Raw genomic sequence first — 57,671 nt, forward strand, 5'->3', positions numbered from 1 at the left:
TCACGGGGGTGCTCCTGGTGCCCAGCGGGGCCAGCGTCGTCTGGTTCGCGATCATGGGTGGCACCGCGCTGCGGGTGCAGCAGAGCGGCACCCGGGACCTGGTCGCCGACGTCGGGGCGAGCGCCGAGAACGCCCTCTTCGGGCTGCTGCACGCGCTGCCCCTGGCGACGGTCACCACGGCGGTGGCGGCGGTGCTGGTGGCGCTCTTCTTCATCACCGGCGCCGACTCGGCCGCCCTGGTGCTCGGCTCGCTGAGCTCCCGGGGCGCGCTGCGGCCGCACCGGGGGGTGGTGGTGCTGTGGGGCGTACTCATCGGGGCGGTCGCGGCGGCGCTGCTGCTGGCCGGCGGCCTGGCCGCGTTGCAGCAGGCCACCATCCTGGTGGCGCTGCCGTTCGTGGTGGTCATGCTGGGCCTGGCGGTCGCCCTCGTGCGGGAGATGGCCGCCGACCCGGCGGTGCGGCCGCGGCCCGGCCCGCGCCGGTCCGGCCTGGCCGCCGCGGTGCGTGCCGCCCGGTCGTACGAGGAGGAGAACCCGCCGCCGGTGACCCGCTGGTTCCACCGGCCCGGGCGCTGACCTGACCGGTTTCCGACGCGGAGCGGGTATACCTCGGGTTGTAGTAGAGGTGCTACATTTCGCGGTATGACTGCGGTCGAACTACCGGGGGCCGCGACGGCTCCCCACCCGCCCGACGAGGACCTGGTCCTCGACGTCCGCGACCTGCGCATGCGGTACGGCACCGTCGACGTGCTGCACGGAGTCGACCTCACCGCCCGGCGCGGCGAGGTGCTCGCCCTGCTCGGCCCCAACGGCGCCGGCAAGACCACCACCATCGAGATCCTGGAGGGCTTCCGGCTGCGTTCGGCCGGGTCGGTCCGGGTGCTCGGCGTCGACCCCGGTCGGGGTGACGAGCGCTGGCGCGCCCGGTTGGGCGTGGTGCTCCAGTCCTGGCGTGACCACGGCAAGTGGCGGGTCCGCGACCTGCTGGCCCACCTCGGCGACTTCTACGCGCCGTACGCCACCGACCGGATCGCCCGGCCGTGGCCGGTCGACGACCTGCTGGACACCGTCGGCCTCACCGCGCAGGCGGATCAGCGGGTGGCCCGGCTCTCCGGCGGCCAGCGCCGCCGGCTCGACGTGGCGGTCGGCATCGTGGGCCGCCCGGAGCTGCTGTTCCTGGACGAGCCGACGGTCGGCTTCGACCCGGCCGCCCGGCGGGAGTTCCACGAGCTGGTGCACCGCCTGGCCGACGACGACGAGACCACCATCCTGCTCACCACCCACGACCTGGACGAGGCGGAGAAGCTGGCCGACCGGATCCTCATCCTGGGCGGTGGCCGGATCATCGCCGACGGTTCGCCGGACGAGCTGTCCCGCCGGGTCGCCGGTGACGCGGAGATCCGCTGGACCCTGGACGGCGAGCGGTTCGTGCACGCCACAGGCGACGCCACCGCCTTCCTGCGCGACCTGCTCCGCGAGCACGGCGACCGGGTGCAGGAGCTGGAGGTCCGCCGGGCCAGCCTGGAGGACGCGTACATGGCACTGGTCTACGAGGAGGAATCCGGGGTCCGGACCGGCCGGGCCGACCGGGTGTGGCAGCAGGGGAGCGACCGATGAACCCGACGATGGCGGCCGTCCGGGCCGGTGTCCGGCGCGGCCTGATCGAGCTGCGCAACACCTTCAGCAACGGCCAGGACCTGTGGAACTACCTCTTCCCGACGGTGGCGCTGCTGGTCACGATGTTCTTCATGCGCGGCTCCACCGTGCCCGGGACCTCCTTCTCGCTCGGCGCCCGCACGCTGCCCAGCGCGCTCGGCATGGGCCTGGCCTTCGGCGGCATGCTGGTGCTCGCCTCACAGCTGGTCATGGAGCGCGAGGACGGCACCCTGCTGCGCGCCAAGGCCACCCCGAACGGGATGCTCGGCTACCTGATCGGCAAGGTCACCCTGATGTCGACGGTGGCGCTGCTGAGCATGCTCCTGCAGCTCGTCTCGGCGCTGTTCTTCCTGGACGGGCTCCGGCTGGGCAGCGCCTCGGCCTGGTTCACCCTGCTCTGGGTGGCGGTGCTCGGCCTGGTCGCCACCCTGCCGATGGGCGCGGTCCTCGGCTCGCTGATCGAGAACCCGCGCAACCTCGGGCTGGTCATGCTGCCGAACATGGGCCTCATCGCCCTGTCGGGCATCTTCTACCCGATCAACGGCTACCCGGGGTGGCTGCAGGCCGTCGCCCAGGTCTTCCCGATCTACTGGCTAGGGTTGGGCATGCGCTCGGCGCTGCTGCCCGACGGCATGGCCGCGGTCGAGCTCGGCGGCTCCTGGCGCCACCTGGAGACGTTCGGCGTGCTCGGCGCGTGGGCCGTGCTCGGGCTGGTGCTGGCCCCGGTGGTGCTGCGGCGGATGGCCCGGCGGGAGTCCGGCTCGCGGGTGGCCGCCCGCCGCGAGCGGGCCATGCAGCGGGTCGGATGAGAGGGCGCCGATGAGCGAGGTCGTGCACAACCGGATCGCCGTGCTGCGTGCCGAACGGGGGATCTCCCGGCGGCAGCTCGCCGACGCGCTGGGCGTGCACTACCAGACGGTCGGCTACCTGGAGCGGGGCGAGTTCCGGCCCAGCCTGCACCTGGCGCTGCGGATCGCCGCCTACTTCGAGGTGCCGGTCGAGGTGGTCTTCTCCATCGAACCGTTCCCGCGGATCGGCGACGCCGCCGCCGGGGCCGGCCGCTCGGCGTGACCGCCGGCGCCCGCTCGGCGCGCTGCGGCGAGCCGAGCGGCGCGCCGGATGCCGCCCGCTCAGTCGGGAGTGGTGAGCGCCATCCCCTGGTCCCTCCGTTCCCTGCCCAGCACGGCGGTGAACAGCACGGCGTACGTGGCGATCGCCGCGCTCAGCAACACCAGCACCAGGAACGGCGAGGAGACGGCCAGGGCGATCGCCCAGACCGAGGCGATGCCGTACCCGGCGCCCAGCGCGGCGGGCCGCGAGACCCGGATCGCCAGCCAGTACAGGCCCAGCCCGCAGACGAGCCAGAGGGTGGCCGAACCGGCCAGCAGCAGGCGTACTTCCCTGGTCAGGACTATGTCGCCGTGGACCGCCCGGACCGTCTGCCCGAGCGCCCACCCGAGCAGCAGCAGGCCGCCGCTGAGCAGGTAGTGCAGGTAGGTGTAGGGCTGACCGCCGCGTAGCCGCTGGATCGGGATGCCGCCGCCGATGTAGCTGGCGTAGATCCACCAGATCGCCGCCGGCACGACGGAGGCCACCGCCGCGGTGAGGACCATGGTCCGGTCCGGGTAGTCCGGCACCGTGGCGAGCAGATTGGCCACGGTGCTGCCGAGCACGATGATGACGAACTGGCCGACCCGCTCCGGCAGGTGCCGGACGTCCACCGGCCACCGGCTCAGCCAGCGGTAGCCGACCCAGGGCGTGGCGAGCTCGACCACCGTCCCGGTGATCCAGAACACCGGCCGCAGGTGCGCGGGGACGGCCAGTGAGGTCAGCCAGATCAGCCAGCCGAGCCCGAATCCGATCAGGTAGACCAGGGTGCCCGCCCGGGCCACTCCGGGGGGCGGGCGGCCCCGGAGGTAGAGCAGGAGCAGCACGCCACGGACGATCAGGTAGCCGATCGGCAGCATCGGGCCGCGGGGCACCTCGTCCACCCCGAGGGTGATCGCCCCGGCGCCGAGCAGCGAGAGCAGCATCAGCAACCGGTGTGGCAGGTCGTCCGCCTCGTACCGGGTGGCGTAGAAGGCGTGGCCCACCCAGGCCCACTGCACCACGAGGAAGAGCCCGAACGCGGCGAGCACGCTGCGCGGCCGAGGGCTCGGGTCCTCGCCGAGCCGGCTCACCACCTCCGCCAGGGCGAAGACGAAGATCACGTCGAAGAAGAGCTCGAACCAGGTCGCGTGCCGGTGGCCGGCCTTGTCGGCGACCGTCACCGGCCGACGTACGCCCAGCCTGCTGGCCAACCGGTCCCACCATGCTCCGCGGTCCTGTCTCCCCCGCATCTGCTCATGATCGGCGCACCGGCGCGGCAGCGGGGGCGAAAACGGCCGAGTTGGTCGCGATCCGGCTCACCCCGGCGTGCCCCCGGGCGCGGATCGTCGGTCCGGCAGGGCAGGATGTACGCCGAGGAGGTGGCGGAGATGGCGGGGCGGATCCGGGACGAGGACATCGCGCTGGTCCGCGAGCGCACCTCCATCGCCGAGGTCATCTCCGACACGGTGACGCTCAAGTCGGCCGGCGGCGGCAACCTCAAGGGTCTCTGCCCGTTCCACGACGAGAAGAGCCCCTCGTTCAACGTCTCGCCGGCCCGCAACGTCTGGTACTGCTTCGGCTGCGGCGCGGGCGGCGACGCGATCAAGTTCCTGATGGACGCCGAGCACCTGAGCTTCGTCGAGTCCGTCGAGCGGCTCGCCGGCCGCACCGGCATCCAGCTGCGCTACGTCGAGGACGACCGCTCGGCCCCACGCCCCCGCCCGCAGCAGGGCCAGCGCCAGCGCCTCGTGGCCGCGCACGCCGCCGCCGTCGAGTTCTACCGCGCCCAGCTCACCACGGCCGGCGCCCGGGCCGCGCGGGAGTTCCTCGCCCAGCGGGGCTTCGACCGGGCCGCCGCCGAGCGCTACGGCTGCGGCTTCGCCCCCGACGCCTGGGACCTGCTCACCAAGCACCTGCGCCAGCAGGGCTTCACCCATGACGAGCTGGTCACGGCGGGGCTGTCCCGCCCGTCCCGCTCGGGCAGCCTGATCGACCGGTTCCGGCGCCGGCTGCTCTGGCCGATCCGCGACCTCACCGGCGACGTGATCGGCTTCGGCGCCCGCAAGCTCTTCGACGACGACGACGGCCCGAAATACCTGAACACCCCCGAGACGCCGATCTACAAGAAGTCGCACGTCCTCTACGGCATCGACCAGGCCAAGCGCGAGATCGCCAAGCAGGGCAAGGTGGTGGTGGTCGAGGGCTACACCGACGTGATGGCCTGCCACCTGGCCGGCGTGCCCACGGCCGTGGCGACCTGCGGCACCGCGTTCGGCGCCGATCACATCGGGGTGCTGCGCCGGCTGCTCATGGACACCGACGCCGTGGCCGGCGAGATCATCTTCACCTTCGACGGGGACGCCGCCGGCCAGAAGGCCGCTCTGCGCGCCTTCGAGGACGACCAGCGCTTCGTCGGGCGCACCTTCATCGCGGTCAGCCCCGACAACATGGACCCGTGCGAGCTGCGCCTGGCCAAGGGTGACCTCGCGGTCCGCGACCTGGTCGCCCGCCGGGAGCCGCTGGTCGACTTCGCGCTCCGCCACATGATCAACCGCTACGACCTGGACACCGTCGACGGCCGGGTGGAGGCGATGCGCCGGGCCGCCCCGCTCGTCGCCAAGATCAAGGACCGGGAGAAGCGCCCCGAGTACGTCCGCAAGCTCGCCGGCGACCTCGGCATGGAGATCGAGCCGGTGCAGCGCGCGGTGCTGGCCGCCGCCAACGGGCAGCCCGCCGGCGCGGCGGCCGCATCCGCCCGCCCCGCGCCGGCCGCGCCCAGCGTGGACAGTCCCCAGTCGATGGTCGAGCGGGAGGCGCTGAAGCTCGCCCTCCAGGAGCCGGTGCTGGCCGGCCCGATGTTCGACGCGGTCGAGGCGGCCGAATACCGGCACCCGGTGCACGTGGCCCTCCGCGCGGCCATCGCCGCGGCCGGCGGCGCGGCGACCGCCCCCGGCGGTGCGGTCTGGATCGAGCAGGTCCGCGACGCCTGCGACGACCTGGCCGGCCAGGCGCTCGTCGGCGAGTTGGCCGTGGAGCCGCTGCGCATCGACGGCGAGCCCGACCCCCGATACGTCTCGATCACCATGGCCCGCCTCCAGTGGGGCTCGGTGACCGGGCGGATCAAGGACCTCAAGTCGAAGATCCAGCGGATCAACCCGGTGAGCAACAAGGACGAATACTTCGCCCTCTTCGGGGAACTGCTCTCGCTGGAGCAGCACGCGCGGGCACTGCGCGAGCAGGCCGCCGGAGGGCTGTGATGGGACTGTTCAACCGCAAGCCCAAGCTGCCGCCCGCCGACCGGCCGCCGCTGCACGACGACGAGCGGGTGCTCGCCTGGGCCGCCGTCGGCAACGGCGAGGGCGACGGCATCGTGGTGGCCAGCAACCTCGGGCTGTGGCTGCCCGGCCGCGGGGAGCGGATCGGCTGGCACGACGTCCTCAAGGCGGTCTGGTCCGGCCGCGAGCTCACCGTCACCCCCGCCGACCGGGTCGGCGAGCGGGCCGGCTACCTCGTGGTCGCCGACTGCCCGGCCGAGACCTACCTGCTGCTCGACCCGGGCGACCTGCCCCACCAGGTGCGGGCCCGGGTCACCCGCTCGGTCGCGTACACCGCGCACCACGCGGTGCCCGGCGGCGCCGGCCGGATCGCCGCCCGCCGGGTGCCCGGTGTGGACGGGCTGACCTGGACGGTGCGCTACGACCCGGGCACGCCCACCGACGACGAGGCGGTGGCCGCCGAGACCGACCGGCTCGTCGCCGCAGCCCGGGCCGCCACCGCCCCCGCCGACCTCTGAGCCGTCAGCCGCTGCGGTAGAAGCGCGCCGCTCCCGGGTGCAGCGGGATGGGGTCGCTGGCGGCGGCGCTGTCCCGGGTGAAGTTCGCCGCCTCCGGGTGCACCCTGATCAGCTCGCCCTGCCAGGTGAAGAGCACCCGGGTCAGGTCGTACGCGAGCTGGTCCGGCATGTCCGCCGCCACCAGGATCACGTTCGCCACCGTGATGGTCGGGGTGGCCGCCGGGCTGCCGTAGATCTCCTTGGGCAGGATGGCCGTCGTGTAGACCGAGCCGTAGCGGGCGGCCAGCGGCTCGATCAGCTCGCTCAGCGGGAGCAGCCGGAACACCCCGGGCGCGCTGGAGAGCAGGTCCTTGATGCCCGGGGTGGGCAGGCCGCCGGAGAAGAACATCGCGTCGAGGCTGCCGGCCCGCATCCGTTGCACCGTCTCCGGCAGCGACAGGTTGAGCCGCTGGATGTCGCGGTCGGGGTTGATCCCGCCGGCGGTGAGCAGCCGCCCGGCGATGATGTCCGTGCCGGACTTCGGCGAGCCGGTGGAGATCCGCTTGCCGCGCAGGTCGGCGAAGCTGCCGATCTTGCCGTCGGCGCGGACGATCACGTGGGTGTAGTTGCTGTAGACCCGGGCCAGCGCGCGTACCGGCTGCGGCCGGCCCTCGAAGCCGCCCCGGCCGTTGACCGCGTCCGCCGCCGTGTCGGCCAGGCTGAAGGCGATCTCCATGTCACCACCGGCCAGCCGGGTGATGTTCTCCACCGAGGCGCCGGTCGGCTCGGCGCGCGCCTCGTAGCCGGGCAGGTGCCGGCTGATCAGGTCGGCGTAGCCACCGCCGAGCTGGTAGTAGACGCCGGTGGTGTTGCCGGTGGCCAGGAAGATCCGGCCGTCGTGCCAGGCCCTCGGCCCGGGGTCGGCCCCGCCGCAGCCCGCGACCACCAGGACGGTCAGCAGGAGGGCGGCGACCACCCGCGGCGGGCGGGCGGTCACGGGCGGGCCGCCGGTTCCAGCGCCTCCGCCACCCGCTGCACCAGCGTCGCCGTCTCGTAGCCGATCTGGCCCAGGTCGCAGCCCGGCGCGGCGAGCACCCCGAGCAGCGCGCGCTCGCCGACCGCCATCACCAGCATCACCCCGCCGTCCATGTCGACGATCTGCTGGCGTACCCGGCCGGCGGACATCAGGCGGGCCGCGCCCACGGTCAGGCTCGCCAACCCGCTGATCACCGCGGCGAGCTGGTCCACCTGGTCGGGCGCGAGGTCGGGGGACGCGGCCAGCCGGAGGCCGTCCTCGGACACCGCGAGGGCGTGCGACACGTCCGGCACCTGCTCGGCGAAGTTCGCCAGCAGCCAGTCGAGCCCGGCGGTCACGGGTGGGGTCATGGATTTCTCCCGGTGGGTGTGGTGTTCGGGGCACGGCGCATTGCGCTGGCCACCCCCTCGGCGAGGGCGGACAGGCGGGCGCGTACCACCTCGGGGTCGAGCAGGTCGTCCGCGGGCCGGGGCGGCGGGGCGGTGGTGGGCAGCGGCGCGGGAAGCTGCCCGCCCCGGGTCCGGCGCGGCAGGCCGGCGCCGGTGGTGCCCGAGGGCGCCGGGGAACTCGCCGGCCGGATCCGGGCGGCGCTCGGCGCCAGCAGGGCGGCGCCCGGTGGGCGTACGGCGGCGACGCCCCGGACGGCGCCGGCGGGCAGTGGCGGTCCGCCGGCCACGTGCCCGGCGACGGCCGGCGCGGGGGTGGTGGCGACCAGGTCCCGGGCGCCGGTGGCCGGCCGCGCCGGGGACGGGCCGCTGGTGCGGGGCCGGAACCAGGGCGCCGGCCGGCCGGCCGGTCGGCCGTGCTCGGCGGCCGGGCGCCGGGTCACCGACTCGACGCGGGTGAGCACCGACTCGGGCACCTCCACCTGGGCGACCGTGCCGGTGCCGGTGTGGTGCAACTGCACCCGGATCCCGTGCCGGGCGGCCAGGTGGGCCACCACGTGCAGGCCCATGCTGCCGGCCGCGGCGCTGGACAGCGTGGCCGGCGCGGCGAGCCGCTCGTTGATGGTGGCCAGCCGGGTCTCGCTGATACCGATGCCCTGGTCGTGCACCCGCAGGGTGAGGCCGTCCACGGTGCGCCGCCCGTCGACCAGCACCCGCGCGTCCGGCGGCGAGTAGACGGTGGCGTTCTCCAGCAGCTCGGCCAGGAGGTGCACCAGGTTGCCGGCCGCCGCGCCGTGCACGGCGGCGGTCGGCACGTCGATCTCCACCCGCGGGTAGTCCTCGATCTCGGAGGCGGCCGCCCGGATCACGTCGTCCAGGAGCAGCGCGCCCTCGTGCCCCCGGCCGGGCTCGCCACCGGCGAGGACCAGCAGGTTCTCCCCGTTGCGGCGCAGCCGGGCGGCCAGGTGGTCCAGGGCGAAGAGCCGGGCCAGCGCGTCCGGGTCGGTCTCCTCGCGTTCGAACTCGTCGAGCAGGCGCAGCTGGCGGGTGATCAGCGTGCGGATCCGGCGGGCCAGCGCCTCCGCCATCCTGGTCACGTCCAGCCGCAGCTCGGCCTGCTCACCGGCGAGCCGCAGCGCGGCCTTGTTGACCGTGTCGAACGCCTCGGCCACCTGGGCCACCTCGTCCCGGCCCCGGCGGATCCCGTCGGTCAGCCGGGTCGCCGTGCCCGCGCCCGGCGCGCCCTCGCCCGCCGCGATCGCGGTGATCCGGTCCGGCAGCTCCCGGTTGGCCATGGTGAGCGCCGCGACCCGCAGCCGGCGCAGCCGCCGGCTGGTCCGGACCGCCAGCAGCACGGCGGTGAGCAGCGAGCCGAACGCGACCGTGCTGGTCGCCCCGGCGGTGAGCAGGGCCCGCTGCCGGGCGGTCCGGGCCAGCGCGGCGGCGTCACGGTCCAGCCCGTCGGAGAGTTCCCGGCCGAGCAGGTTGTAGCGGCGGATGGTGCCGCTCTGCGCCACGTACCAGGCGTCGCCGTCGGTCTTCAGCGACTCCGGCCCGCCGTCGCTGTCCAGGACGCCGTCGCGCATCCGCCGGGCCGTCTCCACGTCGGCCCCGCCGACCAGCCGGTACCAGGCGGAGTTGGCCGGGCCGGCGGCGATCCGGAGGAACTCGGCCTGGCGCTGCTCGCGGGCGCCCCGGAGCCGGCCGAGCCGGGCCAGCTCGCCCCGGACCAGCGTGCCCCGCACGAACACCCCGCGCAGCAGGTCGCGTTCCAGCGCCGAGAGGTGCTCCTGGGCGGCCACCGCGGCCACCTCGCGCGCCTCGTTGGCCAGTTCGGCGTCACGGAGCTGGGCGGGCAGCGCGTCGGCGACGGCGAGCAGCGACTCGACAAGACTCGCGTACGCCGGGTCGCCGCGGTCCCCGCCCAGCGCCAGGTCCCGCGTCGGCGCGAGCTGGCCGAGCCGCCCGTCCGCGTCGTTGAGCACCGGGGCCAGGTCCGGTGCGGCCCGCCGGGCGTCCCCGCTGGCCGTGCGGTACCGGGTCACCGCGGCGTCCACCCGGCGCCGCTGCGCGTCGACCAGCGGCCGGCCGGCGTTGCCGCCACGCTGGCGCAGCGCCGCCGTCTCGCCCAGTTCGCGTTCCAGCTCGTGCACCAGCCGCACGGTGGCGGTGGCGGTGCCGGCGAGCACGCGGGCCCGGTCGGCGTCGGCGGAGGCGTCCAGCGCGGCGCCGGTCTGGGCGGCGCCCAGCACCACCAGGCCGACCGTGGCCACCAGGATCGGCGCGAGCAGTTGCACCCGGACCGAGCGGAGGTGCCCGGTGCGGTCCGCGGGCCGGTGATGCCGGCGTACGCGGGCGGGGTGGGGCAGCGGCACGGGGGTCTCCCGGGTCGTTGTCGGGTTGCCGGGCCCGGACGGTGGGTCCGGGCCCGGCTCGTCGGGTCAGCTCGCGCCGAGGTCCTTGAGCGCCCGGTCCGCCCCGCGGTGCAGCCCCACCGGGTCGGTCTTGCGGGCGTTGGCCAGGTCGATGCCCTTGGCGGCCGGGTTGGCCTGGGCCAGGCTGTCCTTCTTCTCGAAGACCGTCTTCGTGATGGCGCAGGCCACGTCGGCGTCGAGGTTGTCGCGGACCAGCAGCACGTTGGGCACCACGATGGTGGGCACGTCGGCCGCGGTCCGGTAGACGTCCTTGCCGATGGTGCCGGCCTGGTACGCCGGGTTCAGCTCGGCCATCTTCGGCAGCAGCGGGCTGATGTCGATGAACTTCACCTTGTCGCCGGACGTGGTGAACAGGTCGGTCACCCCGCCGGTGGGCACGCCACCGGACCAGAAGAAGCCGTCGATGCTGCCGTCCTTCATCCCGTCGACGGTCTTGGTCAGGTCGAGCCGCTGCGCCTGGACGTCCTTGGCCGGGTCCAGCCCCGCGGCGGTGAGCAGCCGGTTGGCGATGACCTCGGTGCCGGACTTGGGCGACCCCGTGGAGATCTTCTTGCCCTTCATGCCGGCCACCGAGGTGATCCCGGAGTCGGCCCGGACGACCACCTGGGTGTAGTTGTCGTAGATCCGGGCGAGCGCCTTGACCGGCTGCGGGGACGTGAAGCTGTCCTTGCCCTGCACCGCGTTGACCGCGGTGTCGAAGAGGGAGAACGCCACGTCGTACTGGCCGGCCACGAGCTGCTCGACGTTCTGCACCGAGGCGCCGGTCTCGGCGGCGGTGCCGGTGAGCTTGCCGCCGGTGGCCGCCGAGAGCTGGCCGGCCAGCGCGTTGCCGACCACGTAGTAGACGCCCGTGGCGTTGCCGGTCGCGATGCCGACCCGGGTGTCCTTGGTGACCTTGCAGGTGATCTCGCGGGCGGCGTCGTCCTTGGCCGCGCCGTCCTGACGGCCCCCGCATCCGGCGGCGCCGGCCGCGACCAGGGCCAGCGCCCCGACGCCCGCGGCGATCCGCACGTCGATCCGTCTCACTCTTTCTCCTCCCGGTGGTCCACCAATTCAGGGACCGACGGGCCGCCGGCGCGACCGGCGGAGCCACGTCGGACGAGCACGCCCGCGACGGCGAGCGCGGCGAGCACCGCGCCGACCGCGACGGGCAGGGGTTCCAGCCAGAGCAGCACCAGCCCGGCGACCGCGCCGAGGAGCCGCTCCGGCGTGCCGGCCGGACCGACGCCGGGCAGCCAGCCGCCCGCCGCCACGGCCAGCACGGTGACGCCGAGCGCCGAGACCACCGCGGCCACCGCGATCCGCCCGGCCCCGCCGATGCCGAGCAGGCCGAGGCCGGTCGGCGTGATCACGAAGGCGATCGGGATGAGGTACGCGGGCAGCGCGTACCGCAGGGTCTGCCACATGGTCGGCACCAGCCGGCCGCCGGTGACGGCGGCGGCGGCCACCGCGGCGAGCGCGGTCGGCGGGGAGACCTCGGACAGCACCGCGAAGTAGAAGACGAACATGGCCGCGGCGGGGGCGGCGACGCCGAGGTGCAGCAGCGCCGGGCCGATGATCACCCAGCCGATCACGAAGGAGGCGGTGACCGGCACGGCCAGCCCGAGCAGGCTGAGCGCGACCGCGGCGAGCAGCGCCGTGAGGGTGAGCACCACGGCGGGCTCGGAGCTGACCTTCTGCGCCCCGCCGACCAGCAGCGCGGCGGCCTGCGGGCCGAGGCCGGTCTTGGTGGTGGTGGCGGTGATGATGCCGGCCGCGGCGCAGACCGCGCTCACCGCGAGCACCCCGCGTACGCCGCCGCTGAGCGCCTCGACGAGGCGGGCGGGGGTGAGCCGGTGCCGGCGGTCCAGGAAGGAGAGCGCGGCGGCCAGCACGGTGGCGATCACCACGGCCCGGGTGGCCGAGAGACCCAGGGCCAGCACCACGATGATCACGATGAGCGAGAGGAAGTGGTAGCCGAAGCGGAGCAGCAGCCGCCTGGCCGAGCCGGTGTCGATGACCACCGGGCGGACGCCGGAGCGCCGGGCGTCGATCTCGACGGAGAGCAGGATGCCCAGGTAGTAGAGGATCGTCGGCACGGTGGCCCAGCCGAGCACCTGCAGGTACGACACGCCGAGGTACTCGGCGATGATGAACGCCGCGGCGCCCAGCGTGGGCGGGGAGAGGATCGCGCCGACGCCCGCGGCGGCCAGCATGCCCCCGGCCCGCTCGGGCGGGTAGCCGGCGCGGCGCAGGATCGGCCAGGTCACCGCCCCGATGCTGACCGTGGTGGCGGCGCCCGAGCCGGAGACCGTGCCGAGCAGGAAGCCGGAGGCGACGGCCGTGCGCCCGGCGGCGGTGCGGGAGCGGCGGAACGCGGCGGCGGAGAGCTCGACGAAGAACCGGCCGGCGCCGGAGAGGTCCAGCACCGCGCCGTAGATGGTGAACAGCACGATGTACGAGGCGGCCACGTCCAGCGGGGTGCCGTAGAAACCGCTGTCGGAGTTGTAGAACGCGTCGACCAGCTGGGCGAAGTCGAGCCCGGCGTGGGCCACCGGCCAGGACTGCGGCAGCAGCCCGCCGTAGTAGCCGTAGGCGAGGAACAGCAGGCAGACGGCCGGGAGGATCCAGCCGGTGGTGCGCCGGCACGCCTCCAGCAGCAGGAGCAGCAGCACGGTGCCCAGCACCACGTCCAGCGGCACGAGCAGGCCCTGCCGGTCGAGGAACGCGTCGTAGCCGCCACCGCCCGCGCCGAGGGTCACCGGCAGCACGGGGTAGAGGCAGGCGAGCAGCGCGACGGCGGCGAGCAGCCAGTCGGCCGGGCGGGGGCCGTGCCGCTCCGCCGGCTCGTCGTCCGCCGGCCGGCGGCGCAGCCGCACCCCGGAGGGGTACGCCAGGAACACCATCGGCAGCACGCCGGCGAGGAAGAAGATGAGGTAGTACTTGCTGCCCTGGGGAAGCGGGAAGAACACCTGCCAGAGCGCGAGCACGGCGACCGCGAGGGTGCCGCCGGTGAACAGCAGCGCGACCGGTCCGGACAGCACCCGCCCCGGTTTCTCATCCTCGAACCGGGCCGCCAGTTCCCGGGTGTCGTGGTGCGTTTCCACCGGCCCGTCGTCGGCCCACAGCGGGTCGGCGACCGCGCCGGAGTCGGGCGGGAGCGGCACCGGGGCGGTGTCCCTTCCGGACACCGGGGATTCCGCCGCGGGGGACCGGGGCGGCGGGGGAGTGGCGTCGGACGGGCGAACGGGCGGCACGAGGGGGCACGATACGCGAATCGTCTACATCATGGGAACATTGCCGGACGTGATTGCTTTGAGTGATCGGAATGAAGGGTTGCTCACTCACCGCACGCCAATTCCGAGCTGCCTTCACAATTGTCGCGGAAAAGCCGCAACAATGTTCCGGCGATTGCCCCGGGGGAGGCGGCAATCCGTCCACTATGGCGAGTTTTGGTGCGGTTCAACGACCACCCGGGCCCACCGGCCGGATGACCACCTTCCGTAGCGGGCGTCACACGCCGTGGCGGCCCGCCCGGGCCGGCGCGTTAACCGGTCGAGCCTGTCGGACCCGGCGGTTAGGGTCGGCCGGTGACCAGCGCGCAACCACTCATCCAGGCGCGGGGGCTGGTGAAGCGGTTCGGTGACTTCACCGCCGTCGACGGCATCGACGTCGAGGTGCGCCCCGGCGAGGCGTTCGGCTTCCTCGGGCCCAACGGCGCCGGCAAGTCCTCCACCATGCGCATGATCGGCTGCATCTCGCCGCCCTCCGGCGGGGAGTTGCGCATCCTCGGCATGGACCCGGTCCGCGACGGCCCGGCGATCCGGGCGCGGCTGGGGGTCTGCCCGCAGCTCGACAGCCTCGACCCCGAGCTCACCGTCCGGGAGAACCTGACCACCTACGCGCGCTATTTCGGCATCCCGCGCCGGGTGGCCCGCGAGCGGGCCGCCGAGCTGCTCGACTTCGTCCAGCTCACCGAGCGGGCCGAGAGCAAGGTGGAGCCGCTCTCGGGCGGCATGAAGCGGCGGTTGACCATCGCCCGCGCGCTGGTCAACAACCCCGAGATCGTGCTGCTCGACGAGCCCACCACCGGTCTCGATCCGCAGGCCCGGCACCTGGTCTGGGAGCGGCTGTTCCGGCTCAAGCAGCAGGGCGTCACGCTGGTCCTCACCACCCACTACATGGACGAGGCCGAGCAGCTCTGCGACCGGCTGGTGGTGATGGACGGCGGCCGGATCGTCGCCGAGGGCTCGCCCCGGGCGCTGATCGAGCAGCACTCCACCCGCGAGGTGGTCGAGCTGCGCTTCGCGGCCGAGTCGCAGGAGGCGTTCGCCGGCAAGCTCGGCGGGCTGGGGGAGCGGGTCGAGGTGCTGCCGGACCGCATCCTGCTCTACGTTCCCGACGGCGACGCCGCGCTGGCCGAGGTGACCGCGCGCGGCCTCGTCCCGGCCAGCGTCCTGGTCCGGCGCAGCAGCCTGGAGGACGTCTTCCTCCACCTCACCGGCCGCACCTTGATCGACTAAGGTGGCGGGGTCCAGGGCGGATGGTCAACGGGGGTGTTCGACAGTGATGGGTCTGCCGCGGCGTCAGGCCGGGCTCACGGCGCTCTACCTCGGCGTGTTCGCCGCCGTGTGGTTCAGCGTTCCGAAGGCCGACCCGCCCTTGCGGTCGCTGCTGGTGGTGGGCAGCGTGGGTGCCCTGCTCGCGGCGGCCGTGGGCGCCGTGCTCGTGATCCGGGCCGGGCGACCGGCCGCGGGCGAGCGCGACCGGTCCGCCGACCGCCGCTACGGGCTCGTCGTCATCGCCGAGGTCGTCGTCGGCCTGGTCGGCGCCCTGATCCTGGCCGCCGCCGGGCTCACCGGCTACATCCCGGTGCTGGTCTGCGCCGTGGTCGGCATCCACTTCGTGCCGCTGGCCCCGGTGCTGCGCGACCGGCTGCTGGTGCCGCTCGGCGTGGCCGTCACGCTGGTCGCCCTCGCCGGCCTGGTCGTCGACCTCGTCTCGGGGGTGTCGGCCGGGCTGGTCGTCGGCACCGGCGCGGGCACCCTGCTCCTGGCCTACGCGATGCTCGCCCTGTTCCGCACGCGCGGCCGCGACCACCAGGCCGTCGGAGCTGAAGCCGAGCGCCAGGTCGCCTGACCGGCCGGCCGCTGGAAGCTGTGTCGTTTGTCCGGCCCGACCGCACCGGCCGGCCGGCCGGCCGCCGGAAGCTGTGCCGTTTGTGCGGCCCGACCGCGGGTAACCGCGGCCAGCCGACCGGACGACTGGGCAGAGGTAGGACAGGGCCATGACCGCGGACGAGCAGTACGAGCGAGGTCTGGAGGCGCTGCGGGAGGCCGACAGCGGCGCCGGGCAGAAACTCCTGGAGGCGCTCGCCGACGTCTCACCCGAGCTGAGCTACCGGTCGGTCGCCTGGTCCTACGGCGACCTCTACGTCCGGCCCGAACTGGCGCGCCGCGACCGCGAGCTGATGTGCCTCGGCGTGCTCACCGCCCTCGGCGACACCGGGGCCCAGCTCGAGGTGCACGTCAACGGCGCGCTCAACGCCGGTCTCACGCCCGCCGAGATCGTCGAGGCGCTGCTCCAGGCGGTGGTCTACTGCGGGGTGCCACGGGCGGTCAACGCGACCCTCGTCGCCAAGAAGGTCTTCGCGGAACGCAACCTGCTCCCCGTCCGCCCCACCCCGGCCCGCTGACGCGGCAGCGGTTCCGCCAGCGCCCGGACCGGACAGGCGCCCCACGTCACGTCAGCCGGGCGGCGCGGATCTTGGAGAGTTACCGTCCGCAGCGAACGACAACTCGCCAAGATCCCCACGGCCGAGCGGGCAGGGCGACCGGCAAGGCCGAGGACCAGCATCGACGGCGACCCCGTCGATCAAGAGGTTTGCGTCGCCCTCCGAGCGAATCCCGACGCAACCTTCTTGATCAACACCCCAGCGGGCCGAGGTTTCGCGCAGTGGCCGACGGTCGTCGAAGGGTTGTCACCGCGCCCGGGCCCAGGTGACGAAGCGATCGGCCAGCCGCTGCGGCGCGTCCCGCTCGTGCGGACCGGCCAGGTCCGCCGTCGCCTCGCACAGGAGCGTGCCGAGGTAGACCAGGAGGGCGATCCGGTCCTCGCGATACTCGCCGAGCAGCGCCAGCCGGGCCGGCGAGCACGGCCACGGAGCCCCGCAGGCCCGGCAGCGCCACGAGGGCCGTGCCGCGACGTGCGGGCGGTAGCGGGGCATCAGCGCACGCCCTCCTCGCCGCGGCGCGGCTTCGGGCGGCCGAACCTGAGTCGCATGAGCTGGGCCTCCGTCGTGGGATGGGGGTGCCCGCGCACCTCGTCGTGCGCGGGCACCCCCGGCCTGGTTCCGCCCGCCGTCCGGTGCCCGTGAGCGGTTCCGCTGCGTGACAGTCTGGTGATCGGGCGACTACGGTGGGAGATCCCGCGCGCCGACGACCGGGGCGTACGGCGGCCGGCCCGGAGCGGTACGAGGATGTACGGAGGCTGTCCGTGGACCGTTCGTCCATGCTGGACCACTTCGCCGAGGAGCTGCGGCTGGCCCGCGCCACCAGTGGCCTGTCCCAGAGCGCGCTGGCCGAGGCCCTGAGCTACTCGGGGGCGCTGGTGGCCAAGGTGGAGACCTGCGAGCGCCGGCCGGGCCTCGACTTCGCCCGCCGGTGCGACACGGTGTTCGGCACGGAGGGGCGGTTCGAACGGATCCAGCGGCGGATCAGCCGCGAGACGGTGGTGCCGTGGTTCCGCGACTGGGCCGGCATCGAGTTGGAGGCCACCGCGCTCCGGTCGTTCGAGCCGCTCTACGTGCCAGGCCTGCTGCAGACGGAGGGCTACGCCCGTGCCGTGCTGGCCGGGGCCGGGCTGTTCGCGACCAACGAGATCGACCAGCAGGTGACCGCGCGGCTCGACCGGCAGAGCGTCCTCACCCGCGACCGGCCGCCACTGTTCACCGCCGTCATTGACGAGTACGTGCTGCGCCGCCGGGTGGGCGGCCCGGAGGTGATGCACGAGCAACTGGCGCACCTGGTCAAGCTCGGCCGCACGTTGACGCGGGTCCGAATCCAGGTCGTGCCGCTCTCCGCCGGGGCCTACGCTGGGCTCGACGGCCCCTTCGTGATCGCCACCTCGACCGGCCGGGAGGACGTCGTCTACCTGGAGGGCCAGCGCCACGGCCAGGTGGTGGACCGCGCCGAGTTCGTGCAGCAGATGGTCGAGGTGTGGGAATCGATCCGCGGTGAGGCACTGTCGCACCAGCAGTCCCTGGAGTTGATCTCGGAAGTGGCGGAGACATGGACCTGACCGGCGCCCGGTGGCGCAAGAGCACCCGCAGTAACGGCAGCGGCGGCAACTGCGTGGAGGTGGCCGGCAATCTCCCCGGCGTGGTCGCCGTCCGCGATTCCAAGGACCCGGCCGGTCCCGTGCTGACGTTCGGCCCGGACGCGTGGCGCGCGTTCGTCACGCGGGTCGCCGTCCGGCCGTAGCGGCCCGGCCTCGTTCGCGGAGAACCCTGGCGGAAACCGCGGCGACACCGTCCGCCGGCCCGTCGTAGGGTGACCCGCGTCCTGTCGTACCCGAGCGGTAGGAAGGGCGACGTGGGCGGAGAACGGGGGTGGTCCGCGTGACCCTGGTGGCACGGTCCGGCCGGGCGCTGCCCCGGGTGCCGGCCCTGGCGGTGCTCTCCCACCACCTGGTCGGCTACCGCCGCACCTGGCGGGCCGGCGTCTTCTCGTCCTTCCTGCTGCCGGCGCTCACCGTGCTCGGCTTCGGCGTCGGTGTCGGCGCCTACGTCGACCAGGGCGTGGGCGGGGTGCCCTACCTGGCCTGGCTGGTGCCCGGCCTCATCGCCTCCACCGCCTTCCAGGTCGCCGTCGGCGAGTCGACCTGGCCGGTGCTCAGCAACTTCCGCTGGATCCGCACCTACCACGCGCAGGTCGCGGCGCCGCTGCGGATCGGCGACATCCTGGCCGGGCACCTCGCCTTCGTGCTGTTCCGGGTGCTCACCAGCACGCTGGCGTTCCTGCTGGTGACGGCGCTGTTCGGGGCGCTGCGCTCACCCTGGGCGGTGGCCGTCCTGCCGGTGAGCGTGCTGCTGGGCCTGGCGGTGGCCGCGCCGACCTTCGCGTACGCCGCCGCGGTGCCCGGCGACAGCTACCTGGCGCTGCTGTTCCGCTTCGCGATCATCCCGATGGCCCTCTTCGCCGGGGTGTTCTTCCCGGTCGAGTCGCTGCCGGTGGGGCTGCGCCAGTTCGCCTACGCGACCCCGCTCTGGCACGGGGTGGACCTGTGCCGGGCCGCCACGCTCGGCGTCGCCCCGCAGTGGTCGGTCACGGGCCACCTGCTCTACCTCGCGGTCTGGGCCGGCGCCGGCTGGTGGCTGGCCCGGCGCGTGTTCCAGCGTCAGCTCGTCGTCTAGGAAGGGTGTCGTGGTCGCTCTCGTCCTGCCCCGGCTGGTCAACCCGGCGGGGGCCCGCCGCTCGGCCTCGGTCGCCGAGCGGAACTTCACGGCCCTGCGCAGCGCCTACTGGCTGGTGCTGCTCTCCGGCTTCCTGGAGCCGGTGCTCTACCTCTTCTCGATCGGCGTCGGGGTGGGCGCGCTGGTCGGCGACCTGACCCTGCCCGGCGGCCAGGTGGTCTCCTACGCGGCGTTCGTGGCCCCGGCCATGCTCGCCTCGTCGGCGATGAGCGGGGCGCTCTCCGAGACCACCTTCAACTTCTTCGGCAAGATGAAATACATGAAGCTGTACGACGGGGTCATCGCGACCCCGGTGCAGCCGTTCGAGATCGCCCTCGGCGAGCTGGGCTGGGCGATGGTCCGGGGCAGCCTCTACTCGGCCGCGTTCCTGGTCATCATGGTGGCGATGGACCTGACCACCGCCGGCCGGGCCCTCGCCGCGTTCCCGGCCTCGGTGCTGGTCGGCTTCGCCTTCGGCGCGCTCGGCATGACCGTCTCCACGCTCATGCGCAGCTGGCAGGATTTCGACCTGATGGGGTCGGCCCAGTTCACCCTCTTCCTCTTCTCCGGCACGTTCGTCCCGGCCGAGGCCTACCCGGCGGTGCTGCGCTGGCTCGTCGAGCTGACCCCGCTCTACCGGTCGGTGCACCTCATCCGGGGCATCTCTGTGGGTGGGTCCGGCTGGTCCTCGCTGCTCGACGTGGCCTACCTGGTGGCGCTGACCGTCGGGATGCTCGCGCTCGCCTCCCGGCGGATGAGCAGGTTGCTGTACAAGTAGGTGGTTAAGCGGCCCTCCCCTCGGGGCATGTCGTGGGACGACACAGACGATGAGGGAGGGGCGATGGCCGCCGACGAGTCTTCCGCCCGGCACGGGCGCGACCGCACCGGGCCGGTGAGCCCGGACGAGGGGCCGGACAGTCCCACCGATCTGCCCGCCACGGGGTGGGTGGCGACGCTCAAGCGCACGGTGCGGGAGTTCCAGGACGACAGCCTGACCGACTGGGCCGCCGCGCTCACCTACTACGGGGTGCTGTCGATCTTCCCGGGCCTGCTGGTGCTGATCTCCCTGCTCGGCCTGCTCGGTAACAAGGCCAAGTCGGGGGTGCGCGACACCGTCGGCCAGGTGGTGCCGGAGGAGAACATCCGGACGATCATCGAGACGGCGATCGACCAGGCCGGCGCCTCCGGTGGCCTGGCCAGCATCGCGGCGATCATCGGTCTGCTGGCCGCCTTCTGGTCCGCCTCCGGCTACATCGCCGCCTTCATGCGCGCCTCGAACAGCATCTACGACGTGCCGGAGGGGCGACCGATCTGGAAGACGCTGCCGATCCGGCTCGGCGTGACCGCGATCATCGGCGTGATGCTCCTGGTCAGCGCGGTGATCGTGGTCTTCACCGGTGGTCTCGCCGAGCAGGCGGGCAACGCCATCGGGCTGGGCTCGACCGCCGTCACGGTGTGGAACATCGTCAAGTGGCCGGTGCTGCTCGTGCTGGTCAGCCTGATGTTCGCGATCCTCTACTGGGCCTCGCCGAACGCCCGGCACGGCGGGTTCCGCTGGGTCAGTCCCGGCGGGATCCTGGCCGTGGTGATCTGGCTGGTCATCTCGGGCCTGTTCGCCCTCTACGTCGGCAACTTCGCCTCGTACAACAAGACCTACGGCGCGCTGGCCGGCGTGATCGTCTTCCTGGTCTGGCTCTGGCTCAGCAACATCGCCATCCTGCTGGGCGCGGAGTTCGACGCCGAGCTGGAGCGCAGCCGCGCCATCGAGGCCGGGCACCCGGCCGACGAGGAGCCGTACGTCGAGCTGCGCGACGACCGCAAGCTGAAGAAGAAGCGCAACGCCGCCACCCGGCGCTGAACGGCGGGCGACGCAGGCCGCCCCACCGTGCTCGGCACGGCGGGGGCGGCCCTTTTCATGATCCACTCTATGCTTTTGCTCAGATGGACAAAAGTTTTGACTGGATGGGCCGAAGCTATGGACACGTGACCTCGAAGACTCCTACTGTGTCGGACACGACACATCGCCGTTGCGCCGATGTGAACGACTCCGATGCGGAGGTGAGTCCCGGTGCGGACGGTCGACCCGCTGCACGTGCAGCTCCTGCGAACCCTCCGGGACGAGGGGGCGGTCTCCCGCGCCGAGCTGGGCGACCGGCTCCAGATGCCCCGCCCGCGCCTCCTCGCCGAGCTGGAGCGGCTGGTCAACCTCGGCTACGTGGCCGAGGCCGGGCTGGCCGCCTCCCGGGGCGGGCGCCGGTCCACCCTTGTCGAGCTGAGCCCGCACCTGCGCTTCGCCGCGGTCGACCTGGGCGCCAGCTCGATCGACGTCGAGGTCGTGAACGGCCGGCTGGAGCCGGTGGCCGCCTACACCGAGCCCGCCGACATCCGCTCCGGCCCGAAGGTGACCCTCCAGCGGGTCAACGAACTGCTGCACAAGGCCAAGGTGGACGGCGCGTACGAGCGGCTCGACGCCATCGGCATCGGCGTGCCGGGCCCGGTCAGTTTCCGGGACGGGGTGCCGGTCTCGCCGCCCATCATGCCGGGGTGGGACCGCTACCCGGTGCGGGAGCTGCTCACCCGCGAGCACGGCTGCCCGGCGGTGGTCGACAACGACGTCAACATCATGGCGATCGGCGAGCGGCACGGCGGCGTCGCGCACTCGGTGGACGACTTCCTGTTCATCAAGATCGGCACCGGCATCGGCTGCGGCATCTACCTCAACGGCGAGGTCTACCGGGGCACCGACGGGTGCGCCGGCGACATCGGCCACATCCAGGTCGACCCGAACGGTCCGATGTGCTCCTGCGGCAACCTCGGCTGCCTGGAGGCGGTGTTCAGCGGGGCCGCGCTGGCCCGGGCGGCCACCGCCGCGGCCCGCGCCGAGGTGTCGCCCGCGCTCACCGAACGGCTCGCCGCCCGGGGCGCGGTGACCGCGCTGGACGTCGCGCAGGGGGCGGTCGAGGGGGACGTCACCTGCATCCAGCTCATCCGCGACGGCGGGCGGCGGGTCGGCAGCGTGCTGGCCGGCCTGGTCAGCTTCACCAACCCGTCGATGATCGTGATCGGTGGCGGGCTCGCCCAGCTCGGCCACATCCTGCTCGCCGAGATCCGCAGCGTGGTCTACCGCCGCTCGCTGCCGCTGGCCACCGGCAACCTGCCGGTCGTCCTCTCCGAGCTGGGTCCCCGCGCCGGCGTCGCCGGCGCCGCGGTGCTCGCCAGCGACCTCGCCTTCGGCGAAGCCGCATGAGCGCGAGGAGCGAGCCGGGAGGCGACATGAACGACAGCGAGGAGGCCGAGGTGACGAACGAACCGCTCGTCGAGGCGCCCGCCGACACCGTCGCGGGCGAGGTCGTGCTGCGCCTCACCGACGTGGTCAAGACCTTCCCGGGCGTACGCGCGCTGGACGGGGTGCAGCTGGAGGTGCGGGCCGGCGAGGTGCACTGCCTGCTCGGGCAGAACGGCGCCGGCAAGTCCACGCTCATCAAGGTGCTCGCCGGGGTGCACCGGCCGGACTCCGGCGAGGTGGTGTGGCGCGGCGAGCCGGCGGCCTTCGCCAACCCGCAGGCCGCCATGCGGGCCGGGATCGCCACCATCTACCAGGAACTCGACCTGGTCGAGGACCTGTCGGTGGCGGAGAACGCCTTCCTCGGCCACGAGCCGCGCCGGCTCGGTTTCGTCCGGCGAGGGCACATGGCCCGGCGGACCCGGCAGATCCTGGCCCGGCTCGGCCACCCGGAGATCCCGCCCGGCCGGCTGGTCCGCCACCTGCCGGCCGCCGGCAAGCAGATCGTCAGCATGGCCCGGGCGCTCTCCCACGAGGCCCGACTGATCATCATGGACGAACCGAGCGCGGTGCTCGCCCACGACGAGGTGGGCAACCTGTTCCGCATCATCCGGGAGCTCACGGCGCAGGGCATCGCGGTCATCTACATCTCCCACCGGCTGGAGGAGATCCGCGAGATCGGCGACCGGGTCACCGTACTCAAGGACGGCCGGACCACGGCGGCGAACCTGCCGGCCCGCGAGACACCGACCCGCGACCTGGTCGCCCGGATGACCGGCCGGACCATCGAGTACGTCTTCCCGGACCGCCCCGCCGACGACCCCGACGGCACGGAGCTGCTGCGGGTGGAGGGGCTGACCCGGCACGGCGAGTTCGCCGACGTGTCGCTCGACGTGCGGGCCGGGGAGATCGTCGGCATCGCCGGGCTGGTCGGCTCCGGCCGCTCCGAGCTGCTGGAGACGATCTACGGGGCCCGCCGCGCGCAGGCCGGCACGGTCCGGATGGGCGGCCGGACGCTGCGCCCGGGCAGCGTCGGCGCGGCCGTGAAGGCCGGCATGGGGATGGCCCCCGAGGAGCGCAAGAGCCAGGCCCTGCTGCTCGGCGAACCGATCTACCGCAACGTCACGCTGGCGACCTTCGGCCGGTACGCCCGCCTCGGCTTCACCGACGTCGCGCGGGAACGGGCCGCGGCGGACCGGATCGCCGCCTCGCTGGACCTGCGCCCCCGCGACGTCCGGCGGGCGGTGCGCACCCTGTCCGGCGGCAACCAGCAGAAGGTGGTGGTCGGCCGGTGGCTGCTCGGGAACACCCGGCTGCTGCTGCTCGACGAACCGACCCGGGGCGTGGACGTGGGCGCCCGGGCCGAGCTCTACCAGGTGATCCGGGAACTCGCCGCGCGGGGCGTCGGGGTGCTGCTGGTCTCCAGCGAGGTGCCCGAGGTGCTCGGCCTGGCCGACCGGGTGCTGGTGATGCGGGAGGGCCGGGTGGTCCGCGAGGCCCCGGCCGGCGAACTCGACGAGAACACCGTGCTCGACCTCGTCATGGCGGGGTCCCTCATGGAAGGCGCGCCAGCATGAGCGACACGACACCCACGGCGACGCCGGAGCGGGCGGGCGAACTGCCGGCCCAGTCGCCGCCGGTCGACCCGGCCGAGACCGCGAAGGCCGGCGCGTCGGCGCGGCTCTCCTGGTGGCGGGGCGACGGCGGGGAGGGCGCCAAGCGCAACCTCGGCCTGCTAGCGACCCTGGTGGTGCTGGTGGTCATCGGCATCCTGACCCGCCCCGACCTCTACGGCGATGCGAGCTGGGTGTGGGGCAACACGCTCACCATCCTGAAGCTCGCCTCGGTGGTCGGCGTGGTCACCGTCGGGATGACCTTCGTGATCATCGGTGGCGGCATCGACCTCTCGGTCGGCGCGATCGTCGCGCTCGCGGGGGTCTGGTGCACCACGGTCGCCACCCAGAGCTACGGCGCCGGCGGCATGATCTTCAGCGCGCTCACCGTCGGGGTCGCGGTCGGCGTGGTCAACGGCCTGCTCATCTCGTACGGGCGGCTGGTGCCGTTCATCGCCACGCTGGCCATGATGGTCGCCGCCCGCGGCCTGGCCGCCGAGATCTCCGACAAGCAGACCCAGGTCTCCAACGACAGCTTCATCAACGGCATCGCCACCGTGAAGCTGCTCGGCATCCCGCTGCTGGTCTACATCCTCGCCGCGGTGGTGCTGGCCGGCTGGGTGCTGCTCAACCGGACCACCTTCGGCCGCCGCACGGTGGCCGTCGGCGGCAACCCCGAGGCGGCCCGGCTCGCCGGCATCGACGTCCGCCGGCACACCGTGCTTCTCTACGCGCTCTCCGGCCTCTGCTGCGGCATCGCCGCCATCATGCTGACCGCGCAGGCCACCTCCGCCCAGGCGGCGATGGCCAACCTCTACGAGCTGGACGCGATCGCCGCCGCGATCATCGGCGGCACGCTGCTCAGCGGCGGGCGGGGCACCATCATCGGCTCCCTGCTCGGCGTGATCATCTTCTCGACGATCACCAACCTCTTCGCCATCAACGGCCTCTCCACCGAGGCCCAGAACATGGTCAAGGGCGGCATCATCGTCGCGGCCGTCCTGGTCCAGCAGGTGCAGTTCCGCAGCCTCTCCCAGTTCCTCGCCCGCAACCGCGCCACCACCACCTGATCCCATCGCGTCCGCCAGGCCGCCGTCATCCGACGGTGGCCCGGCCCGCCGCACCCGAAAACACCCCACCACCTCATTTCAGGAGGCCGTCATGACAAGTGACCTGTCGCGCCGCCGGCTGCTCTTCGGCGGCGCCGCGCTCTCCGCCGGCGTGCTGCTCGCCGGCTGCACCAGCAACGAGAAGACCCCGACCGAGGCCCAGACCAAGGCCGCGGCGACCGGCGCCAACAGCGAGCCGGGCAAGAAGGTGACCATCGGCTTCTCCGCCCCGGCCGCCGACCACGGCTGGATCGCCGCCATCACCAACAACGCCAAGGCGCAGGCCGGGGCGTACTCGGACGTGGAGCTGAAGAGCGTGGAGGCCGGCGCGGATGCGGCGGCCCAGCGCGCGGCGCTGTCCACCCTGATCTCCCAGAAGCCCGACGTGATCGTGCTGCTGCCGCACGACGGCAAGGAGCTCAACGCGTTCGGCCTGGAGGCCATGAAGGCCGGCATTCCGGTGGTCAACCTCGACCGGGCCTTCCCGGACGCGCGGGCCTACCGGCTCCAGATCAAGGGCGACAACTACGGCATGGGGGTGGCCGCCGCCACCTACATCGCCGAGCAGCTCAAGGCCAAGGGCGTCAGCAACCCGGTCATCGGCGAGATCCCCGGCATCGACTCGCTGGAGCTGACCCAGGAACGTTCCAAGGGCTTCGCCGACACGCTGGCCTCGCTCGGCTTCAAGGTGGCCAACCGCCGCCCGGCCGAGTTCACCGCCGACTCGGGCCAGCAGGCCGCCACCGGCCTCTTCCAGGCGCTCCCCAAGATCGACGCGCTCTGGAACCACGACGACGACCAGGGCATCGGCGTGCTCGCCGCGGTCAACCAGGCCAACCGCAAGGAGTTCTTCATGGTCGGCGGCGCCGGCTCGAAGAAGGCCATGGAGGACATCGCGGCCGACAACACGGTGCTGAAGGCCACCGTCACCTACAGCCCGTCGATGGCCTCCTCGGCCATCTCCCTGGCCCGCCTCATCGGCCAGGGCAAGGGCATGTCCGACCTGGTCGAACTCCAGGTACCGAAGGAGATCGTCCTCGCCTCCGAGACGATCACCAAGGAGAACGCGAGCAGCTACCTGAAGCTCGGGTTCTGACACACGGGGGGAGACCCACCTTGTCCACTCACGACAACGTCCTGCGCGTCGGCATGGTCGGCTACGCGTTCATGGGCGCCGCGCACTCCCAGGCGTGGCGCACCGTGAACCGCGTGTACGACCTGCCGGCGCAGGTGCGGATGGCGCTGGTCTGCGGCCGGGACGAGCCGAAGGTGGCCGAGGCCGCCGGCCGGCTCGGCTGGGACGGGCACACCACGGACTGGCGGCGGCTCGTCGAGTCCGACGAGATCGACGTGGTCGACATCTGCACACCGGGGGACAGCCACTGCGAGATCGCCCTCGCCGCGCTGGCCGCGGGCAAGCACGTGCTGTGCGAGAAGCCGCTGGCCAACACCGTCGAGGAGGCCCGGGAGATGGCGGCCGCCGCCGCCCGGGCCCGGGCCGCCGGGGTACGCGCCATGTGCGGCTTCAACTACCGCCGCGTGCCCGCGGTCGCCCTGATGCGGCAGCTCGTCGCCGACGGGCGGCTCGGCGAGATCCGGCACGTCCGGGCGGTCTACCTCCAGGACTGGATCGTGGACCCGCAGTTCCCGCTGGTCTGGCGGTTGCAGAAGGACAGGGCGGGCTCCGGCGCGCTCGGCGACATCGGCGCGCACATCATCGACCTGACCCAGTACGTGACGGGGCAGCTCATCACCGGGGTCAGCGCGGTCACCGAGACGTTCGTCAAGGAACGGCCGCTGCCGGCCGGGTCGAGCGGCCTGGCCGCGCAGGCCGACAGCAACGGCCGGGCGACCGGCCGGGTCACCGTGGACGACGCGGCCGCCTTCGTGGCCCGGCTCGACGGCGGCGCGCTCGCCACCTACGAGGCGACCCGCTTCGCCACCGGACGCAAGAACGCCCTGCGTGTCGAGATCAACGGCTCGCTGGGCAGCGTGGTGTTCGATCTGGAACGCCTCAACGAGCTGGAGTTCCTCGACGCCACCCGACCGGCGGCCGAGCAGGGCTTCAGCCGGATCCTGGTGACCGAACCGGAGCACCCGTACCTGTCGGCGTGGTGGCCGCCCGGCCACATCATCGGCTACGAGCACTCCTTCACCCACCAGATGCGCGACTTCGTCGAGGCGGTCGCCACCGGCGTCGACCCGACGCCGTCGTTCGCCGACGCGTTGCAGGTCCAGCTCGTGCTCGACGCGGTGACCCGCTCCGCCGAGCGGGCCGCGTGGACGGAGGTGGAGCCCGCGCTGGCCGAGGTGGCCGCCTGACCGACCCGTACCCGCGGCGCCCCGCGCGCCGCCCGAAGGGCTTTCCGGTGCCGACCGGCGAGGGCCCGCCGCGGTTGCGCCCCGCGGCGGGGACGAGGTCGGCCCCGGGGAGCGTGCCGCCGCAGGAGAACCCGCGGCCGGCACGACACAGCACGGCCGTCCGGTGCGGCCGGACCGGGATTCCCCGGCCGCACCGGCCGACCGGCCCGACGACGCCGGGGCGAACACCTGTCGCCCGGCTCAGAGGGGAGGACGGCATGACACCCCACCGACTGCGCGCCGCGCTGCGGGGCGTACCCGATCCGCGCTGGCTGGACGCGGCCCTGCGCCGCGTCGCGACCGATCCCGCGGCGATCCCGCGGCTGTTCGCCGCCGCGGCCCGCAAGTGCGGCCGGGGGCCGCTGCCCGACCCGCCGGGCTGGACCGTCGACGAGGCCGCCCGGGCGCTGCTGCTCGCCGCGCTTCCCGCCGACCACGCGGGAGCGGCCGAGGCGCTCTACCGGCACGGCGACGCCGCCGAGAAGCGGGCCGTGCTGCGGGCCCTGCCGCTGCTGCCCATCGGGGCGGAGTGCGTGCCGCTGCTGCACGACGCGATCCGCACCGACGACACCCGGCTGCTGGCCGCCGCCCTCGGACCCTACGCCCGGCACCTGGAGCAGCCGGCCTGGCGTCAGGCGGTGCTCAAGTGCGTCTTCACCGGCGTGCCGCTGGCCGTCGTCGACGACCTGGCCGCCCGGGCCGACGGCGAGCTGGCCGCCATGCTGGCCGGGCTCGCCGCGGAGCGGCACGCGGCCGGCCGGAGCATGCCGGCCGACGCCGCCGAGCTGCTCGACCGGCTCGGCGCCCGGGAGGCCTGATGCGCATCTTCGACCCGCACGTCCACATGACCTCGCGGACCACGGACGATTACGAGCGGATGGCCGCCGCCGGGGTACGCGCCGTCGTGGAGCCGGCGTTCTGGCAGGGCCAGCCACGCACCAGCGTGGACACCTTCGTGGACTACTTCGACTCGCTGGTCGGGTGGGAGCCGTTCCGGGCCGGCCAGTTCGGCGTCCGGCACCACGCCACCGTGGCGCTGAACCCGAAGGAGGCCAACGACCCGCGCTGCCGCCCGGTCCTCGACGTGCTTCCGCGCTACCTGGACAAGGACGGCGTGGTGGCGGTCGGCGAGATCGGCTACGACTCGATGACCCGGGCCGAGGACGCCGCCTTCGCCGGGCAGCTCGCCCTGGCCGTGGCGCACGACCTGCCCGCTCTCGTGCACACCCCGCACCGGGACAAGGCGCGGGGCGTCGAGCGCACGCTGGCCGTGGTCGCCGAGTCCGGCATCGACCCGGGGCGGGTGCTGGTCGACCATCTCAACGAGGTCACCGTGGAGCTGGTGCGGGACACCGGTTGCTGGCTCGGCTTCTCGATCTATCCGGAGACGAAGATGTCGCCGCCGCGGATGGTCGAGCTGCTGCGGGCGTACGGGACCGAGCGGATGCTGGTCAACTCGGCCGCCGACTGGGGGCGCTCGGACCCGCTGCTCACCCGGGCCACCGGGGAGGCCATGCTGCTCGCCGGTTTCACCGAGGACGACGTGGACCGGGTGCTGTGGCGCAACCCGGTCGAGTTCTACGGCCAGTCCGGCCGGCTGGACCTCGCCGACCTGGGTGGGCTCGGAGGCTGAACGGGGCTGTCCGGTGGAGTCCACGGGACACGCACACGCGGTATTGTCAGCCATGGATACCGACCGGCTCGGGATCTGCCTGGAAGCGGCGCCTCGGAAGGCGCCGACCGTCACCGCCGAACCGACCGATCCGGCCCTGCTGCGGGCCCGCTTCGACGCCGCGCTCGCCGCGTTCCTGCACGAGCGCCGGCCGGGCCGGCCGGGCGACGACGGCACCGACCCCGTCCACACCGTCCTCCGCCGGTTCGTGCTGGCCGGCGGCAAGCGGCTGCGACCCCTGTTCTGCTACTGGGGCTGGCGGGGCTTCGGCGGCACCGACGGCACCCCGATCGTGGTGGCCGCCGCGGCGCTGGAGCTGTTCCACGCCTTCGCGCTGATCCACGACGACATCCTGGACCGCAGCGACCGCCGGCGCGGCCGGCCCACCGTGCACCGGGTCTTCGCCGAGCAGCACGCCCGGGCCGGCTGGCGCGGCGACCCGGAGGCGTACGGCCGGCAGGCGGCCCTGCTCTGCGGCGACCTCTGCGCCGCCTGGTCCGGGCAGATGTTCCACGGCTGCGGGCTGGACGCCGAGCGGCTGCGCCGGGGACACGCCCTGCTCGCGCGGATGCGGGCCGAGGTGATCGCGGGGGAGTACCTCGACGTGGTGGCCGCGGCCGGTGACGGCTCGGTGGAGAGCGCCCTCGCGGTGGTGCGGCTGAAGACGGCCCGCTACACGGTGACCCGCCCGGTGCAGCTCGGCGCGGCCCTGGCCGGGGCGGCCCCGGACGTGGTGACCGCGCTGTCCGGGTTCGGCGATCCGCTCGGGGACGCCTTCCAGCTCCGCGACGACGTGCTCGGCGTCTTCGGTGACCCGGCGGTGACCGGGAAGTCCAACCTGGACGACCTGCGGGAGGGCAAGCCGACCGTGCTGCTGGCGCTGGCCCGGGCGGCCGCGGGGCCGGCCGGGGTGGCGCGGTTGCGGGCGCTGGTCGGCGATCCGGCCCTGGACCCGGCGGGCGCCGCCGAGGTGCGCGGGATCGTGGAGGCCTCCGGTGCGCGCGCGGCGGTGGAGCGGATGATCCGGTCCCGGGCCGACGCGGCCCTGACCGCGCTGCACCGGCTGCCGCTGGCGGAGCCGGCCCGGGTGGCGCTGGCCGAGCTGGCGGCCCGGGCCGTGAACCGGCGCCGCTGACCCGACTTTTGTCGCTCATTGACGAAAGTCGTTCCGGAACCAGCGGAAGCTATGGACAGGCAGATCGAAAGGTCTTAATGTCGTGCGCAAGCACAGAGCTGTTTCGTCGAGGTGAATTGCCCGCACCCCCGGCACCCTCGTCGAGGTGACCGCCGGCCGGCCGCAACCACCGGTGGTCACGGCCCACCGAGCCGCACCCGGCGGGCCCGGCGCAGCATCCCCGCACGGCATCCGGCGCGACGCGCGCCCGATCCAGGCTGCGCGCGTCAGGAAGGGACAGCAGAGGCATGTCCAGCCCCCACCACACCCCCACCCGACGATGGCTCCCCGCCGGATCGGCGCTGCTGCTCGCGGCGGCCGCCGGCGCGGTCGGCCTGGCCGCGACCCCCGTCCCGGCGTCCGCGCACCCCATCCCGGCGAGCGACTTCCAGCAGGTCGAACTCGCCCGCGGCGTCGCCGAGACCGGCGAACCGATGTCCCTCGCGGTGCTGCCCGACCGCTCGGTCCTGCACACCGCCCGCAACGGCACGCTGCGGCGCACCGACGCCGCCGGCGTCACCACCGTGATCGGCACCCTGCCGGTCTACAGCCACGACGAGGAGGGCCTCCAGGGCGTCGGGGTCGACCCCGGCTTCGCGAGCAACCGGCAGATCTACCTCTACTACGCGCCGCCGCTGTCCACGCCGGCCGGGGACGCGCCGGCCACCGGCACCGACTTCTCCGCCTGGCAGGGCGTCAACCGGCTCTCCCGGTTCAACCTCAACGCCGACTTCACGCTCAACCAGGCCAGCAAGGTCGACGTGCTGGACGTGCCGGCCGACCGCGGGCTGTGCTGCCACGTCGGCGGCGACATCGACTTCGACGCCGCGGGCAACCTCTACCTCTCCACCGGCGACGACACCAACCCGTTCGACTCCGCCGGCTACGCGCCGCTCGACGAGCGGACCAACCGCAACCCCGGGTACGACGCGCAGCGCAGCGCCGGCAACACCAACGACCTGCGCGGCAAGATCCTGCGGATCAAGGTCAACGCCAACGGCACGTACGCGATCCCGGCCGGCAACCTCTTCCCGCCCGGCACCGCGCGGACCCGCCCCGAGATCTACGCCATGGGCTTCCGCAACCCGTTCCGGATGAGCGTCGACCGGGCCACCGGGATCGTCTACGTCGGCGACTACGGCCCGGACGCCGGCACCAGCTCGGCCCGCGGCCCGTCGGGCCAGGTCGAGTTCGACCGGGTCACCGGGCCGGGCAACTACGGCTGGCCGTACTGCACGGGCACCAACACGGCGGCCGAGACGTACGCCGAGTGGGACTTCGCCGCCGGCACCGCGGGCCCGAAGTACAACTGCGCGGGCGGCCCGACGAACAACTCGTTCCGCAACACCGGCCAGAGCACCCTGCCGGCCGCGAAACCGGCCTGGATCCGGTACGCGGGCGACGCCGGCAGCCCGCCCGAGTTCGGCGGCGGCTCCGAGTCGCCGATGGCCGGCCCGGTCTACCGCTACGACGCCGCCAACCCGTCCACCACGAAGTTCCCCCAGTCCTTCGACGGGCAGTTCTTCGCCACCGAGTTCGGCCGCGGCTGGATCAAGCCGATCCACCTCAACGCCGACGGCTCGCCCGGCGCCATCGACGCCTTCGGCTGGACCGGCAAGCAGGTGATGGACTCCGCGTTCGGGCCGGACGGCGCCTACTACGTGCTCGACTACGGCACCGGCTACTTCAACGGCGACGCCAACTCGGCGCTGTACCGCTTCGACTACCTCGGCGGCGGCAACCGCGCCCCGGTGGCCCGGGCCGCCGCCGACAGGACCTCCGGCACGGCCCCGCTGGCCGTCGCCTTCTCCTCGGCCGGCTCGTCCGACCCGGAGGGCGGGGCGCTCACGTACGCGTGGGCGTTCGGCGACGGCGGCACCTCGACGGCGGCCAACCCGTCGCACACCTACACGGCCAACGGCCGGTACACCGCGACGCTGACCGTCCGGGACCCGCAGGGCGCCACCGGCACCGCCAGCGTGGCCGTCACCGTCGGCAACACCGCGCCGACGGTCACCGTGAACAGCCCGGGCAACGGGCAGCTCTTCTCCTTCGGCGACACCGTGCCGTTCCGGATCACCGTGACCGACCCGGAGGACGGCGCGATCGACTGCACCAGGGTCAAGATGACCTACGTGCTCGGCCACGACCAGCACGGCCACCAGATCACCTCGGCCACCGGTTGCACCGGGTCGATCGGCATCCCCGTCGACGGCGAGCACGACGACGCCGCGAACATCTTCGCGATCTTCGACGCCGAGTACACCGACTCCGGCGGCCTGACCACGCACACCCAGCACACCCTCCAACCCCGGCACCGGCAGGCCGAGCACTTCCGGACCTCGGCCGGGATCAACACCTTCGACAAGGCGACCGCCGAGGGCGGCCGGACCGTCGGCGACATCCACAACGGGGACTGGATCGCGTTCGAGCCCTACCAGCTCGGCAACGTCACCGGGTTCAGCGCCCGGGTCTCCTCGGCCGGGGTGGGCGGCACCCTCCAGGTGCGGGCCGGCTCGGCGACCGGCACCGTGCTCGGCTCGGCCACCGTGCCGGTGACCGGTGGCTGGGACACGTTCACCACGGTGACCGGCGCGGTCGCCAACCCGCCCGCCGGGACCACCACGCTCTACCTCACCTTCGCGGGCGGCGCCGGCGCGCTCTACGACGTCGACTCGTTCACCCTCACCACGTCCGCCGTGCGCACCGGGCCGGTGCGCGGGCTGGCCGGCAAGTGCCTCGACGTGCGCAACGCCGCGACCGCCGACGGCACGCAGGTCCAGCTCTACACCTGCAACGGCACCACGGCGCAGAGCTGGACGGTGACGCCGAACTCGACGATCAAGGCGCTGGGCAAGTGCCTGGACGTCTCCGGCGGCGCGACCGCCGACGGGACGAAGATCCAGCTCTGGACGTGCAACGGCACGGGGGCGCAGAACTGGTCGGCGCAGGCCGACGGCACGCTGCGCAACCCGCAGTCCGGCAAGTGCCTGGACGTCTCCGGCAACAACTCCGCCGACAGCACCCCCGTACACCTCTGGACCTGCACCGCCGCGGCGAACCAGAAGTGGACCCTGCCCTGATCCGACGGTGCGGGGCCGGGTGGCCGGCCCCGCACCCCGTCCGGCCCTGGAGAGCGACATGAGACTCCTCCGCACCGCCCTCGGCGCGGCCACCGCCGTCCTCGCCACCCTCGCCTGCACCACCCCGGCCACCCCGGCGGCCGCCGCCGACGCCCCCTACGACGTGCTGGTCTTCTCCAGGACCGCCGGCTTCCGGCACGACGCCATCCCGGCCGGCATCCAGGCCGTCCGCGACCTCGGCGCGGCGAACAACTTCACCGTCACCGCCACCGAGGACGCCGCCCAGTTCACCACCGCCAACCTGGCCCGGCACGAGGCGGTGGTCTTCCTCAACACCACCGGCGACGTGCTCAACCCCACCCAGCAGACCGCCTTCGAGGCGTACATCGGCGCGGGCGGGGGCTACGTGGGCGTGCACGCCGCCGCCGACACCGAGTACGACTGGCCGTTCTACGGCAACCTGGTCGGCGCCTGGTTCGCCTCCCACCCGGCGATCCAGCCGGCGAACGTGAAGGTGGAGGACCGGGCGCACGCCGCCACCGCCCACCTGCCGCAGACCTGGAACCGCACCGACGAGTGGTACAACTACCGCACCAACGCCCGGTCCACCGCGCACGTGCTGGCCACCCTCGACGAGTCGTCGTACTCGGGCGGCTCGATGGGCGGCGACCACCCGCACGCCTGGTGCAAGACGTACGCGGGCGGCCGGTCCTTCTACACCGGCGGCGGGCACACCCAGGCGTCCTACGCCGACCCCGCGTTCCGCGCCCACCTGCTCGGCGGCATCCGGTACGCGGCCGGCCGCAGCAAGGCCGACTGCCGCCCGGAGACCGGCTACGCGCCGCTCTACAACGGCGCCACCACCGGCTGGTCCCAGGCCGGGCCGGGCAGCTTCACCAACACCGACGCCACCCTCACCTCGGTCGGCGGGATGGGCCTCTACTGGTACAGCGCCCGGCAGTTCACCAACTACTCGCTCAAGCTGGACTGGCGGCTCGCCGGCGACGACAACTCCGGCGTCTTCATCGGCTTCCCGCCGTCGAGCGACCCCTGGTCGGCGGTGGACAACGGCTACGAGATCCAGATCGACCCTACCGACAGCCCCGACCGGACCACCGGCGCGGTCTACACCTTCAAGTCCGCCGACCTGCCGGCCCGGGACGCGGCGCTCAACCCGGCGGGGGAGTGGAACACCTACGAGCTGCTGGTCGAGGGCGAGCGGCTCCAGGTCTTCCTCAACGGCGTGAAGATCAACGACTTCACGAACACCGACCCGGCCCGCTCGCTCGCCGGCCACGTCGGCATCCAGAACCACGGCACCGGTGACGACGTCTCGTTCCGCAACATCCGGATCAAGGAGCTGGGCGCCACCCCGCCGACCGGCAACACCACCGTGCAGGCCGAGGCGTTCAGCTCGGCCAGCGGGGTCACCCCGTTCACCAAGGCCGGCGCCAACGGCGGGCAGACCCTGGGGTACGTCGACCCGGGCGACTGGGCCGCGTACCAGGGGCTGGACCTGACCGGGGTGACCGCACTGCGGGCCCGGGTGGTCTCCGGCGGCCCGGGCGGCACCCTCCAGCTCCGCACCGGCTCCCCGACGGGCACCGTGCTCGGCCAGGTGGCGGTGCCGAACACCGGTGGCTGGACCACCTTCGCGGACGTCGGCACCGCGCTGGCCGGTGTGCCGGCCGGCAGCCAGACCGTCTGGCTGACCTTCGCCGGCACCGGCTCCGGCCTGTACGACGTCGACGACTTCACCCTGGTCCGGGGCGGTGGGGGCGGGACCGGACCGGTCCGGGGCCTGGCCGGCAAGTGCCTCGACGTGCGGGGTGGGGCCACCGCCGACGGCACCCAGATCCAGCTCTACACCTGCAACGGCAGCACCGCGCAGACCTGGACGGTGACGCCGAACTCGACCGTGCGGGCGCTCGGCAAGTGCCTGGACGTCTCGGGCGGTGGCTCGGCCGACGGCACGAAGATCCAGCTCTGGACGTGCAACGGCACGGGGGCGCAGAACTGGTCGGCCCAGGCCGACGGCACGCTGCGCAACCCGCAGTCCGGCAAGTGCCTGGACGTCTCCGGCAACAACTCCGCCGACAGCACCCCCGTACACCTCTGGACCTGCACTGCCGCGGCGAACCAGAAGTGGACCCTGCCCTGACCGGCGCCGGCGGCGGACCGGGCGACCTGCGGGATCCGCCCGGTCCGCCGCCGGGGTGCTGCCGTACCTTGACCGTGTGGGACGCCTGGAGCGGTGGCGTCGGGTCGCCCGGGCGCGCCCGAGCGTCGGTGACGTGCTGCGGGCCGCCCTGTCGCGGGTGTGGCGCCGCGTCGAGCCGTCGGCGTCGCCCGCCGGGCCCGCACCCAGCCTCACCCGGCTGGACGCGCTGATCGACGAGGTCGCCGCCGGCCGGCCGGTGCGCTGGAGGGTGGGCGGCCAGCCCCGCCCACTGCCCGCCGCGGTCGACGTGGCCGCGTACCGGATCATCCAGGAGGCGCTGACCGACGCGCGCCGGCACGCGCCGAGCGCGGCGGTCGCGGTCCGGCTGCGCTACGACCCGGCCGGCCTCACCGTCGAGCTACGCGGCGACGGGCCCGCCATTCCGACCGCCGGCCTGCGGACGCGGGCCGAGTCGGTCGGCGGCGCCTTCCACGCCGGCCCGCGCCCCGAGGGGGGCTGGCTGGTCCACGCCGAGCTGCCCGCCCCCGAGGACGAGGCGGAGCCGGCCTGACCGTCCCCGGCCCTTCCGCGCCGGCCGCGGCCGACCTAGAGTGAGGGCGGCGACCGCGAGGTGGCCGGTGACCCGGCGGGAGGCGCAACCCGTCGGGCCCAGACGCGATCGCGTCCACCGGTGCCCGCCGGGGTCGCCGGCACCCGGTCGCCCTCGCCCCGGTCCGCTACGGAATCCCCCCATCACGACAGGGGAGAAGGACAATGGCGCGACCCATCACGCTCTTCACCGGCCAGTGGGCCGATCTTCCGTTCGACGAGGTCTGCCGGCTCGCCGCCGAGTGGGGATACGACGGCCTGGAGATCGCCTGCTGGGGTGACCACTTCGAGGTCGACAAGGCGCTCGCCGACGAGTCGTACGTGGACCGCAAGCGGGCCACCCTCGCCAAGCACAACCTCCAGGTCTTCGCCATCTCCAACCACCTGGTCGGGCAGGCGGTCTGCGACCACCCGATCGACGAGCGGCACCAGGACATCCTCCCCGCCCGGATCTGGGGCGACGGTGAGCCGGAGGGGGTACGCCGCCGCGCCGCCGAGGAGATGAAGGACACCGCCCGGGCGGCGGCGAAGCTCGGGGTGAAGACCGTTGTCGGCTTCACCGGCTCGTCGATCTGGCACACCCTGGCCATGTTCCCGCCGGTCCCGCCCGCCATGATCGAGCGCGGCTACCAGGACTTCGCCGACCGGTGGAACCCGATCCTGGACGTCTTCGACTCCGTCGGTGTGCGCTTCGCCCACGAGGTGCACCCCAGCGAGATCGCCTACGACTACTGGACCACCAAGCGGGCGCTGGACGCGATCGGCCACCGCCCCGCGTTCGGGCTGAACTGGGACCCGTCGCACTTCGTCTGGCAGGAGCTTGACCCGGTCAACTTCATCTTCGACTTCGCCGACCGGATCTACCACGTCGACTGCAAGGACGCGAAGGTGCGCACCGGGGACGGCCGCCGCGGCCGGCTCTCCTCCCACCTGCCCTGGGCGGACCTGCGGCGGGGCTGGGACTTCGTCTCCACCGGCCACGGTGACGTGCCGTGGGAGGACTGCTTCCGCGCGTTGAACGCGATCGGCTACACCGGCCCGATCTCGATCGAGTGGGAGGACGCCGGCATGGACCGCCTGGTCGGCGCACCCGAGGCGCTCCAGTTCGTCCGCCGGCTCGCCTTCGACGCCCCGTCCGCCGCCTTCGACGCGGCCTTCTCCACCAGCCGGGACTAGATTCGTCGGCCGCTACGAACTTGATGGCGTGAACGACTCGTCCGCTCCGCCGGGCGGTGACCCGGGCGGTCGGCGGGTGAGTCACCTGCGTCATCAAGTTCGTAGCGCCGAGACGGACGGTCCGCCGCCGGTGCGGAGTGGGGGAGACGAATCGGTGCGGCACGGTGACGATGGTGGTCGGCGTCGCCTCCGCCGCTCCCCTCAGCGGGCGGCGAAGACCTGGTCGCTGACCAGCCGGGCCGCGCCGACCAGGCCGGCCCGGTCGCCGAGGTCGGACAGGACGATCGGCATGCTGCCGGTGGCGAGCGGGGTGGAGCGCCGGTAGACCACGCCCCGGATCTCGGCGAGCAGGACCGGCCCGATGCCGGGTGCCGCCCCGCCGATGATCACGATGGCCGGGTTGACGAAGCTGACCAGGCCGACCAGCACCTGCCCGAGCCGGCGGGCGGCGTCGCGGACCAGGGTCTGCGCGGCCGCGTCCCCCGCGGTCGCCGCCGCGGCCACGTCGGCCACGGTGAGCGCCCCGGCGGCGGCCAACCGGTCGGCGAGCGCCGTCGAGCGCCCGGCCCGCGCGGCCGTCACGGCCTCCCGCACCAGAGCGGCATCCCCGCAGTACGCCTCGACGCAGCCGGTGTTGCCGCACCCGCAGAGCGGCCCGTCCTCGCTGAGCTGGAGGTGCCCGATGTCCCCGGCGCCGCTGGCCGCGCCCCGGTACAGCGCCCCGCCGAGCACCAGCCCGCAGCCCACCGCGTCGCCCAGCTTCACGTAGAGGAAGTCCTCGAACGGCCGGCCGGTGCCGGCGTGCCGCTCGCCCAGGGCCATCACGTTGGCGTCGTTGTCCACCTGCACCGGGCAGCCCAGCTCGGCGGCGATGGTGTCGCGTACCGGGAACTGGTGCCAGCCGGGCAGGGCGGGCGGGGAGACCGGGGCGCCGTCGCGGACCGCGACCGGCGCGGGAAGCGCCACTCCGACGCCGGCCAGCCGGGCCAGCCCGGACTCGGCCCGCAGCTTGCCGAGCAGCTCGATCGCCCGGCCGATAACGACCTCCGGGCCGAGCCGCACGTCCACCGGCTCGTCGTGGCGGGCGAGCAGGGTCAACTCGCCGTCGGTGAGCGCCACCGCCAGCCGCCCGTCGCCGACCCGCACCGCCCCGAAGCGCACCTGCCGGCCGACCCGCAGCAGCGACGAGCGCCGGCCACCCCGGGACGCGGCCGGCCCGGCGGTCTCCACCAGGCCCTGCGCCGCCAGCCGGTCCGCCTCGGCGGTGAACCGGGCCCGGGGCAGGCCCAGGGCGTCGGCCAGTTCGACCCGCGAGCGCGGGCCGTCGTCGCGCAGCAGGCGCAGCAGCCGCGCCTGGTCGGCGGTCTCCGGTCCGACCATCGTCATCACGATCACCTCCCCCCGAATGTGCCACACCGGCGTCACGACCGTGTGACGCGAGGGGGCCGCCCCGGTTCCCCGGTGCGGCCCCCTGCGATCCGGTGTCGAGTCCGTCAGCCCCGCAGACCCGACATGTGCTGGTAGCTGATCTCCGCGTAGCGCAGCGACCGGCCCGGGTCGGCGGCGCCGCCCGGTGCGTTGTCCTGCTCCCACATCGGGTTGTGGTAACCCTTCGCGCCCATGTTCGCGAAGAAGGTGCCGTAGTCGATGTCGCCCTCGCCGAGCGGCACCATGGCGTAGCCGGCGGCCGTGTTCGGGTCGTACGTGCCGTCCTTGGCGTGGAACAGCGGGAACCGGATGGTCTGGGCGGCGACCACGGCCAGCGGGTCGAAGACCTTGGTCTGGGTCACCCCGTCCGGGTCGGTGTAGCTGCGGAACCGGTGCTGGGCCACGTGCGCCCAGTAGATGTCCATCTCGAACCAGACCCACTCCGGGTTGGTCCGCGCGATGAAGTACTCCAGCTTGCGCACACCGGAGGACCGGGTCGGCCGGCCCTGCGCGTCCAGCGGGCCGCTGTCGCGCAGGAAGTCGTACGCGGCATCGTGGTTGTGCGTGTAGAGCTTCAGGCCCCGGGCGGCGGCCATCTCGCCGAAGGTGTTCCACCGGTCCACGGCGGCGTCCCAGTCGGCCTTGTAGTTGCTGCCGGTCGGGTCGTTGCCGGTGCCGATGTGCGTCATGCCGAGGATCTCGGCGGTGTCGAGGGTCTGCTCGAACGCGGCGATGGTGTCCGGGGTGACCGTGCTCGGGACGGAGGCGTGCGAGCCGTTGGCACGCAGCCCGTTGTCGTCCAGGATCTTGCGGATCTCCGCCGGGGTGATCTGCCGGCCGAGGATCGAGGTGTGCTGGGTGTACCCGGCGAACTCGACCTCCTTGTAGCCGATCTCGGCGAGCCGGGCGAGCACCCGCTCGAATCCGTACGGCACGCCGGTGGCGTCCGGGGCGGCGCCGATCCGGTCGCGGACGCTGTAGAGGATGATGCCCCGCTTGCCGGTCGGGACGAGCACCCCGTTGCCGGCGAAGGCGGCCGACGGGGCGAGCCCGGCGGCGCCGGCGGCGACGGCGCCCGCCGCCCCGGCGATGGTGCCGAGCACCCGGCGACGGCTCATGCCGTGCGATGTGTCGTTCATGTGCTGACTGCCTTTCTGACGGTGCTGGATGGTGTGGAAGGGAGAGAATGGGGTGGGGCCGCCGGGTGGCGGCCCCACCTCGGCGTCACGGCGTGACGCCGATGCCCTGGCCGGTGAACTCGACCCAGTTGAGGTTGCCGAAGCCGCCGGCCGGACCGCCGGGGACGGTGGTCAGGACCAGGTAGAGCCTGTGCGTCCCGCCCGGGTCGCTCACCGGCACGGTGGTGCTGGTGAAGGCGTTGTTGCCGGCGGTCGCGTTGACCGTGGCCGTGGCCAGCAGCGGGCCGGTGGGGGAGTCCAGCCGGAACTGGACGCCGAACCGGGGCTGCCCGGCGGTGGCGGCGCTGCCCCCGGAGGTGCGCAGCGTCACCGACTCCATGTTTCTCAGGTTCACGGTGTTGTTGACCGCGATCCAGTCGCCGGGGTCGAGGCTGCCGCGCTGCTGCCCGCCCCCGGTGTCGGTGGTGGTGCCGACCGTCGTGCCGGACTCCTCGGTGGCGAACTCGACCTCCTGGCGCTTGGCCTGGATGATCTGCTGGTCCACCGTGGTCAGCGCCGGCTGGCCGTTGGCGCCCCGGTCGGTGTACGACGCGCTGACCACGCCGTAGATGTAGCCGCCGTGCGAGGCGTCGTCGGCGTCCGTGGGCAGCACCCCGGAGCAGCCGAACTGGTTGGCCTCGCCGTGCCCGTGGCTGTCGTGGCCGAGCACGAAGGTCACCTCGACCTTGCCGCAGTCGACCGGCCCGTCCTCCGGGTCGGTGACGGTGACCGTCCACGGGATGTCGTCGCCCCAGTTGAAGAAGCCGCCCTCCAGCGGGGTCGTGACGGTGACGGTCGGCGCGGTGTTGCCGACCGTGATGGTGGTGTTCGCCGACGCGCTCTTGCCGCTGGAGTCGGTCACCGTGAGCCGGGCGGTGTAGACGCCGTTGGCGGTGTAGGTGAACGACGGGTTCGGATCGATCGAGTCGGTGGTGCCGTTGCCGTCGAAGTCCCAGGCGAACGAGATGGAGTCGGCCGGGTCCGGGTCCTTCGAGCCGTCGCTGGAGAAACCGACGGTCAGCGGCGCCCGGCCGTTGGTCGGGGTGGCGTTCAGCACGGCGGTCGGCGCCCGCAGGCCCTTGACGTAGCTGAACTTGAGCATCGCCGCGTCCGGGTTGACGTTGAAGAACCCGTCGCCGTACGTCAGCAGGTAGAAGTTGCCGTCCGCGCCCCAGCGCATGTCCATCGGGTTGTCGCAGAGGAACGGCTTCGCCGGTGTGGTGGGCGCCTGCCCGCAGTTCAACACGTTGTTGATCTTCAGGATGTCGCCCTGGTCGTCCAGCCGGATCTCCTTGAGGGTGTCCCGGGTGAACTCACCGAAGAAGATCGCGCCGTCGTAGTACTCGGGGAACTTCGTCTCCGACCTCAGCTCCGGGTCGAAGTCGTACTTCGCCGCTCCGTGCGGGCCGACGCCGCCCGTGCCCAGCTCCGGGAAGAGCACCGGGCAGGTCTGCGTCGGAGTCGACAGGTAGGACTCCGGGCAGGGCGTCGGGGCCTGGAACGAGTACCACAGCTCCGACTTCTCCACCCGCGGCAGGTCGGTCAGGCCGGTGTTGTGCCGCGAGGTGTTCTTCGGCGCCGCGCAGTCGAACGGGGCCACCGGCGAGATCGGGTTGGTGGTCCAGTTCATCTCGATGTACGGCAGGTTCGGCTGCACGCACATCGGCCAGCCGTAGTTCGCCGGCTTGTCGACCACCATCATCCGGCCGGTGCCGGCGGGACCCCGGCCCACCTGGGCGACCGAGGAGTCCGGCGAGTAGTCGGTGATGTAGGCGACGTCGTTCTTGTCCAGCGTGATCCGGAACGGGTTCCGGAAGCCCATCGCGTAGATCTCCGGGCGGGTCTTCGCCGTGCCCGCCGGGAACAGGTTTCCCGCCGGGACGGTGTACGACCCGTCCGCGCCGACGGTGATCCGCAGGATCTTGCCCCGCAGGTCGTTGGTGTTGGCCGCGCTGCGCCGGGCGTCGACGAACGGGGCCTGGTAGACGCCGGTGGCACTGACCGAGTCGTTGTGCGGGGAGAAGCCGCCGGACCCGCCGCCGCCGGCCGGAGTGTCGTCCCCGGTGACCAGCCAGAGGTTGTTCTCCGAGTCGAACGTGATGTCGCCGGCGACGTGGCAGCAGGCGCCCCGGTCCACCGGCACCTGCAGGATCTTCTGCTCGGTGCTCACGTCCAGCGACGGGGTCTCCCCGTCGACGAACTTGAACCGGGAGAGCTGGAAGTAGCCCTTCCACTGGTCCCACGCGGCCGGGTCGGTGCTGGTGGTCGGCGCGCTGCCCGTCGGGGTGTCCAGCGGGGGCGCGTAGTAGAGGTAGACCCACTTGTTGGTGGCGAAGTCGTGGTCCACCGCCGGGCCGTACATCCCGTCCTCGCTGTTGGTGTAGACCGGGATCTGGGCCAGCACGGTGGTCTCGTTGGTCGCCGGGTCGTGCAGCCGCACGCCGCCGCGCCGGTCGGTCTGGATCACCCGGCCGTCGGGGAGGACGTCGAAGCCGATCGGCTCGCTGACGTTGGGCTGCGCCCCGACCACCGTCATCTGGTAGTTGGCCAGCACGGTCGCGCCGCAGTCGCCGTCGGTGACGCCGGCCGCCCATTGGATCGCCCCGCCGAGGTGGGCCCGCAGGTCGGCGCTGTCGTAGCTCGCCGGGGTGGCGCCCAGTCCGGTGTAGAACGAGCGGCCGCCCTGGTAGTCCTTGCACCAGGTGACCGGGTGGTCGAAGCCCATGCTGCCGCCGGCGTACGTCTTCTCGTCCACCGTGGCCAGGACGTGCGAGACGCCCCGGACGTTGGCCGCGAAGTTGTACCACCGGTCGGTGGTGGACCAGCGCTGCGGCAGCGTCTCCGACGCCGGGTGGACCCGGTCGGCGACGGTGACGGTGGCCCGGCTCGCGGCCGTCGGCGCGCCGGTGGCTCGGGTGCCGAGCAGGTTGGTGAGGAACGACCAGTCCGGCTCGGCCTCGATGGCGGAGTGAACCCCCACGAAGCCCCCACCGTCGCGGTAGTACGCCTCGAAGGCGGCCTGCTGGGTGTCGTTGAGCACGTCGCCGGCGGTGTTCAGGAACACGACGGCCCGGAACTGCTTCAGGTGGGGCTGGTCGAACTTGCGCGGGTCGTTGGTGACCTCGACGGTGAAGCGGCGCTCCCGCCCGAGTTGCTGGACGGCCTGCACGCCTGCCGCGGTAGCGGCGTTGTTGCCGTCGGCCGACCGGGTGAAGACGAGCACCTTGTACTGGATGCCGTTGCTGTTGGGTGCGGGGGCGGTGAGCACCGGCGCCGCCTGCGCCGGGGTCGGGGCCCGCTCCGCCGTCGCGACGAGCGTCGCGGCGACGAGAGTGAGCACGCTGAGATGGGCGGCGGCCCTGCGGCCGAACGGTCTTCTGCGCATCGAACCTCGCTCTGGTCGGGCGGGTCCGCCTCAGCGCCGGGACGAGGCTGAGGAGGTCGCTGGAAGGTGACGAGAGCCTGGCCAGGTTCTATGCGAGACGATATTTGCGCTCGGGATCAAAGAGAAGAGGCTGACGGCAAAAGTTTTAGCTGAACCGCTGTCACTTTTGCTTAGAATGAGCGAAAGTCGGACACGATCTTGTTCGGACAGACGGAAGCGGGCCGGTCGCCAATGGCGATCGGCCCGCTTCCGGGTGGGTCAGAGGTTGGTGCTCGTGCCGGACGACTTGGTGGTCGACGAGCTGGTCGAGCTGGTCGAACCCGTGCCGGTCGAGCCGGACTTGGCGCCCACCGTGGCCGGCGTGCCGGCGAACGGCTTGTCGGCCTCGGTCAGCCCCGGCTTGCCGCCGTTGCCGTTGCCGGTGCCCAGCTTCTCGCCGAGCTTGGTCTGCCCCAGCTTGTCCTTGCCCTCCGAGTAGAGCCGGGTCGCCTGGGCCTGCGCGACACCCGCCGCCTCCTGGACGGTCGGGTGGTCGAGCACCTTGCGGCCCCGGACCACCAGCTCCTCGTACTTCTCCCGGCCGGCACGGGCGCCCAGGACGAATCCCGCAGCCAGCCCGCCAAGAAACATGATCTTTCCGCGCATGGCGGCTCCTTCCGTACCTGACGCGCCGCCGATCCCGACCGGGTGATCCCGGGCGGGAGCGACCTTCTCGCGCCTGCGTTCTCTGTCGGCGGCTAACTACCCATCCTGCTCTCCGCTCATACCTCCCTGTGCCGAGATGGCGATTTGTCCGATATTCTGAGAGCGCTCCGAGGGTGGTCGCCGGGTGGGGGAAGTCGGGTAACCCCCTGGCGCACCACCCCCCGATGTCCTGTACTCTTGTCCCCGTCGCACGGCGCGGAGAGATCCGCAGCCGGGTGACCTACGGTCCCCCGTAGCTCAATTGGCAGAGCAGCCGGCTGTTAACCGGCAGGTTTTTGGTTCGAGTCCAAACGGGGGAGCAACACCCACAACGCCCGTCGGCCACGCCGACGGGCGTTTCCCGTTGTGTCGCCCCTCGCGCCGCGTCGGGTGGTTTTCGCCCGGCGGTGCTGGTTGCCCGGCAGGATGGTCGATGTCGACTTAGACTCGCGCTGCGTCGATTGCTGCGTCGATTCGAGGGTGGTCGGGATGGCCGGAGGGCGGAGTCGCTGGACCGCGACGCTGGTCGCGGTCGTCGTGGTGCTGGGCTGGCTGGTCGTCGGCGGCCTCGCCGGGCCGTACTCCGGGAAGCTCGGCGACGTCGCCACCAACGACAACGCCTCCTTCCTGCCCGCCGGCGCCGAGGCCACCCGGGCGCAGGACCTCGCCGCCGGATTCGTGGACCGGGAGACGACCCCGGCGCTCGTCGTCTACGAGCGCACCTCCGGCATCACCGCCGCCGACCAGGAGCGGATCCAGGCCGAGGCGGCCCGCTTCGCCCAGCTGCCGGGCGTCGTCGGCCCGCTGCCGCCGCCGATCGTCAGCCAGGACCGGCAGGCCGTACAGGTGGTCGTCCCGATCGACGCGGCCGAGGGCGAACAGATCGGCGCGGTGGTCGACCGGCTACGGGACATCGCCGGCACCGATCGGGACGGGCTCACCGTGGACGTGGCCGGCCCGGCCGGCCTGCTCGCCGACCTCATCGAGGTGTTCACCGCCATCGACGGACCGCTGCTGCTGGTCACCCTGGTCGTGGTGCTGGTCATCCTGCTGATCGTCTACCGCAGCCCGGTGCTCTGGGTCTTCCCGCTGCTCGCCGCCGGGATGTCGTACTCGCTGGCCTCCCTCGTGGTCTACGTCCTGGCCAAGAACGACGTCGTCAAGCTCAACGGGCAGGCCCAGGGCATCCTCACCGTCCTCGTCTTCGGCGCCGGAACCGACTACGCGCTGCTGCTCATCGCCCGCTACCGCGAGGAACTGCACCGGCACGAGCGGCCGTGGGACGCCATGCGGGCCGCCTGGAAGGGCGCCGCCCCGGCGATCATCGCCTCGGGCGCCACGGTCATCGTCAGCCTCCTCTGCCTGCTGCTGTCCAGCCTCAACTCGAACCGGGCGCTCGGCCCGGTGAGCGCCGTCGGCATCGCCGCCACCCTGCTGGTGATGCTGACCTTCCTGCCCGCCCTGCTGCTGCTCGGCGGACGGTGGGCGTTCTGGCCCCGGCGACCCGGGTTCGACCACGCCGACCCGCGCACCGAACACGGCATCTGGGGGCGGACCGCGGGCTTCGTGGCGCGCCGCGCCCGTACCGTCTGGATCGTCACCGCGGTGGTCCTGGCCGCGCTCGCTCTGGGGGTGACCCAGCTCGGCGCCACCACCCTCGGCCAGTCCGACCTGTTCACCCAGCGCACCGACTCGGTGGCCGGTCAGGAGGTGATCGCCCGCCACTACCCGGCCGGCACCGGCAGCCCGGCCACCATCTTCACCAACCAGGCGGCCGCCCAGCAGGTCGCCCAGGTGGCGCAGGGCGTACCGGGGGTGTCCTCGGTCCGGCCGTTCAGCCGGCAGGGACCGGCCGGGCCGCCCGAGGTGGTCGACGGGCGGGTGCAGCTGGAGGCCACCCTCGCCGACCCGCCGGACAGCAACGGCGCCGAACGCGCCGTCCGCGAGCTGCGCGTGGCGGTGCACCGGGTGCCCGGCGCGGACGCGGTGGTCGGCGGCTTCACCGCCATCAACGTGGACACCGCCGACGCGTCCACCCGCGACCGCAACGTCATCATCCCGGTGGTGCTGCTGGTCATCGCGGTCATCCTGGCGCTGCTGCTGCGGGCCCTGCTCGCCCCGGTGCTGCTGATCGCCACGGTCGTGCTGTCGTTCCTGGCGACGCTCGGCCTCTGCGCGCTGATCTTCCGGTACGTCCTCGACTTCCCCGGGGTCGACCAGTCGTTCCCCCTGTTCGCGTTCGTCTTCCTGGTCGCGCTCGGCATCGACTACAACATCTTCCTGATGAGCCGGGTCCGCGAGGAATCCGTCCGGCGCGGCACCCGGGCCGGGGTGCTCACCGGCCTGGCCGTCACCGGCGGCGTGATCACCTCCGCCGGCATCGTGCTCGCCGCCACCTTCTCCGCTCTCGCCGTGCTGCCGCTGGTGGTGCTCGTCGAGCTGGGCGTGGCGGTCGCCGCCGGGGTGCTGCTCGACACCATCGTGGTCCGGTCGCTGCTGGTGCCCGCGCTCGCGTACGACATCGGGCCGAAGATCTGGTGGCCGGGCCGGCTGTCCCGGACGAACCGCAACGGCGACCGGGCCGGGGCGGAGGTGGAGCATGCCCGCTGAGACGGACGTGGTCATCGTCGGCGGCGGCCTGGCCGGCCTCGCCGCCGCCCGCCGGCTGCACCGGGCCGGCGTGCCCTGGCGGCTGCTGGAGGCCGCCGACCGGCTCGGCGGCCGGGTCGCCACCGACGAGGTCGACGGTTACCTGCTGGACCGCGGCTTCCAGGTGCTCAACACCGCCTACCCGCGGCTCGGCGGCCTGGTCGACCTCGACGCCCTCGACCTGGGCTGGTTCACCCCCGGGGTGCTGGTGCGCCGCGGCGACCGGCTGGCACGCCTGGTCAACCCGCTGCGCGACCCCGCCGGCGCGCCCGGCACCGTGTCCGCCGGCATCGGCTCGCTGGTCGACCGGCTGCGCTTCGCCGCGCTCGCCACCGGCTGCGCCACCCTGCCGATCGGCCGGCTGCTCAACGCACCCGAAACCACCAGCGAGGTCGCGCTGCGCCGGGCCGGGCTCTCCGCCGCGTTCATCGAGGAACTGCTCCGGCCGTTCCTGTCCGGCGTGCTGCTCGACCGCGAGCTGACCACCTCCAGCCACGTGCTGGCCGTCCTCCTGCGGGCGTTCGCCCGGGGCCGGATCGGGCTGCCCGCCCGGGGCATGGCCGCGCTGCCCCGGGCCGTCGCCGGGCCGCTGCCCGCCGAGCTGATCGACCTGGACACCCCGGTCGCCGAGGTCGCGCCGGGCCGGGTCCGCACCCCAACCGGCGAGATCACCTGCCGCGCCGTCGTGGTCGCCGCGGATCCGCCGGCCGCGGCCACCCTGCTGCCCCGGCTCCAACGGGTACGCATGCACAGCTACACGACCTACTACCACAGCACCGACACCCCGCCGCTGGCCGAGCCGATTCTGCTGCTCGACGGGGACCGGCGCGAACTGGTCGCCAACACGGTGGTGGTCAGCAACGCGGCGCCCACCTACGCGCCAGCCGGGAAGCACCTGGTCGCCACCTCGGTGGTCGGCCCGCAGGCCCCGGCCGAGCCGCTGGTCCGCGGCGAACTGGACCGCCTCTACGGGCGCTCCACCGCCGACTGGACCCACCTGGCGACCGTGTCGGTGCCGCACGCCCTGCCCGCCGCGCCACCGCCGCAGGGCCGGCTGCGCAAGCCGGTCACGCTCGGCGACGGGCTCTTCGTCGCCGGCGACCACCGGGACACCCCGTCCATCCAGGGTGCCCTCGCGAGCGGCTGGCGGGCCGCCGGGGCGGTGCTCGCCGAGCTGCACGGCACGGGCTGGACGTGACACCAGCGGGACCGAATGATCCGCTGCGCGCTGTTATCCTCGCGTTGCCCATCGTGCCGGCCAGATCATCAAGCCGACCCGACGGGTGATGGCCGGTGATCCGTTGAGCGGGTTACGATCCGGCGCGGTAGCGGGGCGGTAGCTCAGCGGGTTAGAGCAGGGGACTCATAATCCCTCGGTCGCGGGTTCGAGTCCCGCCCGCCCCACCAGGTAAAACACGTAGTCGCCGATCTACGCGTGGTGCTACTTGTGGTGCGAGTGCGCTACGGTCAGCCCCATGGCGACCGCTACTCGGCGCACGAAGCGCCAACGAGGCGAGATCGAAGAGCTGCCCAGCGGCTCGCTGCGGGTGAAGGTCTATGCGGGCATCGACCCGATCACCGGGAAGCGGCACTACCTGACCGAGACCATTCCGGCCGGTCCGAGCGCCCACCGGGAAGCGGAAAAGGCAAGGACCCGCTTCCTGGCTCAGGTCGACGAGCGCCGAAACCCGCGGACCCGGGCGACGGTCGACCAGCTGCTCGACCGCTGGCTCGAGGTGCTCGACGTCGAGGCGTCGACGCGGCAGGGGTACGTCAAGAAGTTGAACAAGCACGTTCGGCCGCTGCTCGGCAAGCTGCCGGTGGGCCGGCTGGACGCCGAGACGCTGGAGTCGTTCTACGCCGTGCTGCGCAGGTGTCGCGACCACTGTGGAGGCGGCCGTAAGACGGTCGAGCACCGAAAGGCCGGCGGGCACGAGTGCACGGACAAGTGCCGGCCCCATGAGTGCAAGCCGCTGGCGCCGGCGTCGATCCGGCAGATTCACTGGATCCTGTCCGGCGCGCTGAACCGGGCAGTTCGATGGCACTGGATCGCGGTCAACCCGGCCAACCAGGCGGAGAAGCCGGGGATGCCGCAGCCGGACCCGCACCCGCCGTCCGCCGCCGAGGCGGCCCGGCTGGTCGAGGAGGCGTGGAAGGACCCGGACTGGGGCACCTTCGTCTGGGTCGCGATGACGACTGGGGCCAGGCGCAGCGAGCTGTGCGCACTACGGTGGTCCGCGGTGGACTTGGATGCTGCCGTGTTGACCCTGCGGAGCGCGCTATACGTGGACGACGCGGGCAAGCTGCGGGAGAAGGACACCAAGACGCATCAGCAGCGCCGTATCGCCCTGGACGCGGAAACGGTCGAGGTGTTACGAGACCAGCTAACGCGCTCCCAGGTTCGTGCGTCAGCGCTGGGGTTGTCCCTGCTAGCGGATGTCTACGTGTTCTCAACCGACCCGGATAGCAGTACGCCGCTCGTGCCCGACACGGCCACCCAGCGGTTCAGCCGGATGGCCGCGCGGCTCGGCGTTGCCACGAACCTGCACGCGCTTCGGCATTACTCGGCGACCGAGCTAATCGCGGCGGGCGTCGACGTGCGGACCGTTGCTGGGCGCCTCGGGCACGGCGGGGGAGGGGCTACTACGTTGCGAGTGTATGCCGCTTGGCTTTCTGAGTCAGACCAGCGGGCGGCGGTGACTCTTGCTTCGAGAATACCGCGCCGGCCGGATCGGCCGATTACCCAGCCCTCCGACCAGCACGGCATCAGTCTCAAGGATGCGAAAGGTCTCAACTAAGAAGGGAAGTCAGGCCCTAAGACAATTCTCCTGCCCGAGCAGCAGCCGCAGCTCGTCGCCACGCTGAGGGCCAAGGCAGAGGCCGGGGCGCGGGTCGAGATTCTGCTCGGCGACCCGGAGTGCCCGGCAGTCGCCCAACGGGGAGTTGATGAGGGCATCGGCGACGCGATGGGCAGCAAGGTCCGCAACGTGCGGTGTGGCATCCCTCCGGGTGACCGCGTGAGGAGACCGACCCCGCTCCACCCGACCACCGTCCGGTGATCTTGCGTCTCCGAGCCGGGCCGGGGTTTGGGGCAGCGCCCCAAGGTCTTGTTCGTCGGCGCAGCCGGCGTCCTGGTTGAGGCCAGAGCATGTCCTCGCCGGACGGGCAGGCTCCAGGATGGTTGATCAACCCTCGGCTGTCACTGTGCGTGTGGATCGTCGTGGGAGATCCATCCCGCCGCCTGCCGCAAGGGCTGCCCGACAACCTCCCTCCGCCGCAAGGGCCGAGCCGCTTCGCGGTCGCCTTCGGCGAGCCCTTGCCCCGGAGGGAGAACGCCGGACAGATCAAGATCAGGCGACGGGATGGATCTGGCTCCTCCGCCTGTGCGCGGTGCGCCGCCAGTTGCAGCAGGCGGCGACCGGCATGGCAAGAACACTGCTAAAGACCTTTTAGACCCCTGCCGTTCTGTCAGGCCAGTTGCCCGGGGTTTAGCAGTGCGGTATGAACCGTCCGGGCAGGTCACCCCCTTGCCCAGAACGCCCACTCCGAAATCCCGACCCCAGTCCCGCTTCGCTATGGGACCGGGGTCGGGATTTCGGAGTGGGCAGGGCAAGGGGGGTTCGGGTGGTGGGTGGTTGGGGCTGGGCTGTGGTGTGGGTGGGTGGTCCGGGTTCGTAGGTCTGGTGCGGTTCGTCGTTGGTTGCGGTTGGCGACGACGCTTCGCGCGTCGCGGGATCGAGCTTCGCTCGATCAAAGATCACCCATCTGGGTCGATGGCTGATCTCCATGGAGGGTGCACCGAGGGTGACCGAGAGGCGAGGCGTTCTCCGCTGAGCGCTCCATGGCCGCGACGATATGGCTCGTTCGGATGCCGCGGGGAGCCTCTGTCACGAGTTTGTGGGTCAGGGTGGGCCGTCTTCGCGTCGCCTTCCCTGCGGGGCTAGCTGTGAGCAGATGCGCCCTCCACGGGTCCCAGAGGGCTGCTTGCGGGGGCATGCCCCGGACCCCCGGCCGAACCTGGGCCGGACCCGGTCGCCAGCCCCACCCTGCCGAAGACTGCCCCAGATGAGGCATAAAGACGGTAGACGTCAGTAGCTGTTGGCGATAAACCCTGGAACCGCTTCTTGGTCCGCTCATTATTAGCTGCGGCACTTTCTTTAATCTGGACAGTTTTAAAGACCGTCCAATAAATTCGCCGGTACTCCTATACAGAGGCACCCTTGACGGCTGCCAAAGTCGCGCTCAGGGCATCAGTGCTGCTCAGAGGCCTGTTTCTGCGGCAAGCAATCGATAAGCGACGATGAATGGCTTGCGACGAACTGGTTCCGTGGCTTATGGTTGGACCGAGTTCGAACTCAGCCCGAAAATGTCGATGTACCAAGTCCATGGAAGGTGGCATCGCATGATCTCAATCTGGATAAGAGGAAATAAAAATGGATCAAATAGAGCGCGTAAGAGGCGTCGAAGATGACCGCACTGTCCACGGTTGCTTCGTCTGGGTGGCTTACTGCCCGCTACAGCAGGAGGAGATGCTGGCTGAGGCGGTAGGCGGGAGGCTGGTGTGCTGCCGGTGTGGAAGGCGGCATCGCTGGCTGCGAAGGCCAATCCCGCCGTCCGGACCGGCTAACACGCCCAAGCGTCAGTGACTGAGACGGTGAAGGACGACTCTGTGGTCCGGACCGCCGAGGGACCTGCTATGTGAGTGCGTCGGGGTTGACCTGAACCCCGGCGCAACGCAGGCCTCATGGACGAAGGCGGAGTGCCTGGGTCAGCGAATAGGCTCGCGGGGTGATCGACCGGAAGCTGCTGTTGAGCGACCTGCAGAAGCAGGTCAAGAACCTGGAAAAGGACCTGCGGGAGCAGGCCGAGTCGGTCGAGGAGGTGCGCCTCAAGCTGCGTGGCGAGTACGACCACGCCTTCGAGGTCGGGCGTACCGCCACCACGTGGGCGGCATGGCGGGACGAGCGGGTAACGCAGGTCGCCGTCGCGTGGGTGCTCGGCACCGTCTTCGTTCGCTTCTGCGAGGACAACGGCCTGCTGCCCGACCCCTACCTGGCCGGTCCGGGGGACCGCCTGGTCCTCGCCGAGGAGGCCGAGGCGCAGTTCTTCCGCGACCAGCCCGACGAAACCCTGCGCGGCTGGTTGGAGCAGGGTTTTCATGCCATCGCCAGTACCCAGGCCGGCAAGTCACTCTTCGACAAGCGGCACAACCCGCTCTACCAGATCCCGCTGTCCCACGACGAGGCGAAGAACCTGATCGCCTTCTGGCGGCGGCGCGGCGAGGCCGGCGGCCTGGTCCACGACTTCACCGACCCGGAGTGGGACACCCGCTTCCTCGGCGACCTCTACCAGGACCTCTCCGAGGCGGCCCGCAAGACATACGCCCTGCTCCAGACCCCGGAGTTCGTCGAGGAGTTCATCCTCGACCTCACGCTCACCCCGGCGATCGTCGAGTTCGGCCACGACGTGGTCAAGATGATCGACCCCACCTGCGGGTCGGGCCACTTCGTCCTCGGCGCCTTCCACCGCCTGTTGGAGGAGTGGGAGCAGCACGCCCCCAACCGCGACCCCCACGAGCGGGTACGCCTCGCCCTCGACGCCGTCCACGGCGTCGACATCAACCCCTTCGCGGTAGCCGTTGCCCGCTTCCGTCTCCTGGTCGCCGCCTTACGTGCCTGCGGCGTCAAGACGCTCGCCGACTCGGCCGGGTACGTCTTCCCGATGCACCTCGCCGTCGGCGACTCGCTGATCAAGCGGCGACAGGCCATGCTTTTCGGCGAGGACCCGATGACGGAGTTCGCCTACGCGACCGAGGACGTGCACGAGCATCCCGGCATCCTCAGCCCTGGCCGCTATCACGTCGTTGTTGGCAACCCGCCCTACATCACTGTCAAGGACAAGGGCCTCAACGAGGCCTACCGCGAGATGTACCCTGCCTGCTCTGGCAAGTACGCCTTGTCGGTGCCCTTCGCGCAGCGTTTCTTCCAGCTCGCGAAGACTGGCAACGGCGAAGGTAAGGGTGCCGGGCACGTCGGGCAGATCACCGCCAACTCGTTCATGAAGCGCGAGTTCGGCAAGAAGATGATCGAAAAGCTGTTCGCCGTTGACGTCAACCTGACCCACGTCATCGACACCTCCGGCGCCTACATCCCCGGCCACGGCACCCCGACCGTCATCCTGATCGGCCGCAACACCAACCGCAGCCGGGCAGCCACCATTCGCGCCGTAATGGGCATCCGCAGTGAAGCCACTACGCCCACAGACGCCAGCCAAGGCCTCGTCTGGCAGGCCATCGTCGGTCAGTTGCATCGGCCCGGCTCCGAGAGCGAGTGGATCAGCGTCGCGGACACGCCGCGCGCCAACCTTGCAACCTTCCCGTGGAGCCTGAGCGGGGGCGGAGCAGCGGGGCTGATGGTGGCCCTGGAAGCAGCCGACCGGACGCCACTAAAAAACAGCATCAGCGGCGCGATCGGGTTCGCGAGCTTTCCCGGTCAGGACGATGCCTTCTTTGCACCACCAGCCTGGTTCCCTCGCGCAGGTATCGACTCGCTTTGTCGCCCGCTGGTCATCGGCGAGGTCGTTCGCGACTGGGACAGCGCCATCGAGGATCATGCGCTGGTGCCCTATGGGGTCGATCTCAAGCCTGCGCCGTTCGACCACACCGCCGCCTGGGGCAGGCACCTGTGGCTGTTGCGTCGAGTCCTCGGGTCCACCACTGGGTTCGGCGGCCAGACACGCGCAGAGTCGGACGACCCGTGGTGGACCTGGTACCGCTGGGTCCCGGAGCGGTATCGGACGCCGCTGTCGATTACGTTCGCGTTCGTCGCGACGCACAACCACTTCGTGTTGGACCGGGGCGGGAAGGTCTTCAAGCAGTCGGCTCCCGTGATCAAGCTCCCGGAGGGGGCGTCCGAGGACGATTACTTGCGGCTGCTTGGGCCGCTGAACAGCTCGACGGCCTGCTTCTGGCTTAAACAGGTCAGCCAGCCCAAGGGCGGAACAGCTAACTCCAGCGGTGGCGGCAACAGATGGAGTCCGGAGCCTTGGTACGAGCGCTACGAGTTCACCGGTACGAAGCTGGAGGAGTTTCCGCTGCCGTCGACGTACCCCCTCGATCTAAGTCGAGAAATTGACGGGCTGGCGCAGCGGCTCGCCGCGGTGACCCCGGCGGCGGTTGCGGCCTCTGGTGCACCGACCCGTGAGCGGCTGGCTGCCGCTAGCGAGGAGTGGCATTCGGTGCGGGCCCGGATGATCGCGTTGCAGGAGGAGTTGGACTGGCAGGTCTACTCGCTCTACGGGCTGCTGGACGAGGAGTTGACGGCGCCGGCCGCTTCGGTGCCGGAGTTGAAGCTGGGGGAGCGGGCGTTCGAGATCGTGCTTGCTCGCAAGATGCGCGATGAGGGCGTGGAGACGCAGTGGTTCGTCCGGCACGGGTCGACGCCGATCACGGAGCTGCCGGCGCACTGGTCGGACGAGTACGGGGCGGTCGTGGAGCGGCGGATCGCGGTCATCGAGGGCAACCGCAACATCGGGCTGATCGAGCGGCCGGAGTGCAAGCGTCGCTGGGCCACCGAGGGCTGGGACGCGATGCAGGCGAAGGCCCTGCGCGACTGGCTGCTGGACCGGTGCGAGGCGCGGGAGCTGTGGTACCACCACGTCGACGGCCTCGAACAGCCGCGCCCGCTGACCACCGCGCAGCTCGCCGACGAGCTGCGCCGCGACGCCGACGTGCTCACCGTCGCTGGCATCTACGCGCCCGGTCAGGATCTCGGCAAGGTGATCGCCGACCTGGTCGCCGACGAGCACGTGCCGCACCTGGCCGCGCTGCGCTACAAGGACTCCGGCCTGTCCAAGCGGGCCGACTGGGAGCACGTGTGGGAGCTGCAGCGGCAGGAGGATGCGCTGCCCGATGAGGCGGCGAAGCGGGAGTTCCGCAAGCAGATCCCGGTGCCGCCGAAGTACACCTCGGTGGACTTCCTCAAGGGCAGCTACTGGCGGCATCGGGGCAAGCTCGACGTGCCCAAGGAGCGGTTCGTGTCGTACCCGGGTGCCAGCCGCGACGGTGACCCGTCGCTGCTGGTCGCCTGGGCCGGCTGGGACCACCGCGAGCAGGCCCAGGCCCTCGCGACGCTGATCGTCGCCCGCGAGCAGGAGGACTGCTGGGCCGCCGACCGGCTGCTGCCGCTGGTCGCGGGGCTGCGCGAGATCCTGCCCTGGGTACGCCAGTGGCACGGCGAGTTCGACCCGGAGTGGGGTGCCTCGCCGGCGGACATCTACGCCGGCTTCCTCGCCGAAACCACCAACCGCCTGCACCTCACCGACGAGGCGCTGACGTCCTGGCAACCCGTCAAGGCCACCCGCGGCCGCAAGGCGAAGGCTTGACGGATAGCTGAGTACTAGCGGCCCTCGTCGGGAGGTCTCATGAAGATTGCTTGGGAACGGGCGGTGCTCCACGTCGCGCACAGCGTAGAGGCACCGTCGCAGCCAGGTACGCATGCTGAGCGGCACGCGGGCGCCGACGCCATCCGCGGGCATCTGGCATCGGAGCATGGCTGGGATGGCAAGTGCCGTGAGTACACAAAGCTGATCGACATTCATTCCCAGCTGCATGAGCAGATGGACCTGCGGCGTCGTAAGGAGGAGCGGCGAGCCGCCAGAGAACGGGCCCACGAGGAGGAGATGGCCGAGCGTCAACGAAAGACGGTGGCAACGAAGGTCGTCCGTAAGAAGCGCCGGCCCTCAAAAAAGCCGAAGCGTTTGCAACCCTTGCGATCGGACGGGGGAAGGGACGCTCCGACGATCTACACACACATTCAGGTGTTCCGCGGCGGAGGCGTCGAGTCCTCTCGCCGGCGGCACTAGGCCGATCGCTGGGTGCGGGTCTAGGTTTTGGTACATGAGCACTGTAAACGGTCCGGTCCGACTGCTCGTCGTCATGATGTTTGCGCTCACTCCGGGGCTGCTTGCCGGTTGTCAGCAGGACCAGCCTTCAGGCTCAACAGAACCGGATACTCAGGTCTCCGCTGAGGAGAGTCCAGAACAGCAGAAGATCACCGAGGTGACCTACGGCCAGTCGATCAGGCTAACAACGTCCGAGGGGGAGGTCGACTACGTCGTTCACAAGCCGAAGGTCGTCGTGTATCACGCCGCTGAGTACGACGCGGACTCAAAAACCGCGACCAAGCCTGGGGCCGCGATGGATCCGGTAGTGCGGGTTCGCGTCGAGATCAAGGGCGTCTCTGGCGAGGTAGCGACGGGCGCAGAGATCAGCTTGATCTACGAGCAGAGCGACGGGGCTCTCGCTAGCGAAACGCTGCCCCTCATGACCTTCGAAGAGACAGACCCCTTGAGCAATCATCCAACGACCCTCAGCCAGGGTCAGAAGACCGCTGGTGAGATCTGCTTCGAAAGCGCCGATGATGCTGGCAAGGTCATAGCGAGCAGTGGCGGTGAACGACAGGCGGTTTGGCGGGGATAGGCGTGGTGCGGGTCGTGGTGCGAAACAGGGTTGGCCGAGGAGGATAGCGGCGGTCAGAGTTGCCGCCGCTGCTACCGAAGTAGCAGGTAGAGGGCTTGGTCGAACCGGATGGAGCCACTCATAATCCCTCGGTCGCGGGTTCGAGTCCCGCCCGCCCCACCACGCGCACCACCGTTCGAATCGGTCGCTTTTCGAGGGCGCCCCCGTCCGTTCAGGGCGGGGCGTCGTCGTGTGGGTTGAACTGCTTCAGGGGCTGTCGGTGCAGCTGGTGGTTGGACACCGGGAGCCGATTCTTGGACGTCTACCGTCGCGCATCCCGCCCCGGCCCGGGCCAGCACCGATCGCCCTGCGCCGCGAGCGCGCGGAGCCCGGCCAGGTCGAGCACCGCGATCTGCCGGTACCCGGTACGGATGAGTCGGTGCGCCCGCAGCGCGCGCAGCGCCCGCTGGGTGGTGTCCGTTGCCGCACCGACCAGTGTGGCCAGTTCCGCGTGGTTCAGCGTTACCCCGATGACGAGTTCGTCGTTGGTGATCCGCCCGCAGCTAGCCGCGATTTCGGCCAGCACCCGGGCCAGCCGGATGTGTACCGGATAGGCGGCGAACTCGGCCCGGCGTTCGTTTGCACACCGCAGCCGTTCGCCGACCACCGCGGTGACCTGGGCGGCGACGGCGGGGCGACGGTCGAGCAGGCGGAGGAAGTCCACCTGCCGGATCACGGTGGACACCACGTCGCCGCAGGCCGTCACGGTCGCCGACCGCCCCTGCCCGGTGATCGCGCCGAACTCCCCCACGAGGTCGCCGGGCAGGCGGATCGCCAGCAGCCGGTCAGCGCCATTCACCGCCGCAGTGATCTTGGCGAAACCCCGTCGGAGCACCTCGACATGGGTGTCCCGCGCACCCTCCGTCACCAGCCGTCGACCGGAAGACACCTTGCGGGTGATCCCGAGTGTGAGCAATTCCTGGCGGTCGGCAGGCGCGATCCGGTCCAGGAACGAACCCTCCGCCCAGGCCTCGTCACCGTCCAGCGCTGCCGCAGACATACAGGCACCTCCCTCGACGAGCGACCGCGGGAAATCCCGTCCTTCCCCGGAATACCGCTCACCAGAGCGGGGTGCAATACCCGTGCAGATCGGATCGGCTGCCTGACGAGGGGAGGCGACGTGGAATCCCATCGGAACAAGTCCCACCGCTGATACTCTCCCGCCGGGTGGCCTGCCCGCCGGCCACCGGTGCGCCCGGTCGGCCGACGGGCAGTGGCCGCGCCGCCGGCCCGTCCGTCAGATGAGGATGGGTGACCCGTCGGGCGAGGCGCGGATCGGAGGGGACATGGCTAGCCGGGACCAGCCTGCCGATGGGCCATGATCGGCGGTGACCGAGCGGGGGCCGCGCGACGGGCGGCCCTGCCGGGGACGAGGCGCCCGCCGTGCGGCAGTCGCGCGACCACCGACGACCGTCGCCCCGTGGCGGAGCGGTGAACGGCCCGCCCGCCGCTGCGGAGCCGCCGTCGGGGGAGCTGACCCCGGCGCAGCGCGCTCGTATCCAACGACGCCTCGAAGGGGAGCTCACCGAGGCGTGGCGCGCCGCCGTCGCGGCCGGGGTGGACCCGGTCGCGTTGGCGGACGCCGCCGAACGTGCGCGGGCAGTGTGCTCACGGATGGATCTCGGCGATGATCCGGAGCACCTCGTCGACGATCCGCCGGACGGCCGCGTCATCGGAGAGCAGGACTGACACTCGCTCCTCGACGGCGGCTGCGCCGCCAGGCGCACGGTCAATCTCCTCACTGCCGGTGCCAGCGCCGAACACCACGCCGAGCACCTGGACGAC

Annotated in this window: 45 protein-coding genes and 2 tRNA genes (2 of these 47 cut by a window edge); 34 read left to right on the forward strand and 13 right to left on the reverse strand. The window is 72.2% G+C overall.

Annotated features, from left to right (window positions below; genetic code table 11):
• The 4 genes from ABZ452_RS05460 to ABZ452_RS05475 form a co-directional block, all read left to right on the forward strand.
• Positions 1-575: the end of a BCCT family transporter gene (locus ABZ452_RS05460; protein ID WP_357939212.1), read on the forward strand. It extends 1,060 nt beyond the left edge of the window; 575 of the gene's 1,635 nt are visible here — the last part of the coding sequence; the start codon falls outside the window, past its left edge; the stop codon is at positions 573-575.
• 66 nt (positions 576-641) lie between these two features.
• Complete coding sequence (locus ABZ452_RS05465; RefSeq protein ID WP_357939214.1) at positions 642-1,616, forward strand: ABC transporter ATP-binding protein; 975 nt, start codon at positions 642-644, stop codon at positions 1,614-1,616.
• Complete coding sequence (locus tag ABZ452_RS05470) at positions 1,613-2,464, forward strand: ABC transporter permease (protein ID WP_357939216.1); 852 nt, start codon at positions 1,613-1,615, stop codon at positions 2,462-2,464. The genes ABZ452_RS05465 and ABZ452_RS05470 overlap by 4 nt, the downstream gene beginning before the upstream one ends.
• Positions 2,465-2,474: 10 nt before the next feature.
• Positions 2,475-2,726, forward strand: a complete 252-nt coding sequence (locus ABZ452_RS05475) for a helix-turn-helix transcriptional regulator (protein WP_262282095.1) — start codon at positions 2,475-2,477, stop codon at positions 2,724-2,726.
• A 59-nt stretch (positions 2,727-2,785) separates the two neighbouring features.
• Here ABZ452_RS05475 and ABZ452_RS05480 read toward each other — a convergent pair whose 3' ends face one another.
• Positions 2,786-3,955: a low temperature requirement protein A gene (locus ABZ452_RS05480; protein WP_357939219.1), complete on the reverse strand. Its 1,170-nt coding sequence runs from the start codon at positions 3,953-3,955 to the stop codon at positions 2,786-2,788.
• 153 nt (positions 3,956-4,108) lie between these two features.
• Between ABZ452_RS05480 and dnaG the strand changes: the two genes are divergently transcribed.
• Together dnaG and ABZ452_RS05490 are read left to right on the forward strand one after the other, a co-directional pair.
• Positions 4,109-6,001: a DNA primase gene (gene dnaG / locus ABZ452_RS05485; protein WP_357939221.1), complete on the forward strand. Its 1,893-nt coding sequence runs from the start codon at positions 4,109-4,111 to the stop codon at positions 5,999-6,001.
• Positions 6,001-6,537, forward strand: coding sequence for a hypothetical protein (locus tag ABZ452_RS05490; protein ID WP_357939223.1), 537 nt, complete (start codon positions 6,001-6,003; stop codon positions 6,535-6,537). The genes dnaG and ABZ452_RS05490 overlap by 1 nt, the downstream gene beginning before the upstream one ends.
• A 4-nt stretch (positions 6,538-6,541) precedes the next feature.
• Here the strand turns inward: ABZ452_RS05490 and ABZ452_RS05495 are convergent, their stop codons facing one another.
• The 5 genes from ABZ452_RS05495 to ABZ452_RS05515 form a co-directional block, all read right to left on the reverse strand.
• The gene (locus ABZ452_RS05495) at positions 6,542-7,513 is read right to left on the reverse strand and encodes a TAXI family TRAP transporter solute-binding subunit (RefSeq protein ID WP_357939225.1); all 972 of its coding nucleotides are present in this window, start codon (positions 7,511-7,513) and stop codon (positions 6,542-6,544) included.
• Positions 7,510-7,902: a roadblock/LC7 domain-containing protein gene (locus ABZ452_RS05500; protein ID WP_357939227.1), complete on the reverse strand. Its 393-nt coding sequence runs from the start codon at positions 7,900-7,902 to the stop codon at positions 7,510-7,512. The genes ABZ452_RS05495 and ABZ452_RS05500 overlap by 4 nt, the downstream gene beginning before the upstream one ends.
• Positions 7,899-10,313, reverse strand: a complete 2,415-nt coding sequence (locus ABZ452_RS05505; protein ID WP_357939229.1) for a nitrate- and nitrite sensing domain-containing protein — start codon at positions 10,311-10,313, stop codon at positions 7,899-7,901. Before ABZ452_RS05505 ends, ABZ452_RS05500 begins: the two co-directional genes overlap by 4 nt.
• Positions 10,314-10,379: 66 nt before the next feature.
• On the reverse strand, positions 10,380-11,399 hold the full coding sequence (locus ABZ452_RS05510; protein WP_357939231.1) for a TAXI family TRAP transporter solute-binding subunit: 1,020 nt from the start codon (positions 11,397-11,399) through the stop codon (positions 10,380-10,382).
• Entirely contained in the window at positions 11,396-13,543 is a 2,148-nt protein-coding gene (locus tag ABZ452_RS05515) for a TRAP transporter fused permease subunit (protein ID WP_357939233.1), read from the reverse strand. The genes ABZ452_RS05510 and ABZ452_RS05515 overlap by 4 nt, the downstream gene beginning before the upstream one ends.
• A 399-nt stretch (positions 13,544-13,942) precedes the next feature.
• Between ABZ452_RS05515 and ABZ452_RS05520 the strand changes: the two genes are divergently transcribed.
• The 3 genes from ABZ452_RS05520 to ABZ452_RS05530 all read left to right on the forward strand — a co-directional run bounded on the left by ABZ452_RS05520 (position 13,943) and on the right by ABZ452_RS05530 (position 16,047).
• Positions 13,943-14,875 carry an ABC transporter ATP-binding protein gene (locus ABZ452_RS05520; protein ID WP_357939236.1) on the forward strand — a complete coding sequence of 311 codons (933 nt, stop codon included), beginning with the start codon at positions 13,943-13,945 and terminating at the stop codon, positions 14,873-14,875.
• Between the two features lie 46 nt (positions 14,876-14,921).
• Complete coding sequence (locus ABZ452_RS05525; protein ID WP_357939238.1) at positions 14,922-15,491, forward strand: hypothetical protein; 570 nt, start codon at positions 14,922-14,924, stop codon at positions 15,489-15,491.
• A 148-nt stretch (positions 15,492-15,639) separates the two neighbouring features.
• Entirely contained in the window at positions 15,640-16,047 is a 408-nt protein-coding gene (locus ABZ452_RS05530; RefSeq protein WP_357939240.1) for a carboxymuconolactone decarboxylase family protein, read from the forward strand.
• 285 nt (positions 16,048-16,332) lie between these two features.
• Here the strand turns inward: ABZ452_RS05530 and ABZ452_RS05535 are convergent, their stop codons facing one another.
• Complete coding sequence (locus ABZ452_RS05535) at positions 16,333-16,578, reverse strand: flavin reductase (protein ID WP_357939242.1); 246 nt, start codon at positions 16,576-16,578, stop codon at positions 16,333-16,335.
• A gap of 269 nt (positions 16,579-16,847) precedes the next feature.
• Here ABZ452_RS05535 and ABZ452_RS05540 point away from each other — a divergent pair, with 269 nt between their 5' ends.
• The 17 genes from ABZ452_RS05540 to ABZ452_RS05620 all read left to right on the forward strand — a co-directional run bounded on the left by ABZ452_RS05540 (position 16,848) and on the right by ABZ452_RS05620 (position 37,045).
• Entirely contained in the window at positions 16,848-17,651 is an 804-nt protein-coding gene (locus tag ABZ452_RS05540; RefSeq protein ID WP_357939244.1) for a helix-turn-helix transcriptional regulator, read from the forward strand.
• Positions 17,642-17,833, forward strand: a complete 192-nt coding sequence (locus ABZ452_RS05545; protein WP_357939246.1) for a DUF397 domain-containing protein — start codon at positions 17,642-17,644, stop codon at positions 17,831-17,833. The genes ABZ452_RS05540 and ABZ452_RS05545 overlap by 10 nt, the downstream gene beginning before the upstream one ends.
• 137 nt (positions 17,834-17,970) lie before the next feature.
• Positions 17,971-18,765: an ABC transporter permease gene (locus tag ABZ452_RS05550; RefSeq protein ID WP_357939248.1), complete on the forward strand. Its 795-nt coding sequence runs from the start codon at positions 17,971-17,973 to the stop codon at positions 18,763-18,765.
• Positions 18,766-18,775: 10 nt separating this feature from the next.
• A complete protein-coding gene (locus tag ABZ452_RS05555; RefSeq protein WP_357939252.1) occupies positions 18,776-19,582 on the forward strand; it encodes an ABC transporter permease in 807 nt (268 codons plus the stop codon).
• Between the two features lie 63 nt (positions 19,583-19,645).
• The gene (locus ABZ452_RS05560; RefSeq protein WP_357939254.1) at positions 19,646-20,662 is read left to right on the forward strand and encodes a YihY/virulence factor BrkB family protein; all 1,017 of its coding nucleotides are present in this window, start codon (positions 19,646-19,648) and stop codon (positions 20,660-20,662) included.
• Positions 20,663-20,872: 210 nt separating this feature from the next.
• A complete protein-coding gene (locus tag ABZ452_RS05565; protein ID WP_357939256.1) occupies positions 20,873-22,051 on the forward strand; it encodes an ROK family transcriptional regulator in 1,179 nt (392 codons plus the stop codon).
• Between the two features lie 26 nt (positions 22,052-22,077).
• Positions 22,078-23,664 (forward strand): sugar ABC transporter ATP-binding protein, encoded by a 1,587-nt coding sequence (locus ABZ452_RS05570; RefSeq protein ID WP_357939257.1) that lies wholly within the window; start codon positions 22,078-22,080, stop codon positions 23,662-23,664.
• Positions 23,661-24,770: an ABC transporter permease gene (locus tag ABZ452_RS05575; RefSeq protein ID WP_357939259.1), complete on the forward strand. Its 1,110-nt coding sequence runs from the start codon at positions 23,661-23,663 to the stop codon at positions 24,768-24,770. Before ABZ452_RS05570 ends, ABZ452_RS05575 begins: the two co-directional genes overlap by 4 nt.
• A 91-nt stretch (positions 24,771-24,861) precedes the next feature.
• Positions 24,862-25,905: a substrate-binding domain-containing protein gene (locus tag ABZ452_RS05580; RefSeq protein WP_357939261.1), complete on the forward strand. Its 1,044-nt coding sequence runs from the start codon at positions 24,862-24,864 to the stop codon at positions 25,903-25,905.
• 20 nt (positions 25,906-25,925) lie between these two features.
• The gene (locus tag ABZ452_RS05585) at positions 25,926-27,131 is read left to right on the forward strand and encodes a Gfo/Idh/MocA family oxidoreductase (RefSeq protein ID WP_357939263.1); all 1,206 of its coding nucleotides are present in this window, start codon (positions 25,926-25,928) and stop codon (positions 27,129-27,131) included.
• Positions 27,132-27,388: 257 nt separating this feature from the next.
• Positions 27,389-27,988, forward strand: a complete 600-nt coding sequence (locus tag ABZ452_RS05590) for an EboA domain-containing protein (protein WP_357939265.1) — start codon at positions 27,389-27,391, stop codon at positions 27,986-27,988.
• Positions 27,988-28,803 (forward strand): TatD family hydrolase, encoded by an 816-nt coding sequence (locus tag ABZ452_RS05595; protein ID WP_357939267.1) that lies wholly within the window; start codon positions 27,988-27,990, stop codon positions 28,801-28,803. The genes ABZ452_RS05590 and ABZ452_RS05595 overlap by 1 nt, the downstream gene beginning before the upstream one ends.
• Before the next feature lie 52 nt (positions 28,804-28,855).
• Positions 28,856-29,977 carry a polyprenyl synthetase family protein gene (locus ABZ452_RS05600; protein ID WP_357939269.1) on the forward strand — a complete coding sequence of 374 codons (1,122 nt, stop codon included), beginning with the start codon at positions 28,856-28,858 and terminating at the stop codon, positions 29,975-29,977.
• 287 nt (positions 29,978-30,264) lie between these two features.
• A complete protein-coding gene (locus tag ABZ452_RS05605) occupies positions 30,265-33,099 on the forward strand; it encodes an RICIN domain-containing protein (RefSeq protein ID WP_357939271.1) in 2,835 nt (944 codons plus the stop codon).
• Between the two features lie 58 nt (positions 33,100-33,157).
• Positions 33,158-35,260 (forward strand): ThuA domain-containing protein, encoded by a 2,103-nt coding sequence (locus ABZ452_RS05610; RefSeq protein ID WP_357939273.1) that lies wholly within the window; start codon positions 33,158-33,160, stop codon positions 35,258-35,260.
• A 76-nt stretch (positions 35,261-35,336) separates the two neighbouring features.
• Complete coding sequence (locus tag ABZ452_RS05615) at positions 35,337-35,831, forward strand: hypothetical protein (RefSeq protein WP_357939275.1); 495 nt, start codon at positions 35,337-35,339, stop codon at positions 35,829-35,831.
• A 203-nt stretch (positions 35,832-36,034) separates the two neighbouring features.
• Entirely contained in the window at positions 36,035-37,045 is a 1,011-nt protein-coding gene (locus ABZ452_RS05620; protein ID WP_357939277.1) for a sugar phosphate isomerase/epimerase family protein, read from the forward strand.
• A 201-nt stretch (positions 37,046-37,246) separates the two neighbouring features.
• Here ABZ452_RS05620 and ABZ452_RS05625 read toward each other — a convergent pair whose 3' ends face one another.
• From ABZ452_RS05625 to ABZ452_RS05640, 4 genes are all read right to left on the reverse strand, one after another.
• Positions 37,247-38,431: an ROK family transcriptional regulator gene (locus ABZ452_RS05625; protein WP_357939279.1), complete on the reverse strand. Its 1,185-nt coding sequence runs from the start codon at positions 38,429-38,431 to the stop codon at positions 37,247-37,249.
• A 107-nt stretch (positions 38,432-38,538) separates the two neighbouring features.
• Positions 38,539-39,612 (reverse strand): sugar phosphate isomerase/epimerase family protein, encoded by a 1,074-nt coding sequence (locus ABZ452_RS05630; RefSeq protein ID WP_357939281.1) that lies wholly within the window; start codon positions 39,610-39,612, stop codon positions 38,539-38,541.
• Between the two features lie 85 nt (positions 39,613-39,697).
• Entirely contained in the window at positions 39,698-43,036 is a 3,339-nt protein-coding gene (locus tag ABZ452_RS05635; RefSeq protein WP_357939283.1) for a ThuA domain-containing protein, read from the reverse strand.
• A gap of 258 nt (positions 43,037-43,294) precedes the next feature.
• Complete coding sequence (locus ABZ452_RS05640; RefSeq protein WP_357939285.1) at positions 43,295-43,681, reverse strand: hypothetical protein; 387 nt, start codon at positions 43,679-43,681, stop codon at positions 43,295-43,297.
• A gap of 286 nt (positions 43,682-43,967) precedes the next feature.
• Between ABZ452_RS05640 and ABZ452_RS05645 the strand changes: the two genes are divergently transcribed.
• The 8 genes from ABZ452_RS05645 (at position 43,968) to ABZ452_RS05680 (ending at position 55,847) form a co-directional block, all read left to right on the forward strand.
• A tRNA-Asn gene (locus tag ABZ452_RS05645) sits at positions 43,968-44,040 on the forward strand.
• Between the two features lie 169 nt (positions 44,041-44,209).
• On the forward strand, positions 44,210-46,330 hold the full coding sequence (locus ABZ452_RS05650) for an MMPL family transporter (protein ID WP_357939287.1): 2,121 nt from the start codon (positions 44,210-44,212) through the stop codon (positions 46,328-46,330).
• Positions 46,320-47,567: an FAD-dependent oxidoreductase gene (locus ABZ452_RS05655; protein ID WP_357939289.1), complete on the forward strand. Its 1,248-nt coding sequence runs from the start codon at positions 46,320-46,322 to the stop codon at positions 47,565-47,567. Before ABZ452_RS05650 ends, ABZ452_RS05655 begins: the two co-directional genes overlap by 11 nt.
• A gap of 132 nt (positions 47,568-47,699) precedes the next feature.
• Positions 47,700-47,776: transfer RNA gene (locus ABZ452_RS05660), tRNA-Ile, on the forward strand.
• A gap of 68 nt (positions 47,777-47,844) precedes the next feature.
• The gene (locus tag ABZ452_RS05665) at positions 47,845-49,167 is read left to right on the forward strand and encodes a tyrosine-type recombinase/integrase (RefSeq protein ID WP_357939291.1); all 1,323 of its coding nucleotides are present in this window, start codon (positions 47,845-47,847) and stop codon (positions 49,165-49,167) included.
• 1,990 nt (positions 49,168-51,157) lie between these two features.
• Complete coding sequence (gene pglX / locus ABZ452_RS05670) at positions 51,158-54,751, forward strand: BREX-2 system adenine-specific DNA-methyltransferase PglX (RefSeq protein ID WP_357939293.1); 3,594 nt, start codon at positions 51,158-51,160, stop codon at positions 54,749-54,751.
• 39 nt (positions 54,752-54,790) lie between these two features.
• Positions 54,791-55,231 carry a hypothetical protein gene (locus ABZ452_RS05675; RefSeq protein ID WP_357939295.1) on the forward strand — a complete coding sequence of 147 codons (441 nt, stop codon included), beginning with the start codon at positions 54,791-54,793 and terminating at the stop codon, positions 55,229-55,231.
• Between the two features lie 34 nt (positions 55,232-55,265).
• The gene (locus tag ABZ452_RS05680; RefSeq protein ID WP_357939297.1) at positions 55,266-55,847 is read left to right on the forward strand and encodes a hypothetical protein; all 582 of its coding nucleotides are present in this window, start codon (positions 55,266-55,268) and stop codon (positions 55,845-55,847) included.
• 301 nt (positions 55,848-56,148) lie between these two features.
• Here the strand turns inward: ABZ452_RS05680 and ABZ452_RS05685 are convergent, their stop codons facing one another.
• The gene (locus ABZ452_RS05685) at positions 56,149-56,886 is read right to left on the reverse strand and encodes a Crp/Fnr family transcriptional regulator (protein ID WP_357939299.1); all 738 of its coding nucleotides are present in this window, start codon (positions 56,884-56,886) and stop codon (positions 56,149-56,151) included.
• Positions 56,887-57,494: 608 nt separating this feature from the next.
• A protein-coding gene (locus tag ABZ452_RS05690; protein ID WP_357939301.1) for a hypothetical protein crosses the window boundary here: on the reverse strand, positions 57,495-57,671 show its 3' portion. Its footprint extends 678 nt past the window's final position; the window shows 177 of its 855 coding nt (coding positions 679-855); the start codon falls outside the window, past its right edge; it ends in the stop codon at positions 57,495-57,497.

The organism is Micromonospora sp. NPDC005707 (assembly GCF_040631005.1).
Classification (GTDB): domain Bacteria; phylum Actinomycetota; class Actinomycetes; order Mycobacteriales; family Micromonosporaceae; genus Micromonospora.

Excerpts from the sequence above, each read along its gene's own strand:
- ABZ452_RS05560 (WP_357939254.1), top strand. The coding sequence starts at position 19,646 with ATGGCCGCCGACGAGTCTTCCGCCCGGCACGGGCGCGACCGCACCGGG.
- ABZ452_RS05655 (WP_357939289.1), top strand. The coding sequence starts at position 46,320 with ATGCCCGCTGAGACGGACGTGGTCATCGTCGGCGGCGGCCTGGCCGGC.
- ABZ452_RS05470 (WP_357939216.1), top strand. The coding sequence starts at position 1,613 with ATGAACCCGACGATGGCGGCCGTCCGGGCCGGTGTCCGGCGCGGCCTG.
- ABZ452_RS05665 (WP_357939291.1), top strand. The coding sequence starts at position 47,845 with ATGGCGACCGCTACTCGGCGCACGAAGCGCCAACGAGGCGAGATCGAA.
- ABZ452_RS05525 (WP_357939238.1), top strand. The coding sequence starts at position 14,922 with ATGGGTCTGCCGCGGCGTCAGGCCGGGCTCACGGCGCTCTACCTCGGC.
- ABZ452_RS05500 (WP_357939227.1), bottom strand. The coding sequence starts at position 7,902 with ATGACCCCACCCGTGACCGCCGGGCTCGACTGGCTGCTGGCGAACTTC.
- ABZ452_RS05590 (WP_357939265.1), top strand. The coding sequence starts at position 27,389 with ATGACACCCCACCGACTGCGCGCCGCGCTGCGGGGCGTACCCGATCCG.
- ABZ452_RS05490 (WP_357939223.1), top strand. The coding sequence starts at position 6,001 with ATGGGACTGTTCAACCGCAAGCCCAAGCTGCCGCCCGCCGACCGGCCG.
- ABZ452_RS05605 (WP_357939271.1), top strand. The coding sequence starts at position 30,265 with ATGTCCAGCCCCCACCACACCCCCACCCGACGATGGCTCCCCGCCGGA.
- ABZ452_RS05680 (WP_357939297.1), top strand. The coding sequence starts at position 55,266 with ATGAGCACTGTAAACGGTCCGGTCCGACTGCTCGTCGTCATGATGTTT.
- ABZ452_RS05675 (WP_357939295.1), top strand. The coding sequence starts at position 54,791 with ATGAAGATTGCTTGGGAACGGGCGGTGCTCCACGTCGCGCACAGCGTA.
- ABZ452_RS05595 (WP_357939267.1), top strand. The coding sequence starts at position 27,988 with ATGCGCATCTTCGACCCGCACGTCCACATGACCTCGCGGACCACGGAC.
- ABZ452_RS05640 (WP_357939285.1), bottom strand. The coding sequence starts at position 43,681 with ATGCGCGGAAAGATCATGTTTCTTGGCGGGCTGGCTGCGGGATTCGTC.
- ABZ452_RS05580 (WP_357939261.1), top strand. The coding sequence starts at position 24,862 with ATGACAAGTGACCTGTCGCGCCGCCGGCTGCTCTTCGGCGGCGCCGCG.
- ABZ452_RS05600 (WP_357939269.1), top strand. The coding sequence starts at position 28,856 with ATGGATACCGACCGGCTCGGGATCTGCCTGGAAGCGGCGCCTCGGAAG.
- ABZ452_RS05610 (WP_357939273.1), top strand. The coding sequence starts at position 33,158 with ATGAGACTCCTCCGCACCGCCCTCGGCGCGGCCACCGCCGTCCTCGCC.
- ABZ452_RS05570 (WP_357939257.1), top strand. The coding sequence starts at position 22,078 with ATGAACGACAGCGAGGAGGCCGAGGTGACGAACGAACCGCTCGTCGAG.
- ABZ452_RS05575 (WP_357939259.1), top strand. The coding sequence starts at position 23,661 with ATGAGCGACACGACACCCACGGCGACGCCGGAGCGGGCGGGCGAACTG.
- ABZ452_RS05530 (WP_357939240.1), top strand. The coding sequence starts at position 15,640 with ATGACCGCGGACGAGCAGTACGAGCGAGGTCTGGAGGCGCTGCGGGAG.
- ABZ452_RS05620 (WP_357939277.1), top strand. The coding sequence starts at position 36,035 with ATGGCGCGACCCATCACGCTCTTCACCGGCCAGTGGGCCGATCTTCCG.
- ABZ452_RS05650 (WP_357939287.1), top strand. The coding sequence starts at position 44,210 with ATGGCCGGAGGGCGGAGTCGCTGGACCGCGACGCTGGTCGCGGTCGTC.
- ABZ452_RS05685 (WP_357939299.1), bottom strand. The coding sequence starts at position 56,886 with ATGTCTGCGGCAGCGCTGGACGGTGACGAGGCCTGGGCGGAGGGTTCG.
- ABZ452_RS05630 (WP_357939281.1), bottom strand. The coding sequence starts at position 39,612 with ATGAACGACACATCGCACGGCATGAGCCGTCGCCGGGTGCTCGGCACC.
- ABZ452_RS05625 (WP_357939279.1), bottom strand. The coding sequence starts at position 38,431 with ATGACGATGGTCGGACCGGAGACCGCCGACCAGGCGCGGCTGCTGCGC.
- dnaG (WP_357939221.1), top strand. The coding sequence starts at position 4,109 with ATGTACGCCGAGGAGGTGGCGGAGATGGCGGGGCGGATCCGGGACGAG.
- ABZ452_RS05465 (WP_357939214.1), top strand. The coding sequence starts at position 642 with ATGACTGCGGTCGAACTACCGGGGGCCGCGACGGCTCCCCACCCGCCC.
- ABZ452_RS05475 (WP_262282095.1), top strand. The coding sequence starts at position 2,475 with ATGAGCGAGGTCGTGCACAACCGGATCGCCGTGCTGCGTGCCGAACGG.
- ABZ452_RS05635 (WP_357939283.1), bottom strand. The coding sequence starts at position 43,036 with ATGCGCAGAAGACCGTTCGGCCGCAGGGCCGCCGCCCATCTCAGCGTG.
- ABZ452_RS05545 (WP_357939246.1), top strand. The coding sequence starts at position 17,642 with ATGGACCTGACCGGCGCCCGGTGGCGCAAGAGCACCCGCAGTAACGGC.
- ABZ452_RS05535 (WP_357939242.1), bottom strand. The coding sequence starts at position 16,578 with ATGCCCCGCTACCGCCCGCACGTCGCGGCACGGCCCTCGTGGCGCTGC.